The organism is Pseudomonas sp. GW823-FHT02F05, assembly GCF_058797315.1.
Genome location: NZ_JBXAJM010000007.1, coordinates 140,640 through 195,480 on the forward strand (window position 1 = coordinate 140,640; position 54,841 = coordinate 195,480).

58 protein-coding genes and 1 tRNA gene (2 of these 59 only partly in view) are annotated in these 54,841 nt (G+C 60.5%); 29 read left to right on the forward strand and 30 right to left on the reverse strand.

Annotation, left to right across the window (positions count from 1 at the left end; translation table 11 throughout):
• The 9 genes from aceA to AC1RAC_RS10970 all read right to left on the reverse strand — a co-directional run.
• On the reverse strand, positions 1–234 hold the 5' portion of the coding sequence (aceA, locus tag AC1RAC_RS10930; protein ID WP_003174717.1) for an isocitrate lyase. Its footprint begins 1,092 nt before the window's first position; only the first 234 of its 1,326 coding nucleotides appear in the window; its start codon is at positions 232–234; the stop codon falls past the left edge of the window.
• Positions 235–727: 493 nt separating this feature from the next.
• A complete protein-coding gene (locus AC1RAC_RS10935) occupies positions 728–1,465 on the reverse strand; it encodes a secretin N-terminal domain-containing protein (protein WP_014718909.1) in 738 nt (245 codons plus the stop codon).
• Positions 1,466–1,691: 226 nt separating this feature from the next.
• Positions 1,692–2,114 (reverse strand): GNAT family N-acetyltransferase, encoded by a 423-nt coding sequence (locus tag AC1RAC_RS10940; RefSeq protein WP_089042246.1) that lies wholly within the window; start codon positions 2,112–2,114, stop codon positions 1,692–1,694.
• Complete coding sequence (locus AC1RAC_RS10945) at positions 2,107–3,273, reverse strand: ribosomal protein uL16 3-hydroxylase (RefSeq protein WP_014718907.1); 1,167 nt, start codon at positions 3,271–3,273, stop codon at positions 2,107–2,109. The genes AC1RAC_RS10940 and AC1RAC_RS10945 overlap by 8 nt, the downstream gene beginning before the upstream one ends.
• An 84-nt stretch (positions 3,274–3,357) precedes the next feature.
• Entirely contained in the window at positions 3,358–4,728 is a 1,371-nt protein-coding gene (purB, locus tag AC1RAC_RS10950; protein WP_014718906.1) for an adenylosuccinate lyase, read from the reverse strand.
• Positions 4,729–4,853: 125 nt separating this feature from the next.
• Positions 4,854–5,477 (reverse strand): high frequency lysogenization protein HflD, encoded by a 624-nt coding sequence (gene hflD / locus AC1RAC_RS10955; protein ID WP_003192101.1) that lies wholly within the window; start codon positions 5,475–5,477, stop codon positions 4,854–4,856.
• A complete protein-coding gene (mnmA, locus tag AC1RAC_RS10960; protein WP_054917266.1) occupies positions 5,474–6,598 on the reverse strand; it encodes a tRNA 2-thiouridine(34) synthase MnmA in 1,125 nt (374 codons plus the stop codon). Before mnmA ends, hflD begins: the two co-directional genes overlap by 4 nt.
• Positions 6,599–6,657: 59 nt before the next feature.
• Positions 6,658–7,104 (reverse strand): NUDIX hydrolase, encoded by a 447-nt coding sequence (locus AC1RAC_RS10965; RefSeq protein ID WP_492616571.1) that lies wholly within the window; start codon positions 7,102–7,104, stop codon positions 6,658–6,660.
• 204 nt (positions 7,105–7,308) lie between these two features.
• Entirely contained in the window at positions 7,309–9,534 is a 2,226-nt protein-coding gene (locus AC1RAC_RS10970) for an NADP-dependent isocitrate dehydrogenase (protein ID WP_492616572.1), read from the reverse strand.
• Between the two features lie 483 nt (positions 9,535–10,017).
• Here AC1RAC_RS10970 and icd point away from each other — a divergent pair, with 483 nt between their 5' ends.
• Entirely contained in the window at positions 10,018–11,274 is a 1,257-nt protein-coding gene (gene icd, locus AC1RAC_RS10975; RefSeq protein ID WP_005789095.1) for an NADP-dependent isocitrate dehydrogenase, read from the forward strand.
• 63 nt (positions 11,275–11,337) lie between these two features.
• Here the strand turns inward: icd and cspD are convergent, their stop codons facing one another.
• Positions 11,338–11,622, reverse strand: coding sequence for a cold shock domain-containing protein CspD (gene cspD / locus AC1RAC_RS10980; protein ID WP_054899045.1), 285 nt, complete (start codon positions 11,620–11,622; stop codon positions 11,338–11,340).
• A gap of 225 nt (positions 11,623–11,847) precedes the next feature.
• Here cspD and clpS point away from each other — a divergent pair, with 225 nt between their 5' ends.
• Positions 11,848–12,216 (forward strand): ATP-dependent Clp protease adapter ClpS, encoded by a 369-nt coding sequence (gene clpS / locus AC1RAC_RS10985; RefSeq protein ID WP_005789091.1) that lies wholly within the window; start codon positions 11,848–11,850, stop codon positions 12,214–12,216.
• Between the two features lie 29 nt (positions 12,217–12,245).
• The gene (gene clpA / locus AC1RAC_RS10990) at positions 12,246–14,516 is read left to right on the forward strand and encodes an ATP-dependent Clp protease ATP-binding subunit ClpA (protein ID WP_492616573.1); all 2,271 of its coding nucleotides are present in this window, start codon (positions 12,246–12,248) and stop codon (positions 14,514–14,516) included.
• 244 nt (positions 14,517–14,760) lie between these two features.
• On the opposite strand, the gene infA is transcribed toward clpA, so the two are convergent.
• The 3 genes from infA to aat all read right to left on the reverse strand — a co-directional run bounded on the left by infA (position 14,761) and on the right by aat (position 16,524).
• Positions 14,761–14,979 carry a translation initiation factor IF-1 gene (infA, locus tag AC1RAC_RS10995; RefSeq protein ID WP_002553999.1) on the reverse strand — a complete coding sequence of 73 codons (219 nt, stop codon included), beginning with the start codon at positions 14,977–14,979 and terminating at the stop codon, positions 14,761–14,763.
• 100 nt (positions 14,980–15,079) lie between these two features.
• Positions 15,080–15,787 carry an arginyltransferase gene (locus AC1RAC_RS11000; protein ID WP_003192088.1) on the reverse strand — a complete coding sequence of 236 codons (708 nt, stop codon included), beginning with the start codon at positions 15,785–15,787 and terminating at the stop codon, positions 15,080–15,082.
• Positions 15,788–15,843: 56 nt separating this feature from the next.
• Positions 15,844–16,524, reverse strand: a complete 681-nt coding sequence (aat, locus tag AC1RAC_RS11005) for a leucyl/phenylalanyl-tRNA--protein transferase (RefSeq protein WP_054899047.1) — start codon at positions 16,522–16,524, stop codon at positions 15,844–15,846.
• Positions 16,525–17,000: 476 nt separating this feature from the next.
• Between aat and ftsK the strand changes: the two genes are divergently transcribed.
• From ftsK to cysG, 6 genes are read left to right on the forward strand one after another with little or no spacing between them, the layout of a single operon-like run.
• Positions 17,001–19,409, forward strand: a complete 2,409-nt coding sequence (gene ftsK, locus AC1RAC_RS11010) for a DNA translocase FtsK (protein WP_032896677.1) — start codon at positions 17,001–17,003, stop codon at positions 19,407–19,409.
• 54 nt (positions 19,410–19,463) lie between these two features.
• Positions 19,464–20,087, forward strand: coding sequence for an outer membrane lipoprotein periplasmic chaperone LolA (lolA, locus tag AC1RAC_RS11015; protein WP_003174700.1), 624 nt, complete (start codon positions 19,464–19,466; stop codon positions 20,085–20,087).
• A 27-nt stretch (positions 20,088–20,114) separates the two neighbouring features.
• Positions 20,115–21,440: a replication-associated recombination protein A gene (locus AC1RAC_RS11020; RefSeq protein WP_034127878.1), complete on the forward strand. Its 1,326-nt coding sequence runs from the start codon at positions 20,115–20,117 to the stop codon at positions 21,438–21,440.
• Complete coding sequence (crcB, locus tag AC1RAC_RS11025; RefSeq protein ID WP_054898297.1) at positions 21,437–21,811, forward strand: fluoride efflux transporter CrcB; 375 nt, start codon at positions 21,437–21,439, stop codon at positions 21,809–21,811. The genes AC1RAC_RS11020 and crcB overlap by 4 nt, the downstream gene beginning before the upstream one ends.
• 15 nt (positions 21,812–21,826) lie before the next feature.
• Positions 21,827–23,107 carry a serine--tRNA ligase gene (gene serS / locus AC1RAC_RS11030; RefSeq protein WP_032896683.1) on the forward strand — a complete coding sequence of 427 codons (1,281 nt, stop codon included), beginning with the start codon at positions 21,827–21,829 and terminating at the stop codon, positions 23,105–23,107.
• Positions 23,108–24,502, forward strand: coding sequence for a siroheme synthase CysG (cysG, locus tag AC1RAC_RS11035; protein WP_054898296.1), 1,395 nt, complete (start codon positions 23,108–23,110; stop codon positions 24,500–24,502).
• Positions 24,503–24,612: 110 nt separating this feature from the next.
• On the opposite strand, the gene AC1RAC_RS11040 is transcribed toward cysG, so the two are convergent.
• The 6 genes from AC1RAC_RS11040 to tusD form a co-directional block, all read right to left on the reverse strand.
• Positions 24,613–25,608 (reverse strand): glutathione S-transferase family protein, encoded by a 996-nt coding sequence (locus tag AC1RAC_RS11040; protein ID WP_492616574.1) that lies wholly within the window; start codon positions 25,606–25,608, stop codon positions 24,613–24,615.
• An 88-nt stretch (positions 25,609–25,696) separates the two neighbouring features.
• Positions 25,697–26,698, reverse strand: a complete 1,002-nt coding sequence (locus AC1RAC_RS11045; protein WP_492616575.1) for a glycosyl transferase family protein — start codon at positions 26,696–26,698, stop codon at positions 25,697–25,699.
• Positions 26,695–27,030 (reverse strand): TusE/DsrC/DsvC family sulfur relay protein, encoded by a 336-nt coding sequence (locus AC1RAC_RS11050; RefSeq protein ID WP_198861973.1) that lies wholly within the window; start codon positions 27,028–27,030, stop codon positions 26,695–26,697. The genes AC1RAC_RS11045 and AC1RAC_RS11050 overlap by 4 nt, the downstream gene beginning before the upstream one ends.
• Positions 27,027–27,305 (reverse strand): sulfurtransferase complex subunit TusB, encoded by a 279-nt coding sequence (gene tusB / locus AC1RAC_RS11055; protein WP_054898293.1) that lies wholly within the window; start codon positions 27,303–27,305, stop codon positions 27,027–27,029. Before tusB ends, AC1RAC_RS11050 begins: the two co-directional genes overlap by 4 nt.
• Positions 27,305–27,655 carry a sulfurtransferase complex subunit TusC gene (gene tusC / locus AC1RAC_RS11060; protein WP_054898292.1) on the reverse strand — a complete coding sequence of 117 codons (351 nt, stop codon included), beginning with the start codon at positions 27,653–27,655 and terminating at the stop codon, positions 27,305–27,307. The genes tusB and tusC overlap by 1 nt, the downstream gene beginning before the upstream one ends.
• Position 27,656: 1 nt before the next feature.
• On the reverse strand, positions 27,657–28,049 hold the full coding sequence (gene tusD, locus AC1RAC_RS11065) for a sulfurtransferase complex subunit TusD (RefSeq protein ID WP_054898291.1): 393 nt from the start codon (positions 28,047–28,049) through the stop codon (positions 27,657–27,659).
• 157 nt (positions 28,050–28,206) lie between these two features.
• Here tusD and AC1RAC_RS11070 point away from each other — a divergent pair, with 157 nt between their 5' ends.
• The gene (locus tag AC1RAC_RS11070; protein WP_054898290.1) at positions 28,207–29,382 is read left to right on the forward strand and encodes a CaiB/BaiF CoA transferase family protein; all 1,176 of its coding nucleotides are present in this window, start codon (positions 28,207–28,209) and stop codon (positions 29,380–29,382) included.
• A 93-nt stretch (positions 29,383–29,475) separates the two neighbouring features.
• Here AC1RAC_RS11070 and AC1RAC_RS11075 read toward each other — a convergent pair whose 3' ends face one another.
• Together AC1RAC_RS11075 and AC1RAC_RS11080 are read right to left on the reverse strand one after the other, a co-directional pair.
• Positions 29,476–29,970 (reverse strand): SprT family zinc-dependent metalloprotease, encoded by a 495-nt coding sequence (locus AC1RAC_RS11075; RefSeq protein WP_003192067.1) that lies wholly within the window; start codon positions 29,968–29,970, stop codon positions 29,476–29,478.
• Between the two features lie 128 nt (positions 29,971–30,098).
• Positions 30,099–30,701 (reverse strand): Yip1 family protein, encoded by a 603-nt coding sequence (locus tag AC1RAC_RS11080; RefSeq protein WP_014718889.1) that lies wholly within the window; start codon positions 30,699–30,701, stop codon positions 30,099–30,101.
• Between the two features lie 362 nt (positions 30,702–31,063).
• Between AC1RAC_RS11080 and ttcA the strand changes: the two genes are divergently transcribed.
• A complete protein-coding gene (gene ttcA, locus AC1RAC_RS11085; protein WP_014718888.1) occupies positions 31,064–31,888 on the forward strand; it encodes a tRNA 2-thiocytidine(32) synthetase TtcA in 825 nt (274 codons plus the stop codon).
• A 67-nt stretch (positions 31,889–31,955) separates the two neighbouring features.
• A complete protein-coding gene (locus tag AC1RAC_RS11090) occupies positions 31,956–32,627 on the forward strand; it encodes a DNA-3-methyladenine glycosylase I (protein WP_054898289.1) in 672 nt (223 codons plus the stop codon).
• Positions 32,628–32,760: 133 nt separating this feature from the next.
• On the opposite strand, the gene AC1RAC_RS11095 is transcribed toward AC1RAC_RS11090, so the two are convergent.
• The 3 genes from AC1RAC_RS11095 to arsC are packed head-to-tail and all read right to left on the reverse strand — an operon-like array spanning position 32,761 to position 34,113.
• The gene (locus AC1RAC_RS11095; protein ID WP_034127866.1) at positions 32,761–33,165 is read right to left on the reverse strand and encodes a DUF2069 domain-containing protein; all 405 of its coding nucleotides are present in this window, start codon (positions 33,163–33,165) and stop codon (positions 32,761–32,763) included.
• Positions 33,149–33,763 carry an NAD(P)H:quinone oxidoreductase gene (wrbA, locus tag AC1RAC_RS11100; RefSeq protein ID WP_014718885.1) on the reverse strand — a complete coding sequence of 205 codons (615 nt, stop codon included), beginning with the start codon at positions 33,761–33,763 and terminating at the stop codon, positions 33,149–33,151. The genes AC1RAC_RS11095 and wrbA overlap by 17 nt, the downstream gene beginning before the upstream one ends.
• Complete coding sequence (gene arsC / locus AC1RAC_RS11105; protein ID WP_034127864.1) at positions 33,760–34,113, reverse strand: arsenate reductase (glutaredoxin); 354 nt, start codon at positions 34,111–34,113, stop codon at positions 33,760–33,762. Before arsC ends, wrbA begins: the two co-directional genes overlap by 4 nt.
• Positions 34,114–34,228: 115 nt before the next feature.
• On the opposite strand from arsC, the gene AC1RAC_RS11110 reads away from it, so the two are divergent.
• Positions 34,229–34,690 carry a TlpA disulfide reductase family protein gene (locus tag AC1RAC_RS11110; protein WP_003192057.1) on the forward strand — a complete coding sequence of 154 codons (462 nt, stop codon included), beginning with the start codon at positions 34,229–34,231 and terminating at the stop codon, positions 34,688–34,690.
• Between the two features lie 556 nt (positions 34,691–35,246).
• Here AC1RAC_RS11110 and AC1RAC_RS11115 read toward each other — a convergent pair.
• The 4 genes from AC1RAC_RS11115 to AC1RAC_RS11130 form a co-directional block, all read right to left on the reverse strand.
• Complete coding sequence (locus AC1RAC_RS11115) at positions 35,247–35,651, reverse strand: META domain-containing protein (RefSeq protein ID WP_054898286.1); 405 nt, start codon at positions 35,649–35,651, stop codon at positions 35,247–35,249.
• Positions 35,648–36,088 (reverse strand): hypothetical protein, encoded by a 441-nt coding sequence (locus tag AC1RAC_RS11120; protein ID WP_003192054.1) that lies wholly within the window; start codon positions 36,086–36,088, stop codon positions 35,648–35,650. Before AC1RAC_RS11120 ends, AC1RAC_RS11115 begins: the two co-directional genes overlap by 4 nt.
• A 71-nt stretch (positions 36,089–36,159) precedes the next feature.
• Complete coding sequence (locus tag AC1RAC_RS11125; protein WP_054917246.1) at positions 36,160–37,149, reverse strand: 2-hydroxyacid dehydrogenase; 990 nt, start codon at positions 37,147–37,149, stop codon at positions 36,160–36,162.
• 161 nt (positions 37,150–37,310) lie between these two features.
• On the reverse strand, positions 37,311–40,064 hold the full coding sequence (locus AC1RAC_RS11130) for a response regulator (RefSeq protein ID WP_492616576.1): 2,754 nt from the start codon (positions 40,062–40,064) through the stop codon (positions 37,311–37,313).
• 205 nt (positions 40,065–40,269) lie between these two features.
• Here AC1RAC_RS11130 and AC1RAC_RS11135 point away from each other — a divergent pair, with 205 nt between their 5' ends.
• Positions 40,270–40,998: a response regulator transcription factor gene (locus tag AC1RAC_RS11135; protein WP_054917242.1), complete on the forward strand. Its 729-nt coding sequence runs from the start codon at positions 40,270–40,272 to the stop codon at positions 40,996–40,998.
• Entirely contained in the window at positions 40,985–42,343 is a 1,359-nt protein-coding gene (locus tag AC1RAC_RS11140) for a sensor histidine kinase (protein ID WP_252950852.1), read from the forward strand. The genes AC1RAC_RS11135 and AC1RAC_RS11140 overlap by 14 nt, the downstream gene beginning before the upstream one ends.
• A 3-nt stretch (positions 42,344–42,346) precedes the next feature.
• Here the strand turns inward: AC1RAC_RS11140 and AC1RAC_RS11145 are convergent, their stop codons facing one another.
• A complete protein-coding gene (locus tag AC1RAC_RS11145) occupies positions 42,347–42,862 on the reverse strand; it encodes a DUF2062 domain-containing protein (RefSeq protein ID WP_003192045.1) in 516 nt (171 codons plus the stop codon).
• A 135-nt stretch (positions 42,863–42,997) separates the two neighbouring features.
• Between AC1RAC_RS11145 and AC1RAC_RS11150 the strand changes: the two genes are divergently transcribed.
• The 8 genes from AC1RAC_RS11150 to murB all read left to right on the forward strand — a co-directional run bounded on the left by AC1RAC_RS11150 (position 42,998) and on the right by murB (position 49,853).
• Positions 42,998–45,223 carry a DNA internalization-related competence protein ComEC/Rec2 gene (locus tag AC1RAC_RS11150; RefSeq protein WP_492616577.1) on the forward strand — a complete coding sequence of 742 codons (2,226 nt, stop codon included), beginning with the start codon at positions 42,998–43,000 and terminating at the stop codon, positions 45,221–45,223.
• 108 nt (positions 45,224–45,331) lie between these two features.
• Positions 45,332–45,967, forward strand: coding sequence for a MotA/TolQ/ExbB proton channel family protein (locus AC1RAC_RS11155; RefSeq protein ID WP_034128146.1), 636 nt, complete (start codon positions 45,332–45,334; stop codon positions 45,965–45,967).
• A complete protein-coding gene (locus tag AC1RAC_RS11160) occupies positions 45,964–46,392 on the forward strand; it encodes an ExbD/TolR family protein (protein ID WP_014718877.1) in 429 nt (142 codons plus the stop codon). Before AC1RAC_RS11155 ends, AC1RAC_RS11160 begins: the two co-directional genes overlap by 4 nt.
• Positions 46,392–47,402: a tetraacyldisaccharide 4'-kinase gene (gene lpxK, locus AC1RAC_RS11165; protein ID WP_089042258.1), complete on the forward strand. Its 1,011-nt coding sequence runs from the start codon at positions 46,392–46,394 to the stop codon at positions 47,400–47,402. Before AC1RAC_RS11160 ends, lpxK begins: the two co-directional genes overlap by 1 nt.
• A 24-nt stretch (positions 47,403–47,426) precedes the next feature.
• Positions 47,427–47,612: a Trm112 family protein gene (locus tag AC1RAC_RS11170; RefSeq protein WP_003174668.1), complete on the forward strand. Its 186-nt coding sequence runs from the start codon at positions 47,427–47,429 to the stop codon at positions 47,610–47,612.
• On the forward strand, positions 47,609–48,373 hold the full coding sequence (gene kdsB / locus AC1RAC_RS11175; protein ID WP_492616578.1) for a 3-deoxy-manno-octulosonate cytidylyltransferase: 765 nt from the start codon (positions 47,609–47,611) through the stop codon (positions 48,371–48,373). Before AC1RAC_RS11170 ends, kdsB begins: the two co-directional genes overlap by 4 nt.
• Positions 48,373–48,837 carry a low molecular weight protein-tyrosine-phosphatase gene (locus AC1RAC_RS11180; protein WP_054917236.1) on the forward strand — a complete coding sequence of 155 codons (465 nt, stop codon included), beginning with the start codon at positions 48,373–48,375 and terminating at the stop codon, positions 48,835–48,837. The genes kdsB and AC1RAC_RS11180 overlap by 1 nt, the downstream gene beginning before the upstream one ends.
• Positions 48,834–49,853: a UDP-N-acetylmuramate dehydrogenase gene (gene murB / locus AC1RAC_RS11185; protein WP_060773014.1), complete on the forward strand. Its 1,020-nt coding sequence runs from the start codon at positions 48,834–48,836 to the stop codon at positions 49,851–49,853. The genes AC1RAC_RS11180 and murB overlap by 4 nt, the downstream gene beginning before the upstream one ends.
• Positions 49,854–49,923: 70 nt before the next feature.
• On the opposite strand, the gene AC1RAC_RS11190 is transcribed toward murB, so the two are convergent.
• Complete coding sequence (locus AC1RAC_RS11190) at positions 49,924–50,595, reverse strand: Bax inhibitor-1/YccA family protein (protein WP_103452077.1); 672 nt, start codon at positions 50,593–50,595, stop codon at positions 49,924–49,926.
• 152 nt (positions 50,596–50,747) lie between these two features.
• Between AC1RAC_RS11190 and AC1RAC_RS11195 the strand changes: the two genes are divergently transcribed.
• The 6 genes from AC1RAC_RS11195 to AC1RAC_RS11220 form a co-directional block, all read left to right on the forward strand.
• Positions 50,748–50,838: transfer RNA gene (locus AC1RAC_RS11195), tRNA-Ser, on the forward strand.
• Positions 50,839–51,037: 199 nt separating this feature from the next.
• Positions 51,038–51,235: a hypothetical protein gene (locus tag AC1RAC_RS11200; RefSeq protein ID WP_069558233.1), complete on the forward strand. Its 198-nt coding sequence runs from the start codon at positions 51,038–51,040 to the stop codon at positions 51,233–51,235.
• A 311-nt stretch (positions 51,236–51,546) separates the two neighbouring features.
• A complete protein-coding gene (locus tag AC1RAC_RS11205; protein WP_492616579.1) occupies positions 51,547–51,903 on the forward strand; it encodes a hypothetical protein in 357 nt (118 codons plus the stop codon).
• A 151-nt stretch (positions 51,904–52,054) separates the two neighbouring features.
• On the forward strand, positions 52,055–52,795 hold the full coding sequence (locus tag AC1RAC_RS11210) for a hypothetical protein (protein ID WP_057974897.1): 741 nt from the start codon (positions 52,055–52,057) through the stop codon (positions 52,793–52,795).
• A 133-nt stretch (positions 52,796–52,928) separates the two neighbouring features.
• A complete protein-coding gene (locus AC1RAC_RS11215; protein WP_492616580.1) occupies positions 52,929–53,204 on the forward strand; it encodes a hypothetical protein in 276 nt (91 codons plus the stop codon).
• A 128-nt stretch (positions 53,205–53,332) separates the two neighbouring features.
• Positions 53,333–54,841, forward strand: the 5' portion of a protein-coding gene (locus AC1RAC_RS11220) for a TonB-dependent receptor family protein (protein ID WP_492616581.1). The gene runs 609 nt beyond the window's last position; only the first 1,509 of its 2,118 coding nucleotides appear in the window; it begins with the start codon at positions 53,333–53,335; its stop codon lies beyond the right edge, outside the window.

Here is a 54,841-nt window from a genome sequence, read left to right on the forward strand (position 1 = left end):
GCCCATGCAGTTGACGAAATCTTTGTCGGGACGGAAAGAAGGCTTGGCACCCTGAGTGACCAGGTTCCACAGCTTCTCGGCGCCGAGTTTTGCAAAGGTGTGCTCAGGTTGGACCGAGCCACGCAGGCGGACGACGTCAGCAGCGGAATAAGCGCGGGTCACGCCTTTCCAGCGTGGGTTTTCAGCCCAGTCTTTTTCAAGGGCTGCAATTTGCTGTTCGCGTGTCAGTGCCATGGGGAAAAACCTCGTCGCGTCTTGTTTGAAGTATCCGTTTGCCAGCCCGGCATTCGTTGCCTGGGTAGGATTGCTCGCTGACCAGAAGCTCAGGGGTTCAAGTCAAATCTGACGGAGGTAGGCGACGGGATGAACGATGGGGCTCAAGGGGGAGTTGAGCAGGTAAGGGCAAACTGCGAACGGTCTTCGGGCGTCGTGGGCCTTTGTACGATCCATCAGTGTGTAGCCGGGTTACCTGGTTAGCTTCCGTCCCTCGGGACAACTTCGTTCCAGTCGCAACCAACGTCAAACACACCTTGTGGGCGGTACAGACACGAATCGGCTCAGGTGGGTAGCTTAGAGCGGCGATCCGAAGGCCCTTGCCAGGGCCCCTGATTAGCGGGAGCGAGGCCATCATGCCCATGCTTTTTTGGCTCGTCAAATGTTTTGTAGTGCTTTTTTTCTGGCACTACATCTTTAGTCTAATGCGACTTGCCAGTCAGTTTTCGGTGCTTCAGTTCAGGGTGTCGACCTTGACCCGTAAAGTCAGGTCATCGCGGCCCTGAGTAGAGTAGCTGCGGGTTGTAGAGGATTTGTCCGCCTGGGTTTCACGATTGATGCCGGCCAGGGGAATCCATTCGCCCAGGCGGCCGCTGACAGTTGTGTCGGTGCTTTGCACGTTCACTACATCGGGACGTTCCTGGCTCATGCGGTCACGGTTGGTACTGATGGCCAAGTGTACGGTTTCGCCAGTGACGCTGGCGGTCACGTAAAAACCCTGGGTGACGTTGCGATACTGGGTCTGGTTTTGCAGACGGCCATAGCTGTCCTGTTGCGTGGTGGTCAGCGGTACGCTCTGGCCGACCTGGATCAGCGCAGGCACGCCTTCGCTGGCCTGGATCTGCTGCACGCCACCGTCGCGGCTGGCAGTGCCGTAGCTGATGATGCGCGTCTGGCTGTCACCGCTGTTCTGCTGGTTGTTCTCGTTGGTATCGACGGTGATCAGCAGGCGTTTGGCCGGTGTATCCAATTGGCCGAGCAGTGCGCGCAAGCCCTCGATCCTGGCGGGCTCAGCGTTGACGATAAGCTGGTTGCCGTAGGCGCTGACGGTGCCGTCCTTGCCAATGAAGTTCTGCGCCACGGGCAGCAGGTCGGCGCTGGTGCGGTTGTTCAGGTTGACGACTTCAGTGGCGGCCATGGCGCAAGCGCTGACGGTCATCACGAGGGCGGTGAGCAGGGTGCGTAGGGACATGTCCGTTATCTCTGCGGTTCATTTGCTTGATAGTGCCAGTTTGTCGGCCTGGTGGGTCGCAAGTTGAATCGTAGACGGCAAAATGCCCTGGCAGGCAGGGCATTTGTGGTGTTGCTGAAATAGCTATCGCAGGCAAGCCAGCTCCCACACTTGACCGAGTACAACCTTTGGAATGTGGTCAGTGTGGGAGCTGGCTTGCCTGCGATGCAGGCGACGCGGTCTCGGATCAGTCCCCGCGCACCATATCCACATGCGGAATCCCGACTTCCAGGAATTCATCACTGACGATCCTGAAGCCCAAGCGCTCGTAGAACGGCGCCGCATACACCTGCGCACTTAGGAATTGCCGGGTCTGGCCGCGCTTCTCGGCCACGCCGATCACCGCTTCCATCAGCTTGTCGCCCACCTTCAGCCCACGCCAGTCCTTGAGTACCGAAACGCGCCCGATTTCGCCGCTGGGCAACAGCCGAGCGGTGCCGATCGGGAAATCACCTTCGAACGCCAGAAAGTGCACCGCATCGGCATCGTCCGCGTCCCACTCCAATTCAGGCGGGACCGATTGTTCAGCGATGAATACCGCTTCACGAATGCGCCGAATCTCGTCGATATCCTTTCGCCAGTCCGCGACACTTACGTGAATTTTATTCATCCGCGAACCCCAGGCTGCCTTGCTTGACCAGTTCGCACAGCAGGTCGCGACCGTCTTCGTCGGCCAGCCACTCGCCCAGGTTTTCGCTGTGCAGTGCATCGGCCGAGCACACCAGCTTCAACAGTTCACGCAGTTTGCCCGGCAGGTAACGGCTCTGGCCGCTGGCGAACAGCAGTACGTCGTCGTCCACTTCGGACCAGGCCAGGCGTGCGCTCGGGTTGCGCACCAGGATCGCGCCGTCTTGCAGGCTGTTGATGAAGTCTTCTTCGCCCAACTCTTCGCCGGCCACCAGTTCCGGGTAGCGTGGCTCGGTCATGAACTGGCCGAACCAGGTCAGCAGCATGCGCTCATCGCTCATGTGCTCGGCGAGCAGGCCCTTGAGGCGGTCCAGTGCGTCGCCCTGGATCTGGTGCGGGTCGCTGACCGGCTGGGCGTCGGCGTCGGTGTAGCGCTCTTCGTCGGTCAGGTACTGGCTGAGGAAGTCGGTGAAGTGGGTCAGCACTTCAGCGGCGCTCGGTGCACGGAAACCTACGGAATAGGTCATGCAGTCGTCTTCGGCAATACCGAAATGGGCCAGGCGCGGCGGCAGGTAGAGCATGTCGCCCGGTTCGAGCACCCATTCGGCGCTTTCTTCGAATTCGGCGAGGATGCGCAGGTCGGCGTGTTGCAGTAACGGGCTTTCGGAATTGCACATCTGGCCGATCTTCCAGTTGCGCTTGCCCTGGGCTTGCAGCAGGAACACATCGTAGTTATCGAAATGCGGACCGACGCTGCCACCCGGCGCGGCGAAGCTGATCATCACATCATCGATACGCCAGCTCGGCAGGAAGCGGAAGTGCTCCAGCAGCTCAGCCACCTCCGGCACGAACTGGTCGACTGCCTGCACCAGCAGGGTCCACTCGCGCTCGGGCAGGGTGCTGAAAGCGTCTTCGGCGAACGGGCCGCGACGCAGTTCCCACGGGCGCTCGCCGTGTTCGATCACCAGGCGCGACTCGACTTCTTCTTCCAGGGCCAGGCCTGCCAGTTCGTCGGCGTCGATCGGGCTTTCGAAGTCAGGGATGGCCTGGCGGATCAGCAGCGGTTTTTTCTGCCAGTAGTCGCGCAGGAATTCCCGTGCCGTGATGCCGCCCAGAAGTTGAAGAGGGATATCAGGATTCATGTGTAACCTATTGAAAAAAAGCACTTTTAAGACAGGAATAAAAACGCCCGGCGCGGCCGGGCGTCTCAAAGGAGCTTGCTTGGATCAGATGCGCTTGGCTTGTTCTACAGCGTTGCCGATGTAGTTGGCCGGGGTGAGCAGTTTCAGCTCGGCCTTGGCTGCGGCTGGCATGTCCAGGCCGTCGATGAAAGTTTGCAGCGCTTCGGGGCTGATGCCCTTGCCGCGCGTCAATTCTTTCAGCTTCTCGTAGGGGTTTTCGATGTTGTAGCGGCGCATTACGGTCTGGATCGGCTCGGCCAATACTTCCCAGCACGCGTCCAGGTCAGCGGCAATTTTCTGCTCGTTGAGCTCCAGCTTGCTGATGCCTTTGAGGCTGGCTTCGTACGCGATCACGCTGTGGGCAAATCCGACACCGAGGTTGCGCAGTACGGTGGAGTCGGTCAGGTCGCGCTGCCAGCGGGAGATCGGCAACTTGCTGGCCAGGTGCTGGAACAGGGCGTTGGCGATACCCAGGTTGCCTTCGGAGTTTTCGAAGTCGATCGGGTTGACCTTGTGCGGCATGGTCGACGAACCGATTTCGCCTGCAATGGTGCGCTGCTTGAAGTAGCCCAGGGAGATGTAGCCCCAGATATCGCGATCGAAATCGATCAAGATGGTGTTGAAGCGTGCAATCGCGTCGAACAGCTCGGCGATGTAGTCGTGGGGTTCGATCTGCGTGGTGTAGGGGTTGAAGCCCAGGCCCAATTCGTCTTCGATGAAGGCGCGGGCGTTGGCTTCCCAGTCGATCTCAGGGTAGGCCGACAGGTGGGCGTTGTAGTTGCCTACGGCGCCGTTGATCTTGCCCAGCAATGGCACGGCGGCGACTTGGGCGATCTGACGCTCCAGGCGGTACACCACGTTGGCCAGTTCTTTGCCCAGGGTGGTCGGCGAGGCCGGTTGGCCGTGGGTGCGCGACAGCATCGGCACGGCGGCGAAACGGATCGCCAGCTCGCGGATGGCTTCGGCGGTCTGGCGCATCAGCGGCAGCATCACGTCATCACGGCCTTCGCGCAGCATCAAGGCGTGGGACAGGTTGTTGATGTCCTCGCTGGTGCAGGCAAAGTGGATGAACTCGCTGACCTGGGCCAGTTCCGGCAGTTGGGCCGCTTGCTCTTTGAGCAGGTATTCGATGGCTTTGACGTCGTGGTTGGTGGTGCGCTCGATCTCTTTCACACGCTCGGCGTGCTCCAGGGAGAAGTTTTCCGCCAGGGTGTTCAATACAGCGTTGGCCTCGGCGGAAAACGCCGGCACTTCGCTGATGGCGGGGTGAGCGGCCAGGCGCTGGAGCCAGCGCACTTCAACCAGGACACGGGCACGGATCAGGCCGTACTCGCTGAAAATAGGGCGCAGGGCCTGGGTTTTGCCGGCGTAGCGGCCGTCAACAGGGGAAACCGCAGTGAGCGAAGAGAGCTGCATGGGGTGTTCTCGGACAGTCGGGCAACGAAATGGGGCGCGTATCATACATGAAAAAATCCGCCGGTCCGTCGCCAACTGACCGGCGTATTACGCGTAATGGCTTGAAAACAGCCTGCTGGTGCGACTTATTCGTTGCGCATCAACGGGTAAAGCTCTTTGAGCAATTTGCGTCGGCTGATCACCAACTGCCAGCGATGACCGCCCAGTTGGCGCCACAAGCGTGCCGAACGAATACCGGCCAGGAGCAGGGCGCGGATTTTCGACGCGTTGTTGGGTTGCTGCAGGTTACGCATGTCGCCATGCACCTGGATGCGCTGGCGCAGGGTGCTCAAGGTGTCCTGGTACAGCGCACCACAGGCGGCGATCACGTTTTCGTGGGCCGGGCCGAAGTGTTCTACCTGGGACTGGATCTGCGGCAGGCGCTTGCCGATGGTGTCCAGCAGGTCGTCGCGCTTGGCCAACTGGCGCTCAAGGCCGAGCATCGACAGGGCATAACGTAGCGGCTCGCGCTGCAAAGTACTGGGGTCGCGCTCCAGGGCGCCGATCAGGGCGCGATAGCCTTCACGCAGGGCCAGGTCGTCGCCGCCGTAAACCTCAAGGGTGTCCTTGGGGTCGCGGATCAGCAGGCTGCCGAGCATGCAGGTCAGGCCGGCTTCAGTGACCTGGCCGGTCTTGGCGATCTTGTCCACCAGTACCGCAGCGAGAAAGACACCGCCAAGGGCTGTCAACTGCTCCTGGGTCGGGCTCATGCCGGGTTGCTCCAGGCTTGCGCGACTTCAATCACGCCGCCGCCCAGGCAGATCTCGCCGTCATAGAACACCACGGACTGGCCAGGGGTGACCGCGCGTTGCGGGTCATCGAAGGTGGCACGGTAGCCGGTGGCGGTCTTTTCCAGGGTGCAGGGCTGGTCGCTCTGGCGATAACGCACTTTGGCGGTCAGGCGGCGCGGGGTGCTCAGGTCGATAGGGTTGACCCAATAAATCTCGGAAGCGAGCAGGGCGCCGGAGAACAGCAGCGGGTGCTCGTTGCCCTGGCCGACCACCAGCACGTTGTTTTCCAAGTCTTTGACCAGCACGTACCACGGCTCAACACCTGCGTCTTTCAAGCCGCCGATGCCCAGGCCCTGGCGCTGGCCGATGGTGTGGTACATCAGGCCGTGGTGGCGGCCGATCACTTCACCCTCGGTGGTCTTGATCTCGCCCGGTTGCGCCGGCAGGTATTGCTTGAGGAAATCGCTGAAGCGTCGCTCGCCGATAAAGCAGATACCGGTGGAGTCTTTCTTCTTGGCGGTGGCCAGGCCGTGCTTCTCGGCAATCTTGCGCACTTCGGGTTTTTCCAGCTCGCCGACCGGGAACAGAGTCTTGGCGATCTGTTCACCGCCCACGGCGTGCAGGAAGTAGCTCTGGTCCTTGTTCGGGTCCAGACCCTTGAGCAATTCGGTGCGGCCATCGATATCGCGACGGCGCACGTAGTGGCCGGTAGCTATCAGGTCGGCGCCGAGCATCATGGCGTAGTCGAGGAAGGCCTTGAACTTGATTTCGCGGTTACACAGGATGTCCGGGTTCGGCGTGCGGCCGGCCTTGTATTCGGCCAGGAAGTGCTCGAACACGTTGTCCCAGTACTCGGCGGCGAAGTTGGCGGTGTGCAGCTTGATGCCGATCTTGTCGCACACGGCCTGGGCGTCCGCGAGGTCGTCCATGGCGGTGCAGTATTCGGTTCCATCGTCTTCTTCCCAGTTCTTCATGAACAGGCCTTCCACCTCATAGCCCTGCTCCATGAGCAGAACGGCGGAAACGGAAGAGTCCACGCCGCCGGACATGCCGACGATGACGCGCTTCTTTTGTGTGTCAGAAGGGGCTGGATCACGCATAGGATTTCAACGGGTGTCTTGAAAAAGGACGCGATTCTAGCAGGCCTGGGCCCGCAAGGCTAAAGAGAAGGGCGGATCAACTCGAGACTGTGGCGTTGGCCGGCCAGATAATCATCGATGCAACGGATAATCAGCTCGCTGCGCCAGTCGTCGCGCACGGCCATCAGCTCGCCACGGGTCAGCCAGCGGGCGCGCAGGATGCCTTCGTCGAGTTGATAGTCCGGGTGGTGTTTCACTGCCTTGGCGATAAAGCAGACCCGCTGGTAGGTCACGCCATTGCTCGGTGCGGTATACAGGTAGATGCCGACGATGCCGGTGGCTTCCACGTTCCAGCCGGTTTCTTCCAGGGTTTCACGCACGGCGGCTTCGGTAAGGGTTTCATCCGGGTCGAGGTGGCCTGCCGGCTGATTGAGCACGGCGCGGCCACCCTTGAGCTCTTCGACCATCAGGAAACGGCCGTTGTCTTCAACGATGGTAGCGACGGTGATGTGGGGGAGCCAGGTCATTGCGAACCTCGGTATCTGGAAGGTGGCATGCTCAATGTGGTAGCTGGCTTGCCTGCGATGGCGGTGGGTCAGCTGCGCCTGTATGAACTGACAGACTGCAATCGCAGGCAAGCCAGCTCCCACATTGGATTGGGTTTCTTCAATGAAGTCCCTACAAGCAGAAACCCCGGCACTGGGCCGGGGCTTCTTCGCATCCTTACAACCTTACTTCAACTTGGCAATTGCCGCATTGAGGGTGTTGCTTGGGCGCATGGCTTTGCTGGTCAGTTCTGGGTTCGGCGCGTAGTAGCCGCCGATGTCCACTGGCTTGCCCTGTACGGCGCTGAGTTCGGCAACGATGGTTGCTTCGTTCTCGGCCAGGGTTTTGGCCAGTTCGCCGAACTGCGCTTGCAGTGCAGCGTCTTCGGTCTGGGCAGCCAGGGCCTGGGCCCAGTACAGCGCCAGGTAGAAGTGGCTGCCGCGGTTGTCGATGTTGCCGACTTTGCGCGATGGCGACTTGTTGTTGTCCAGGAACTGGCCGGTAGCCTGGTCCAGGGTCTTGGACAGCACCAGGGCTTTCGGGTTGTTGTAGGTCACGCCCAGATGTTCAAGGGACGCGGCCAGGGCCAGGAACTCGCCCAGGGAATCCCAGCGCAGGAAGTTTTCTTCCAGCAGTTGCTGCACGTGCTTGGGAGCCGAACCGCCGGCACCGGTTTCGAACAGGCCACCGCCATTCATCAGCGGCACGATCGACAGCATCTTGGCGCTGGTGCCCAGCTCCATGATCGGGAACAGGTCGGTCAGGTAGTCGCGCAGTACGTTGCCGGTCACCGAGATGGTGTCCAGGCCCTTGCGGGTGCGCTCCAGGGTGAACTTCATCGCATCGACCGGGGCCATGATGCGGATGTCCAGGCCTTCGGTGTTGTGGTCTTTCAGGTATGCCTGAACTTTCTCGACCACGACGCCATCGTGGGCGCGCTTTGGGTCCAGCCAGAAAATGGCCGGGGTGTTGCTGGCGCGGGCGCGGTTGACCGCGAGCTTGACCCAGTCCTGGATCGGCGCGTCTTTGGTCTGGCACATGCGGAAGATGTCGCCGGCTTCGACTTTCTGTTCCATCAGCAGGTTGCCCTGGCTGTCGGTGACGCGAACCACGCCGTCAGCCTTGATCTGGAAGGTCTTGTCGTGGGAGCCGTACTCTTCGGCTTTCTTGGCCATCAGGCCAACGTTTGGCACGCTGCCCATGGTGGTCGGGTCGAAGGCGCCATTGGCCTTGCAGTCTTCGATGACCGCCTGGTAGATGGTGGCGTAGCAGCGATCCGGGATCACGGCCTTGGTGTCGTGCAACTGGCCGTCGGTGCCCCACATTTTGCCGGAGTCACGGATCATGGCCGGCATCGAGGCGTCGACGATCACGTCGCTCGGCACGTGCAGGTTGGTGATGCCTTTGTCGGAGTTGACCATCGCCAGGGCAGGGCGAGCGGCGTAGACCGCCTGGATGTCCGCTTCGATCTGCGCTTGCTGATCGGCCGGCAGCGCTTTGATGCGGGCGTACAGGTCGCCGATGCCGTTGTTCAGGTTGAAGCCGATCTGCTCAAGTACGGTCGCGTGCTTGGCCAGTGCATCTTTATAGAACTCGGCAACGATCTGGCCGAACATGATCGGGTCGGAGACCTTCATCATGGTGGCTTTGAGGTGAACCGACAGCAGCACGCCTTGCTTCTTGGCGTCTTCGATTTCAGCGGCGATGAAGCTGCGCAGAGCTTTCTTGCTCAGTACGGCGGTGTCGATGATCTCGCCGGCCTGGACACTGGTCTTTTCTTTCAGGACGGTGGTGGTGCCGTCCTGGGCAACCAGCGCAATTTTGACAGCGTCGGCGGCTTCGATTTGTACGGCTTTTTCGCTGCCGTAGAAGTCGCCGTTGTTCATGTGGGCAATGTGCGACTTGGAGTCTGCAGCCCAGGCGCCCATCTTGTGCGGGTGCTTGCGTGCGTAGTTCTTGACCGACAGCGGTGCGCGACGGTCGGAGTTGCCTTCGCGCAGTACCGGGTTCACGGCGCTGCCCTTGACCTTGTCGTAACGTGCACGGGTTTCTTTTTCCGCGTCGGTGGTTACGGTTTCCGGGTAGTCCGGCAGGGCGTAGCCCTGGGCCTGCAGTTCCTTGATCGCGGCTTGCAGCTGCGGGGTCGAGGCGCTGATGTTGGGAAGCTTGATGATGTTGGCTTCAGGCGTAACGGCCAGGTCGCCCAGTTCGGCGAGGTGGTCCGGGATGGCCTTGGTGCCCAGTTGCTCGGGGAAGCTTGCGAGGATGCGCCCGGCGAGGGAAATGTCGCGGGTTTCCACGGCAATATCAGCGGAAGCGGTGAAGGCCTCTACGATAGGCAGCAGTGAATAGGTGGCGAGGGCTGGGGCTTCGTCGGTGAAGGTGTAGATGATCTTCGAGCGGGTGGGCATATTCGGATTAACTCTCTTCTTTGCTGAAAGCGTGCGCAGAAACTCGAGATGCGCCGGGTAGAGCGCGTTCGTTCAAAGTCATCCATGAGCGAAATGTCGAAGTTTCTTCGCGGTGATGTTGGTTTGCATCAGTCGAGCGTCAAGCGGGTGGGCTATGGTAATAGTCCGGCTTTCTGGCGAAAGGCTACGTTCTAGAGCGGTCCGCCGTCGTGACTCTTTGGTCAGCGGCGGCATTATACATAGGTCGCTATGCTTACGCTGAGCCTTCATACAAAAGGGGGCTCGTCCATTGGTCTAAAGGTCGCAGGTGCGTGGGGTGGTGAGATGTGCTCAAGATTGGCGCTTTTCCCTTTGCTTTCAGGCTTGTAGGCCACCAAATGTGCTGTTTTCGATGCAAATGAGCATGGCGTGAGGTTTCAGTCGCCATTTATCTGGAGTAGGCTCGAACGCAGCCAGATGTTCAATCCATAGATGGAGTTCAGCATGGGATACAAGAAGATTCAGGTTCCGGCAGTCGGCGACAAAATCACCGTCAATGCAGACCATTCTCTCAATGTTCCTGACCAACCGATCATCCCCTACATCGAAGGAGACGGTATTGGCGTCGACATCAGCCCGGTGATGATCAAGGTGGTCGATGCCGCTGTTGAAAAGGCTTACGGCGGCAAGCGCAAAATCTCCTGGATGGAGGTGTACGCTGGTGAAAAGGCCACTCAAGTCTACGACCAGGACACCTGGCTGCCCCAGGAAACCCTGGATGCGGTCAAGGATTACGTGGTGTCCATCAAGGGCCCGCTGACAACGCCGGTCGGTGGCGGTATCCGTTCGCTGAACGTGGCGCTGCGCCAGCAGCTCGACCTGTATGTGTGCCTGCGCCCGGTGCGCTGGTTCGAAGGCGTGCCCAGCCCGGTGAAAAAGCCAGGCGACGTGGACATGACCATCTTCCGTGAGAACTCCGAGGATATTTACGCGGGCATCGAGTGGAAGGCCGGTTCGCCGGAAGCGATCAAGGTGATCAAGTTCCTCAAGGAAGAAATGGGCGTTACCAAGATCCGTTTCGACCAGGATTGCGGGATTGGCGTCAAGCCGGTCTCCAAAGAGGGTACCAAGCGCCTGGCGCGCAAGGCCTTGCAGTATGTGGTAGATAACGACCGCGACTCGCTGACCATCGTGCACAAAGGCAACATCATGAAGTTCACCGAGGGTGCCTTCAAGGAGTGGGCCTATGAGGTGGCGGCTGAAGAGTTCGGTGCGACCTTGCTCGATGGCGGGCCGTGGATGCAGTTCAAGAACCCCAAGACCGGCAAGAATGTAGTGGTCAAAGATGCTATTGCCGACGCCATGCTCCAGCAGATCCTGCTGCGCCCGGCCGAATATGACGTGATCGCGACCCTCAATCTCAATGGCGATTACCTGTCCGACGCCCTGGCGGCGGAAGTGGGCGGTATTGGTATTGCGCCGGGAGCCAACCTGTCGGACACCGTGGCAATGTTTGAAGCCACCCACGGCACTGCGCCTAAATATGCGGGCAAGGATCAGGTCAACCCTGGTTCATTGATCCTGTCGGCAGAAATGATGCTGCGGCATATGGGTTGGGTCGAGGCAGCGGATCTGATCATCAAGGGCACCAATGGCGCGATTTCGGCCAAGACTGTGACCTATGACTTCGAGCGTCTGATGGATGGCGCTACGTTGGTGTCGTCGTCGGGCTTTGGTGACGCGTTGATCAAGCATATGTAAACAGGTAGACAAAACCGGCCGCCCTGATGATTCGGGGCGGCCGGTTTGCTTTCAGTGCTTTGTTCAGAAGCTGGTCAGGCCTGCTTGCTTTTCTTGTCTTGATTTGTGACCGTGCGCCGCGCCGTTTTCTACAGCAGGCGTGGTGGTGATGCCTTTGATATTCACCGCATGCAAGCCCTTTGGGCCCTGGGTAATGTCAAAGGATACCGGTTGACCCGCCTTCAGCGTTTTGTACCCATCCGCCTGGATCGCTGAGAAATGCGCAAAAAGGTCTTCTTGCTTGCCGTCTTCATTAATGAAGCCGTAACCCTTGGCATTGTTGAACCACTTGACCTTACCACTAGCCATTCCCTTATCCCTCTGCACCAGACTCCATCACTGGAGTATCATCCCGTCTATCCGTCCTAACCCGAATAAATAAGGTTGACTGCGCGGACCTTTTTTACCCACTGTGGGCTCTATTTGTTGTAACACCGTTTCGCCGATAGTCAAGGTGACCCAAGAGTCAGAGTTGAAATTCTGACAGGTCGCCCCCACCACTGTAATTGAACCACTGACGAACCTTTCTTTCCCATGCATGCAAACAGCCAGATTCGACTAACATTCAATCAGGATCGCCCGGATCAGGAACATGACGACGACGGTTCTGCAGGCATTGCTGTTCAGGAGGCCAAGCCTGCTTTACAGGCGCCGCCGATGTACAAGGTGGTTTTGTTCAATGATGACTACACACCGATGGATTTCGTCGTCGAAGTGCTCGAGGTGTTTTTTAACCTGAACCGCGAGTTGGCGACCAAGGTAATGCTGGCCGTTCACACAGAAGGACGGGCAGTATGTGGAGTGTTTACCCGCGACATCGCCGAGACAAAGGCCATGCAGGTCAACCAGTACGCCAGGGAAAGCCAGCATCCGCTACTCTGTGAAATCGAGAAGGACGGTTAACGCCGACCACTTGGGTATGAGGTGAAGCTATGTTAAACCGCGAGCTCGAAGTCACCCTCAATCTTGCCTTCAAGGAGGCTCGTTCGAAGCGTCATGAATTCATGACCGTCGAACACCTGCTGCTGGCACTTTTGGATAACGAAGCTGCCGCCACCGTTCTACGTGCGTGCGGCGCCAACCTCGACAAGCTCAAGCATGACCTGCAGGAGTTTATCGACTCCACCACGCCACTGATCCCCGTGCATGACGAGGACCGCGAAACCCAGCCAACCCTGGGGTTCCAGCGGGTATTGCAGCGTGCTGTGTTCCACGTACAGAGCTCAGGTAAGCGTGAAGTCACGGGCGCGAATGTGCTTGTGGCAATTTTCAGCGAACAGGAAAGCCAGGCCGTGTTCCTGCTCAAGCAGCAGAGCGTTGCCCGTATTGATGTAGTCAATTACATCGCCCACGGTATCTCTAAAGTGCCTGGGCACGGCGATCATTCCGAGGGTGAGCAGGATATGCAGGACGAGGAGGGCGGTGAGTCTTCTTCTTCAAGCAATCCGCTGGATGCCTATGCCAGCAACCTCAATGAAATGGCGCGCCAGGGGCGGATCGATCCGCTGGTGGGGCGTGAGCATGAGGTTGAGCGTGTAGCGCAGATCCTTGCGCGTCGTCGCAAGAACAACCCGTTGCTGGTGGGCGAGGCGGGCGTGGGTAAGACCGCGATTGCCGAAGGCCTGGCCAAGCGCATTGTCGACAACCAGGTGCCAGACCTGCTGGCCAGCAGTGTCGTCTATTCCCTTGACCTGGGCGCGTTGCTCGCCGGGACCAAGTACCGTGGCGATTTCGAGAAACGCTTCAAGGCGTTGCTCGGTGAGTTGAAAAAGCGTCCGCAGGCCATCCTGTTCATCGACGAGATCCATACCATCATTGGCGCCGGTGCAGCTTCCGGTGGGGTGATGGACGCTTCCAACCTGCTCAAGCCACTGCTGTCCTCGGGTGATATCCGTTGTATTGGTTCGACCACGTTCCAGGAATTCCGCGGCATCTTCGAAAAAGACCGTGCCCTGGCGCGTCGCTTCCAGAAAGTCGACGTGTCCGAGCCGTCGGTTGAAGACACCATCGGTATCCTGCGCGGGCTCAAGGGGCGTTTTGAAGCGCACCATGGCATCGAATACACCGATGAGGCCTTGCGTGCGGCGGCTGAGCTGGCGTCGCGCTACATCAATGACCGGCATATGCCTGACAAGGCAATCGATGTGATCGACGAAGCGGGTGCCTACCAGCGCCTGCAGCCGGTCGAGAAGCGCGTGAAGCGCATCGACGTGCCTCAAGTCGAGGACATCGTGGCCAAGATCGCGCGGATTCCGCCAAAACACGTCACCAGCTCCGACAAGGAGTTGCTGCGTAACCTGGAGCGCGACCTCAAGCTCACTGTGTTTGGCCAGGATGCGGCCATCGACTCGCTGTCCACGGCGATCAAGTTGTCGCGTGCTGGCCTCAAGTCGCCGGACAAGCCAGTCGGTTCGTTCCTGTTCGCAGGCCCGACCGGCGTCGGCAAGACCGAGGCGGCTCGCCAGCTGGCCAAGGCCATGGGCATCGAACTGGTCCGTTTCGACATGTCCGAGTACATGGAGCGCCACACTGTGTCGCGCTTGATCGGTGCGCCTCCGGGCTATGTCGGCTTCGACCAGGGCGGCCTGTTGACCGAGGCGATCACCAAGCAGCCACATTGCGTATTGCTGCTCGATGAAATCGAAAAGGCTCACCAGGAAGTCTTCAACCTGCTATTGCAGGTCATGGACCACGGGACCCTGACCGATAACAACGGGCGCAAGGCGGACTTCCGCAACGTGATCGTGATCATGACCACCAACGCTGGTGCCGAAACCGCGGCGCGGGCTTCGATCGGCTTTACGCATCAGGATCACTCCTCCGATGCCATGGAAGTGATCAAGAAGAGCTTCACGCCGGAGTTCCGCAACCGCCTGGACACCATTATCCAGTTTGGTCGCCTCAGCCATGAGGTCATCAAAAGCGTGGTGGACAAGTTCCTCACCGAGCTTCAAGCGCAGTTGGAAGACAAGCGCGTGCAGCTGGATGTGACGGAAGCGGCCCGCAGTTGGATCGCAGAGGGCGGCTACGATGCGGCAATGGGCGCACGCCCAATGGCGCGTCTGATCCAGGACAAGATCAAGCGGCCATTGGCCGAAGAGATCCTGTTCGGCGAACTCTCCGACCATGGTGGGGTGGTACACATCGACCTGAAGGACGGCGAGCTGACCTTCGAGTTCGAGACCACGGCTGAAATGGCCTGATCGTTAGCTGCAACATTGCAAAAGGCGCCGAAAGGCGCCTTTTTGCTGCCTGAAATACGATTACGAGACAATGACGGTCAACTGTGGGAGCTGGCTTGCCTGCGATGACGGTCCTTCAGTCGCACATCGTTAACTGGCCCACCGCTATCGCAGGCAAGCCAGCTCCCACAGGGTCAAGTGGCGACTGTTAAATCCTGCGCACACAAAAACGCCCGGCATAACCGGGCGTTTTGTATTGACTTGCTTAGCGAGCGCGGTAAGTGATGCGCCCTTTGCTCAAGTCATAGGGCGTCAGCTCGACGCGCACTTTGTCACCGGTAAGAATACGAATGTAGTTCTTGCGCATCTTGCCGGAGATATGCGCGGTTACGACGTGCCCATTTTCCAACTCCACACGAAACATGGTGTTGGGCAGGGTGTCGACGACAGTGCCTTCCATTTCGAAGCTGTCTTCTTTCGACATGCAGTAAAGCCCTCGGTATCCAGTGAATGGCCCGGTGCAACTGCGCCAGGCAAAAGCGGCGTGCATTGTGCCCGAAAAAGGGTGTTCAAGCCAAGGGGTTCTAGTTAAGCGTGACCCATCTTTGATTAATCAGCAGCTCAATGGGCCTATATTGGGTCTTGTAGTTCATCTTTTTGCAGTTCTTGATCCAGTATCCGAGGTACACCGCTTCCAGCTCCAGGCGCAGCGCTTCGCCTATTTGCCAGAGGATGGCGAAGCGCCCGAGGCTGCGGCGTTCTTCGGTCGGTTCATAGAAGGTGTACACCGCTGAGAGGCCGTTGGGCAGTAGGTCGGTCACCGCTACGGCCAGCAGGCGGCCGTCGAGGCGGAACTCGTAGAAGCGCGAAAAAGGCAAGTCACGCACCAGGAATGTGGAAAACTGGTCGCGGCTGGGCGGATACATATCGCCGTCGGCATGACGCTGCTCGATATAGCGTTGGTAGAGATCGAAATATTCTTCGCTGTATTGGGGTTTGGTGGCGTGTACTGTCAGGTCAGCGTTGCGCTTGAGAATGCGTTTCTGATTACGGTCGGGCGAAAACTGCGCAACCGGGATACGCGCAGGCACGCACGCGTTGCAGTTCTGGCAATGGGGGCGATACAGGTGATCGCCGCTGCGCCGGAAGCCCATCTCGGACAGGTCGGCATACACATGCACGTCCATGGGCTGGCTGGGATCGAGGAACAGCGTGGTGGCCTGCTCGTCGGGCAGATAGCTGCATGAGTGGGCTTGAGTGGCATAGAACTTCAAGCGCGCCAGCTCGGTCATGATCAACCCTCGGGATAAGCTTTGAAATAAGTGTAAGCCACGTGCGCGAAAGTCGCCTAGGAAACCCACGGCCCAGCGTTGGGTTGGTCCAGATGTTTATGCAGGAAGTCAGCGAAGACGCTGCGGGGTATGCCGCGGGCGCCCAGGCTGTGCAGGTGATCGTTGGGCATCTGGCAATCGATCAGCACAAATCCCCAGGCTTGCAGTTGCCGGGTCAACGTGGCGAAGCCGAATTTGGAGGCGTTGTCGGCGCGGCTGAACATGGACTCGCCAAAAAACAACTGGCCCATCGCCAGGCCATAAAGGCCACCTACCAGTTCGCCCTGGTCCCAGACCTCGACGGAATGCGCATAGCCGCGTTGGTGCAGCTCCAGATAAGCCTTCTGGATACCTTCGGTGATCCAGGTGCCATCGGCGTAGGCACGGGGCGCGGCGCAGGCATGGATGACGGCGGCGAAATCCTGGTCGAAGGTCACGGTATAGCGCTGCTGGCGCAATAATTTGCCCAGGCTGCGGGAAACATGCAGCTCGTCGGGGAAAATCACCGTACGCGGGTCTGGCGACCACCAGAGGATAGGCTGGCCTTCGGAGAACCAGGGGAAGCAGCCATGGCGGTAGGCCTGGATCAGTCGTTCGGCCGACAGGTCGCCACCGGCGGCGAGCAGGCCGTTGGGTTCGCGCATGGCCTTGGCCAAGGGAGGGAACGTCAGGGTGTCGCGTTGTAACCAGGTCAGCATGGCATCCAGGCTTAGGGAAGGGGAGGGGAGTGGCAGGTCATGCACCTGCACCGCAAGCGTTGATTATTGACGACCCTGCGCCATGGGGCCAGCCCGAATAGGCGATTGACGAGGATTAGCATGAACGGGTGTTTCTGCAACTCTGTACACAGGGTGTGGTCGTAATCGGGTCTGGCGCATGCCGGCCATTTGCCAAGCTTGCCTGGATTGCTAAATACAGCTCATAAGCCTTTGTCAGCAAAGGCAATGCATGCTCAAATTGTCCGTGCAGTCAGGTGAAGGGCAAGTGTGTGGCATCGCGCACGCAAACCCGTACAATGCGGCCATTGTGGCGTTATCGCCATTTCACCTATCCGTCACCGGGTGTTAAAAGTAGATTCAGCAACATTCGTTCATTTTTCAACTGCTCCGGATAGAGCAGTCGTGTGTAGTCATTCAACAGATGGACGCGCTAAAGGCGCAGGAATAGACCCGTTTTGAAGAAATCCGCCGCAGCACCTAAAGCAGCAGTCGTACCGGCCTGGCGCCAGCACCTGCATTACCGACTCAAGGAAGGCGCACTGATTGCCATCGGTGCGCTGTGCCTGTTCCTGATGATGGCCTTGCTGACCTATGGCAAGGACGATCCGGGCTGGAGCCATAACAGCAAGATCGATGACGTGCAGAATTTCGGCGGCCCTGTAGGTTCCTACAGCGCCGATATCCTCTTCATGATCCTGGGTTACTTTGCCTACATTTTCCCGCTGTTGCTGGCGATCAAGACCTGGCAGATCTTCCGCCAGCGTCACGAGCCGTGGCAGTGGAGCGGCTGGCTGTTCTCCTGGCGCCTGATCGGCCTGGTGTTCCTGGTGCTGTCGGGCGCTGCGCTGGCGCATATCCACTTCCATGCCCCGACCGGTCTGCCGGCGGGCGCGGGCGGGGCCCTGGGTGAAAGCCTTGGCGACCTGGCGCGCAGGACCCTGAATATCCAGGGCAGCACCCTGATGTTCATCGCGCTGTTCCTGTTCGGCCTCACGGTATTCACCGACCTGTCATGGTTCAAGGTGATGGATGTGACCGGCAAGATCACCCTCGACCTGTTCGAATTGTTCCAGGGCGCCGCCAACCGCTGGTGGGCCGCCCGTGTCGAGCGCAAGCAAATGGTGGCGCAGCTGCGTGAGGTGGACACCCGTGTCAACGAGGTGGTGGCCCCAAGCACGCCGGATCGGCGCGAGCAAGCCAAGGTCAAGGAGCGCTTGATCGAGCGCGAGCAGGCCCTGAGCAAGCACATGTCGGACCGTGAAAAGCAGGTGCCGCCCGTGATCGCCCCGGCACCGCCCAAGGCGCCGGAGCCCAGCCATCGCGTGCAAAAAGAGAAGCAGGCACCGCTGTTCATCGACAGCGCCGTCGAAGGCACCTTGCCGCCGATCTCGATTCTGGACCCGGCCGAAAAGAAACAACTCAACTATTCCCCCGAATCCCTGGCGGCCGTCGGCCACCTGCTGGAAATCAAGCTCAAGGAATTCGGCGTCGAAGTGTCGGTGGACTCGATCCATCCGGGCCCGGTGATCACCCGTTACGAAATCCAACCGGCCGCCGGGGTAAAAGTCAGCCGCATTTCCAACCTGGCCAAAGACTTGGCACGTTCCCTGGCCGTGACCAGCGTGCGCGTGGTGGAAGTGATCCCGGGCAAGACCACCGTGGGTATCGAGATTCCCAACGAAGACCGCCAGATCGTGCGCTTCTCCGAAGTGCTGTCGACGCCGGAATACGACAACTTCAAATCGCCGGTCACCCTGGCGCTCGGCCATGACATCGGCGGCAAGCCGGTGATTACCGACCTGGCGAAAATGCCGCACTTGCTGGTAGCCGGTACCACTGGTTCCGGTAAGTCGGTGGGTGTGAACGCCATGATCCTGTCGATCCTGTTCAAGTCCGGGCCGGATGACGCCAAGCTGATCATGATCGACCCGAAGATGCTGGAACTGTCGATCTACGAAGGCATCCCGCACCTGCTGTGCCCGGTGGTCACCGACATGAAGGACGCCGCCAACGCCCTGCGCTGGAGCGTTGCCGAGATGGAGCGCCGCTACAAGCTCATGGCGAAGATGGGCGTGCGTAACCTGTCGGGCTTCAATGCCAAGGTCAAGGAAGCCCAGGACGCCGGCACACCGCTGACCGACCCGCTGTACAAGCGCGAAAGCATTCACGATGAAGCACCACTGCTGACCAAGCTGCCGACCATCGTGGTGGTGGTCGATGAATTTGCCGACATGATGATGATCGTCGGCAAGAAGGTTGAAGAGCTGATCGCCCGTATCGCCCAGAAGGCACGGGCGGCGGGTATCCACTTGATCCTCGCGACACAGCGGCCGTCGGTGGACGTGATCACCGGCCTGATCAAGGCCAACATTCCGACCCGCATGGCGTTCCAGGTCTCCAGCAAGATCGACTCGCGCACCATCATTGACCAGGGTGGCGCCGAGCAACTGCTGGGCCACGGTGACATGCTCTACATGCCGCCGGGCACCAGCCTGCCGATTCGCGTTCACGGCGCCTTTGTTTCCGATGACGAAGTCCACCGTGTGGTCGAAGCCTGGAAACTGCGCGGCGCGCCCGAGTACAACGACGACATCCTCAACGGCGTCGAAGAAGCCGGCAGCGGCTTTGAAAATGGCGGCGGTGGCGGTGATGACGATGCCGAGACCGACGCTTTGTATGACGAAGCCGTGGCCTTCGTACTGGAAAGCCGCCGTGCCTCGATTTCGGCGGTGCAGCGCAAGCTTAAAATCGGCTACAACCGCGCCGCCCGCATGATCGAAGCCATGGAAATGGCCGGCGTCGTGACCGCAATGAACACCAATGGCTCGCGTGAAGTCATCGCCCCCGGGCAGATGCGCGACTGATTCCGCGCCGCGTGGCAACACGCGGCGTGCCCTGACTACTCAATGAGGACTCCCATGCGCTTTATCCGCATGCTGTTGTTGCCAGCCTTGGCCCTGACCGCTGTTTCAGCTCACGCTGACCCGGCTTCCGTCGCCAGCCTGAAGAACCTGTTGGACAAATCCCAGACCCTCACCGCGCGCTTCTCCCAGCTGACCCTGGATGCCGGCGGCACCCAGTTGCAGGAAACCGCCGGTGAAATGGCCGTGCAGCGCCCAGGGCTGTTCTATTGGCATACCGAAGGCAAGGCGGAGCAGACCATTGTTTCCGACGGCCAGAAAGTCACGCTGTGGGACCCGGACCTGGAACAGGCGACCATCAAGAAGCTCGATCCGCGCCTGAACCAGACCCCGGCACTGCTGCTGTCGGGTGATGTGTCGAAAATCAACGACAGCTTCGACATCACCTCCAAGCAGACCAGCAACGTCATCGAGTTCACCCTCAAGCCAAAATCCAAGGACACGTTGTTTGACACGCTGTCCCTGTCGTTCGGCAACGGCGTGATCAACAACATGCGCCTGGTCGACAGCGTCGGCCAGCGCACCGATATCCTGTTCTCCGGGGTCAAGGCCAACCAGCCGGTGCCCGCGTCCAAGTTCAAGTTCGACATCCCCAAGGGTGCCGACGTGATCCAGGAATAAACTGCCCAGAGGTTTCAAACGCTGCCCATGGATCTGTTTCGAAGTGACCCGATTGCCCAGCCGTTGGCCGCGCGCTTGCGTTCGACCAACCTGGATGAGTACGTCGGTCAGGAACACCTGCTCGCTCGGGGCAAGCCCTTGCGCGAAGCCCTGGAGCAGGGTGCGCTGCATTCGATGATTTTCTGGGGGCCGCCGGGCGTGGGCAAGACCACCCTGGCGCGGTTGCTGGCGAAGGTCTCGGATGCGCACTTTGAAACGGTCTCGGCGGTGCTCGCCGGGGTCAAGGAGATCCGCCAGGCGGTGGAAGTCGCCAAGCAGCAGGCCGGGCAATACGGTAAACGCACTATCCTGTTCGTCGACGAAGTGCATCGCTTCAACAAGTCGCAGCAGGATGCGTTCCTGCCTTATGTCGAGGACGGTACGCTGATCTTTATCGGCGCCACCACCGAAAACCCTTCCTTTGAATTGAACAACGCCTTGTTGTCACGGGCGCGGGTCTATGTGCTCAAGAGCCTGGATGAAGCGGCGATGCGAAAGCTGCTGCACCGAGCCTTGAGCGAAGACAAGGGGCTGGGCAAGCGCCAGCTGAGCCTCAGCGATGAAGGTTTCAAGATTTTGCTGACCGCCGCCGATGGCGACGGGCGCCGCTTTCTCAACTTGCTGGAGAATGCTTCCGACCTGGCCGAAGACGGCGGCGAGATTGGCGTCGACCTGTTGCAAAGCTTGCTCGGTGACACACGCCGGCGTTTCGACAAGGGCGGCGAAGCCTTCTACGACCAGATTTCCGCGCTGCACAAATCCGTACGCGGTTCCAACCCTGATGGCGCGCTGTATTGGTTTGCGCGCATGATCGATGGCGGTTGCGACCCGCTGTACCTGGCGCGTCGTGTGGTGCGCATGGCCAGCGAAGACATCGGCAATGCCGACCCGCGCGCCCTGAGCCTGTGCCTGGCCGCCTGGGAGGTGCAGGAGCGCCTCGGCAGTCCGGAAGGCGAGTTGGCGGTCGCCCAGGCCATCACTTACCTGGCCTGCGCGCCCAAAAGCAACGCGGTGTACATGGGCTTCAAGTCGGCCCTGCGTGCGGCCGCCGAGCATGGTTCCCTCGAAGTGCCGCTGCACCTGCGCAACGCGCCGACCAAGCTGATGAAGCAGCTGGGGTATGGCGACGAATACCGTTATGCCCACGATGAGCCGGACGCCTACGCGGCCGGCGAAGACTACTTCCCCGATGAGCTGGAGCCGCAGCCGTTCTACCAGCCAGTGCCCCGTGGCCTGGAGCTGAAGATCGGTGAGAAGCTCAACCACCTGGCCACCCTCGACCGTCTGAGCCCCAGGCAGCGGAGAAAAACATGATTCCTTTGGTGATCGCCGTCTCGGCGGGAGGTATCGCCGGTACACTGCTGCGCTTCGCCACCGGCAATTGGATCAACGCCAATTGGCCGAAACACTTCTATACGGCGACGCTCGCCGTTAATATCGTGGGCTGCCTGTTGATCGGCGTGTTATACGGCCTGTTTTTGTTACGCCCGGAAGTGCCTGTCGAGGTACGTGCCGGCCTGATGGTTGGCTTTCTTGGCGGCCTGACGACTTTTTCATCCTTTTCACTGGATACCGTGCGCCTGCTGGAAAGCGGGCAAGTGCCGCTGGCGATTGGCTATGCGGCCATCAGCGTATTCGGCGGGCTGCTCGCCACCTGGGCTGGCCTGTCCTTGACCAAACTTTGATAACGAGAGACCGACATGCTCGATTCCAAACTGTTACGTAGCAACCTTCAGGACGTAGCGGACCGCCTGGCATCCCGTGGCTTTGCCTTGGATGTTGCGCGCATCGAAGCGCTGGAAGAACAGCGCAAGACCGTCCAGACCCGCACCGAAGCACTGCAGGCTGAACGTAATGCGCGCTCCAAGTCCATCGGCCAGGCCAAGCAGCGCGGTGAAGACATCGCGCCGTTGATGGCGGATGTCGAGCGCATGGGCACTGAGCTGTCCGATGGCAAAATCGAGCTGGAAGGCATTCAGACCCAATTGGATTCGATCCTGCTGGGCATTCCGAACCTGCCCCACGAATCTGTGCCGGTCGGCGAAGATGAAGACGGCAACGTCGAAGTGCGCCGCTGGGGCACGCCGAAAGCCTTCGATTTCGAGATCAAGGACCACGTCGCCCTGGGCGAATTGACCGGTGGCCTGGATTTTGAAACCGCGGCAAAAATGTCCGGCGCACGCTTTGCCTTGCTGCGCGGCCCGATTGCGCGCATGCACCGTGCACTGGCGCAGTTCATGATCAACCTGCACACCGGCGAACACGGTTATGAAGAGGCCTACACCCCGTACCTGGTTCAGGCGCCGGCGTTGATGGGCACCAGCCAACTGCCGAAATTCGAAGAAGACCTGTTCAAGATCAGCCGCGACGGCGAAGCCGACCTGTACCTGATCCCGACCGCCGAAGTGTCGCTGACCAATATCGTCGCCGGCGAAATCCTCGACGCCAAGCAACTGCCGTTGAAGCTGGTTGCTCACAGCCCGTGCTTCCGTAGCGAAGCCGGCGCGTCGGGTCGCGACACCCGTGGCATGATCCGCCAGCATCAGTTCGACAAGGTTGAAATGGTCCAGGTAGTAGAGCCGTCGACCTCCATGGAAGCCCTGGAAGGCCTGACTGCCAACGCCGAGCGTGTGCTGCAGTTGCTGGAGCTGCCTTACCGCGTACTGGCCCTGTGCACGGGCGACATGGGCTTCAGCGCCGTGAAAACCTACGACCTGGAAGTGTGGGTGCCGAGCCAGGACAAATACCGCGAGATTTCGTCGTGCTCCAACTGCGGTGACTTCCAGGCCCGTCGCATGCAGGCGCGTTTCCGCAACCCGGAAACCGGCAAGCCGGAGCTGGTGCACACCCTCAACGGTTCGGGCCTGGCCGTAGGCCGTACCCTGGTGGCCGTGCTGGAAAACTACCAGCAGGCGGACGGTTCGATCCGTGTACCTGAGGTGCTCAAGCCTTACATGGCGGGCGTTGAGGTCATCCGCTAAATGGAATTTCTGCCGCTGTTTCATAACCTGCGCGGCAGCCGTGTGTTGGTCGTCGGTGGTGGGGAGATTGCCTTGCGCAAATCCCGGCTGCTGGCCGACGCCGGCGCGGTGTTGCGGGTGGTTGCTCCCCAGATCGAAAGCCAGCTGCGTGAGCTGGTGCTGGGCAGTGGCGGGGAACTGATGTTGCGCGGTTATCAGGAGGCCGACCTGGACGGTTGCACCCTGATTATCGCGGCCACCGACGATGAGCCACTGAATGCGCAAGTATCCAGTGATGCCAAGCGTCGCTGCGTGCCGGTCAATGTGGTGGACGCGCCAGCGTTGTGCAGCGTGATCTTCCCGGCGATTGTCGACCGTTCACCCTTGGTGATTGCCGTCTCCAGCGGCGGTGATGCGCCGGTACTGGCACGGCTGATCCGCGCCAAGCTGGAAACCTGGATTCCCTCGACCTACGGTCAATTGGCTGGGCTGGCCGCGCGTTTTCGGGCTCAGGTCAAAGGTTTGTACCCGGATGTGCAGCAACGCCGGGCGTTCTGGGAAGAAGTGTTCCAGGGCCCGATTGCCGACCGCCAGTTGGCCGGGCAGGGCGAGGAGGCCGAGCGCCTGTTGATCGAAAAGGTCAATGGCGCGCCGCCTTACGCGCCCGGTGAGGTGTACCTGGTGGGTGCGGGCCCAGGCGACCCGGATTTGCTGACCTTCCGCGCATTGCGCCTGATGCAGCAAGCCGACGTGGTGCTGTACGACCGTTTGGTTGCGCCGGCGATTTTGGAACTGTGCCGTCGTGATGCCGAGCGCGTGTACGTCGGCAAGCGTCGCGCCGATCACGCGGTGCCCCAGGACCAGATCAACCAGCAACTGGTAGACCTGGCCAAGCAAGGCAAGCGCGTGCTGCGCCTCAAGGGGGGGGACCCGTTCATCTTTGGTCGTGGTGGCGAAGAGATCGAAGAGTTGGCGGCCCACGGCATTCCGTTCCAGGTGGTGCCGGGTATTACGGCAGCCAGTGGTTGCGCGGCCTATGCCGGGATTCCGCTGACTCATCGCGACTATGCCCAATCTGTACGTTTTATTACCGGGCACTTGAAGAACGGTACCTCGGACTTGCCTTGGCAAGACCTGGTCGGCCCCTCACAGACGCTGGTGTTCTACATGGGCTTGATTGGCTTGCCGATCATTTGCGAGCAGTTGATCAAGCACGGACGCGCGTCGGACACTCCAGCGGCGCTGATCCAGCAGGGCACCACGTCCAACCAGCGCGTGTTCACCGGCACCCTGGCCGACCTGCCGCGCATGGTGGCGGAGCATGAAGTGCATGCGCCGACATTGGTGATCGTGGGTGAGGTGGTGGTACTGCGTGAGAAGCTCAAGTGGTTCGAGGGCGCTCAATCCCAAGTCTGAACCGGCTCTTGTGGCGAGGGAGCTTGCTCCCGTTGGAGTGCGAAGCGCTCCCATAATTTTGGGGCCGCTACGCAGCCCAGCGGGAGCAAGCTCCCTCGCCACAGGAGTTATCAGCCAAAGACACCTTTACCCGGCAACCGCGCCCGATCATGGCTGCTGTCAAACCCCTGCAACGGCCCCTTCGGCACAATCCCCGTCGGGTTGATCGTGCGATGGCTGGCATAGTAATGCCCCTTGATATGCTCGAAATCCACCGTCTCGGCCACGCCTGGCCACTGATACATCTCCCGCAGCCAGTTCGACAAATTTGCATAGTCGGCAATTCGCCGCAGGTTGCATTTGAAGTGGCTGTAGTACACCGCATCAAAACGAATCAGCGTAGTGAACAGCCGCACATCGGCTTCGGTCAGGTACTCGCCGGCCAGATAGCGATGGCTGCCCAGGTGCTGTTCCAAATGATCCAGCTCGGCAAACACATCATCAAACGCACTTTCATACGCTTGTTGTGAGGTGGCGAAACCTGCGCGGTACACGCCGTTGTTCACGGCGGGGTAGACGCGTTCGTTGAGGCTGTCGATGGTCGAATGCAGGGCTTGGGGGTAGAAATCCAGGGTATTGCCGGTCAGCGCATTGAACGCACTGTTGAACATGCGGATGATCTCCGCCGATTCATTGCTGACGATGCGCTTGAGCTTTTTGTCCCACAGCACCGGCACGGTCACGCGCCCGGTATAGTCGGCGGTATCGGCGGTGTAGCGTTGGTGCATGAAGTTGAAACCGTCCAGTTTGTCGCCGCTGGAGCCATGGGCCTTGTCGAAGGTCCAGCCGTTTTCCAGCATCAGCCAACTGACCACCGAGACGTCGATCAGGCTTTCCAGGCCCTTGAGCTTGCGCAGGATCAAGGTGCGGTGCGCCCACGGGCAGGCGAGGGATACATAGAGGTGATAGCGACCGGCCTCGGCCTTGAAGCCGCCTTCACCACTCGGGCCTGGCCCGCCATCGGCGGTCACCCAGTTGCGGCGTTGTGCCTGTTCCCGTTGGAAAGCGCCATCGGCGCTACTTTCGTACCACTGGTCTTTCCACTGTCCTTCGATCAATAAACCCATGACTGGCTCCTTGGCTGATAAGCGTTGGAGCCCAGTCTAAAGGGATGAGTTCGAACTAAAAGCGCAAAGAACCGGCGTGAATGATCGATTAAATCGATTTATCCCGTGCGTCCCAGTACTGCTGGGCCAACTCGAACGCCTGCTGCCGCGGGTGACCAAGGCCGCGCAGGGCCAACGCCATGGTGGCGATCAACGCCAGTTGCGGGTAGCTGTCCTCAACGTCGCCGCGCCACAGTGCTTTTAGGTGCTCGGGCTCAAGCGTTGCTGGCTTGACGTGGCGCTGGACGGAAAGGGCGGGCCACTCTTCGTCCCAGCTCTGGCCGTCGGTGGTGCCATACAGGTGACTGAGGGTGTCGGGGTTGATCTCGATCTCGCCGCCGTCGCCCTTGACCACAATCACGTTGTCACCCAGCAAGCCACTGGCATCACGATGCACGCTCTGGTAACCGGGGTGGAAAATGCTTTGCAGGCCACAGCGCGCATTCAGCGGGTTGAGCAGGCGCGCCAGCGAATGGATAGGCGAACGCAGGCCCAAGGTGTTGCGCAGATCGATCATGCGTTGCAGCTGTGGCGCCCAATCACCCAACGGGATAAATGCCAGGTTGCCGTGGGCAAAGGCGCTCTCGACCTGTTGCCAATCGCGGCACAGCGGGATCTGCAAGCCGTCCAGCAATTGCTCGGTGTACAAGCGCCCCGCAGTGTGGGCGCCGCCGCCGTGCATCAGGATGCGCACGCCGTTCTGTGCCAGGCATTTGGCTGCCAGCAGGAACCACGGCAGGTGGCGCTTTTTACCGGCGTAGGTGGGCCAGTCGATATCGACGTTCAGCGCTGGCGCGTGCAGGCGCTCACGTACGGCTTCGGTGAAACCGGCGAGTTCTTCCGGGCTTTCTTCCTTGTGGCGCAGCAGCATCAGGAAGGCGCCGAGCTGGGTGTCCTCGACTTTTTCGTCGAGCAGCATGCCCATGGCTTCCCGCGCTTCCTCGCGGGTGAGGTTGCGCGCGCCACGCTTGCCTTTGCCGAGGATGCGCACGAACTGCGCAAAGGGATGCTCTTGGGGCGTTACGAGAGTCAGGGGGGCAAAGTCGGTCATAAGCAATTCGTCGGCCTGGGCAGGCCCGCCAGCTTGGCGGCGAGTTTGGCGGGAGTGCCGTTGAACAGTTTGTTGAGGTGCAGGCTGTTGCCCTTTTCCGGGCCCAGCTTCAAGGCGGTGTACTTGATCAGCGGGCGCGTGGCGGGGGACAGCTGGAACTCGGTGTAGAACTGGCGCAGCAGGGTGAGGATTTCCCAGTGTGCCGGGGTCAGCTCCAAGGCTTCGGCAGCGGCCAGGGCATTCGCCACTTCATCGGACCAGTCGTTGAGGTCGACGAGATAGCCGTCCTTATCCAGTTCCAGAGCGTGTGCGCCGACGGTCAAGGTGTTCATAGCCAGGTGTTGACCTTGTCGTAGTCGATCGACAGTTGCACGAAGCCTGGGTAATCGACGCTGTCAGCCCAGTCGGGCAGCGGCAGGTTGCGCGCCTGCATGTCTTCGGCCAGCACAAACACCTTTACGCCTTTGGTTTGCAGGGCGGGCGTGTGCAGGCCGTAGGCTCCGTCGCCGCACAGCAGGATTGCGTCCTCGGCGCCACAGATGCGCAGGCAGCTATCGAGGCGGCTGTCGGTAAACGGGGAATGAGACACCACATGTAGAGTCGACATCAGAGGGTAATCACCTGGTCGTAACGGTCAATCAGTTGGGAAATGGCTTGGCTGTCGAGCACCTGTGCGTTGGCGGGTGGCGGCAACCCGCGTGCGGAAAGACTATGGCTGCACGCGAACACGTCATCAATGCCGAACAGGCCCAGGGCCTGCAGGTTGGCACTCAGGTCTTTCTGTTGCACGGCCTTGGCCGCTTGGTTCGGCGCCAGTTGGAACACACCGTCATCCAGGAACAACAGGCCAATGGGCAGATCGAACGCGCCACCGGCCAGCACGATATCCAGTGCTTCCCGCGCACTCGGCCCGGACCACGGGGCCTGGCGGCTGATCACCAACAAGGATCTGGGCATGTCACGGCCCTCCAAAACAGATCAGGCGGTCGGCGTCCTGGATCGCGTCATGCAACTGCCCAAGGCCCGATAACGCCCAGGGTGCCTCCAGATTCACGGCGCTGCGTTGATAGCGCGTAGCCTCTTCGGCATTCAGCACACCACGGCGCAAGGCGGCGGCGATGCACACCACACCGTCGAGCTGGTGCTGGCTGACGAACTCGCGCCATTGGCGCGCAATGTCTGGCTCGTCCTGGGGCGCAACGACGTTACTGGACGCGCTGTACACGCCATCCTGATAAAAAAACATCCGCACAATCTCATGCCCGCCGGCCAACGCCGCCTGTGCGAACAACAGGGCGCGGCGCGAGGAGGGCGCGTGGGCGGCGCTATACAGTGCAATCGCGAACTTCATGGAAGACTCTGCCAACAAACGTCGGCCAATGATAAAGCCGCCGCCGCGAAAAAGCCCGCCGTGATCAAAACGGTCACTGTGGTTGATCGTTCTGACGATTGCCGGCAGGCGCCAGGCTGCCTAGTCTGTGGGTATTCGCAACCCAACTGGAGTCCCCATGTCAGGTCCCTTGGCGTCCCTTAAAGTGCTGGATTTTTCCACCTTGCTGCCCGGCCCGTTTGCCTCCCTGATGCTGGCGGACATGGGCGCCGAGGTGCTGCGTATCGAATCGCCCACGCGGATGGACCTGTTGCGTGTGTTGCCGCCCCATGATCGTGGCACCTCGGCCAGCCACGCCTACCTCAATCGCAACAAGCGTAGCCTGGCCCTGGACCTCAAGCAGGCCGAGGCGCTGGAGATTGTGCGTGAGTTGGTCAAGGGCCATGACATCCTGCTCGAGCAGTTCCGCCCCGGTGTCATGGCGCGCCTGGGCCTGGGCTATGAGGCGCTGAAGGCGATCAACCCGCGGCTGATCTATGTGTCGATCACCGGCTACGGCCAGACCGGCCCCTATAAGGACCGCGCCGGGCACGATATCAACTACCTGGCGTTGGCCGGCGTCGCCAGCCATACCGGGCGTCAGGACACCGGCCCGTTGCCCCTGGGCGTACAGCTGGCGGATGTGGCGGGCGGTTCACTGCATGCCGTGGTGGGCTTGCTGGCGGCGGTGATTGCCAGGCAGCAGAGCGGGGTGGGGCAATACCTGGATGTGAGCATGACCGATTGCTCGTTCAGCCTGAACGCCATGGCTGGGGCCGGTTATCTGGCTTGCGGGGTCGAGCCTGGGTGGGAGAACCATGTGCTCAATGGCGGGAGTTTCTATGACTATTACCGCACGCGCGATGGGCGCTGGATGTCGGTGGGCAGTTTGGAACCGGGGTTTATGCAGCAGCTGTGCGCGGCCTTGGGACGCCCGGAGCTGGCGGCATACAGTGTGACGCCCGAACGGCAGGGCGTGCTCAAGCAGGCGTTGCAGGTGGAGTTCGAGAAGCGCAGTTTTGACCAGTTGTGTGAGTTGTTTGCCGGGGTGGATGCCTGTGTCGAGCCAGTGTTGAGTTTGAGCGAAGCGGTGGAGCATCCCCAGTTGAAGGCGCGGGAGCTGGTCAGCCAAGTGCCCCGGGGTGATGGCTCGACACAAGCGCAATTGGCCTGCCCGCTGAAATTCTCCGAGGGGTTGCCGGCGCCCAGGCATATTGGAGTGGCGGTGGGGGCGCACAGTGATGAGGTGCTGGCGGAGTTGGGGTTCGGTATTGAGCGGATAGAGCAATTGCGGCAGGCCAAGGTTGTAGGTTGACTGAGCCGACGCTTTCGCAGGCAAGCCAGTTCCCACATTTTGATTGTGTTCACAGATCCAAATGTGGGAGCTGGCTTGCCTGCGAAGAGGCCCTCATTCCACCCGAGTTTCCCCGGTGAACACCAACGTCTGCCGACACCGCCGACACAAATACCGCCGCCCCTGGTTCACCAGCCCATGGCGCTGCGGGGAGAACGGAAAATCACTGTCCGCACACGGGCAGCGGTAAATATAGCGAGTCACCTGTCGGCGCTTGACCTCGTAGGTATGGCAACGGTCGGGCGGCAGTTCGTAAACCCCGCGCATGATCAACTGCCATTCCTCGCCATGGGGCTGGATACGCTCGCCAAACAATTGGTGGGCAATCAGGTGCGCCACTTCGTGGGCTACGGTCTGCTTGAGAAAGTGTTGGCTGTTTTCACGGTACAACTGAGGGTTGAAGCGCAGCAGGTTCTCGTGCAAATGCGCGACACCGGCTTTCTGGCCCCGCAGCTTGAGGCTGACCTGGGGGCGTTTGAAGCTTCGTTTGAAAAAGGATTCGGCTTGCAGGAAACAATCTTCGACGCGGGTATTGAGTTGCTCGGGCATGCTGTACATATCTCCAGAGACGCCCAGTATGCCGCAAAGCTGGGTGTTTCCGAATCTGTCAGGCGCCGAATGGTCATGCATAACGCACAAAGCCACCTTGCGGTGGCCTTGCCTGCGGGGTTTTTCGTTCAACTGGTGTAGATCGGCCCGACGCCCAGGCCCCAGACGATCACGGTAAAGGCCATGATCGCTACCAGCACCACCAGGCCGACGGCCAATACCGAGCTGGAAAACAGGAAGCCTTCATCCGGGTCGATACTCATGAAGGTTGGCAGCCCCACATACAGCAGATACACCGTGTAGCAGATCGCCGCCGTGCCCACGACCATGCCCAACCACATATGCGGGTAGAGCGCCGCCAGCCCGCCGATAAACAAGGGTGTGGCGGTGTAAGTGGCAAATGCCACGCAGCGGGCCATGCTTGGGCTGGCGTCGTAGGTGCGGGCCATCCAGTGAATGAACGCGCCCATCACCGCCACGCCGCACAGCATGGCCGCGTAGGACATGAGGGTCATCCACAGCGCGCTTTCCTGGGTCAGCATCACCGGGGCGCGGTTGCCGATGACCCAGCCGACCTGAGTGGTGCCAATAAAGGCGGAAATGGCGGGGATCGCCGCGAGAATCAGGGTATGAGTGAGGTACATGTGGCTGATGCTTTCTTCTTTATCGCCACGGATTTCCCGCCATTCCTGGTCGGGATGGGTAAACAGCCCCACGACGTGATGGATCATGCCAGTCACTCCTGTCGTTATTACCATCGCCCCCCATCGGAGCGCCCACGGGCCATATGGCCTGAAAGGTCTGGATAGATGTGCGACCTCAAGTCGCAGTATAGAAAGGGATGACCGGAATAACCGTAGGGCCTTTAGAGCAAATTGCGCTGTAAACAGGGGGGCTAATCGCGGTGTGGTCTGTCTGAGTTCATGGGATCCAGTGTGGGAGCTGGCTTGCCTGCGATGGCGGCCTGTCAGGAACAGAGATGTTGACTGGCACACCGCTATCGCAGGCAAGCCAGCTTCCACATTGGATCTGCGCCAGTCTTACCGGTAAAATGCTGCGCTTTTCGTCACACACCTTTGCGGATCCAAGCGCCATGGGCACTCTTACAGTCAACCAGAACAAACTGCAAAAACGCCTGCGTCGCCTGGCCGGTGAAGCGGTCGCCGATTTCAACATGATCGAGGATGGCGACAAGGTCATGGTCTGCCTCTCCGGCGGCAAAGACAGCTACACCATGCTCGACGTGTTGCTGCACCTGCAAAAGGTCGCGCCAATCAAGTTCGAGATCGTGGCGGTCAACATGGACCAGAAGCAACCCGGTTTCCCTGAGCATGTGCTGCCGGCCTATCTGAAAGAACTGGGCGTCGAGTATCACATCGTCGAGAAAGACACCTACTCGGTGGTCAAGGAATTGATCCCGGAAGGCAAGACCACCTGCTCGCTGTGCTCGCGCCTGCGCCGTGGCACGCTCTATACCTTTGCCGATGAGATCGGCGCGACCAAGATGGCCCTGGGTCATCACCGCGATGACATCGTCGAAACCTTCTTCCTCAATATGTTCTTCAACGGCTCGCTCAAGGCCATGCCGCCCAAGCTGCGCGCCGACGACGGACGCAACGTAGTGATCCGCCCGCTGGCGTATTGCAACGAGAAGGACATCCAGGCTTACTCCGATTTCAAGCAATTCCCGATCATCCCGTGCAACCTGTGCGGCTCCCAGGAAAACCTGCAGCGCCAGGTGGTCAAGGAGATGCTGGTGGACTGGGAGCGCAAGACCCCTGGGCGTACCGAAAGTATCTTCCGCAGCCTGCAAAACGTGATCCCGTCGCAATTGGCCGACCGCAACCTGTTCGACTTCACCAGCTTGAAAATCGATGAGACCGCCGCATCGCGTTTCGTCAATGTAGTGAACCTCTGAGTCTTCCCGAGGCTCTAGTACACGGCGCTTGCGGGCGCCGTTTTCAATTCGACTGACAGGAGAGGGCATGCGCGATTACAAGTGGCTGCACGAATATTGTCTGAACCGCTTCGGTTCGGCGGCCAAGTTGGAAGCCCATCTGCCGGTGCCCAAGACCCCGGCGCAATTGCGCAAGATAGCGGATGACCGTTACCTGTCGACCTTGGCGCTGCGAGTGTTCCGCGCCGGTTTGAAGCACAGCGTGGTCGATGCCAAATGGCCGGCGTTCGAGCAGGTGTTCTTTGGCTTCGACCCGGAAAAAGTCGTGCTGATGGGTGCCGAACACCTGGAACGGCTGATGCAGGACACCCGCATCATCCGCCACCTGGGCAAGCTCAAGAGTGTGCCGCGCAACGCGCAGATGATCCTGGATATCGAGCAGGAGAAAGGCAGCTTCGGCGCGTTTATCGCTGATTGGCCGGTGACCGATATCGTCGGGCTCTGGAAGTACCTGAGCAAGCACGGCCACCAGTTGGGCGGCCTGTCGGCGCCTCGCTTCCTGCGCATGGTCGGCAAGGACACCTTTGTACCGAGCGATGACGTGGTGGCAGCGTTGAATGCGCAGAAGATCGTCGACAAGGCGCCGACCAGCCTGCGCGATTTGGCGACAGTACAGGGTGCCTTCAACCAGTGGCATGCCGAGAGTGGGCGGCCGATGTGTCAGCTGTCGATGATGTTGGCCTATACCGTCAACCATTGATACTGATCGTTCCCACGCTCTGCGTGGGAATGCTGCCCAGGACGCTCTGCGTCCCGGGCCTAGTGCAAGGGTGACGCGGAGCGTCACAGGATGCATTCCCACGCGGAGCGTGGGAACGATCAGTCACGATCAGTCAATCGGCCAGTCGCCGGTTCAATTGATGCCGCCAACGCACATACAGCAACGCCGTGCAAAACACCGCCAGGCTCGCGAGCATTTCCAGAACACCAAACCACTGGCGGTTCGGGTCATACGCCGCCAGTGCGCCCTTGATGAAATACAGGTTCACCACAAAGCACATCCACGAATGTCCGCGTGCGCTGCCCATCAGCATGCCTGGCGCAAGTATCAGCAGCGGCACCAGCTCGATCAGCAGGATGACCCACGGGCGCGCCCCATGCAGGTCGGCGACCAACAGGTAGTACACGCACAACAAGCCCACCAGGCCCAAGAACGCCAGCAGGCTCAGCGCGCGTGCCACCTTGACCCGTGGCTCCAGCCACTCCCGTGGCGGCAGGACCTTAGGCTTCCTGGCCACGGCCGTTCTCCAACAGCGTGGCGGTCTTGGCCAGGCGCAGGCCCAAGGCCCGGCACAAGGTGATTTCATGTTGATCGAGCATACGCTTGCCGTCTGGCCCGGAATGGTGGCTGGCGCCATACGGCGTGCCGCCGCCCTGGGTGTCGAGCAGCGCCTGCTCGCTGTAGGGCAGGCCGGTGATCAGCATGCCGTGGTGCAGCAGCGGCAGCAGCATCGACATCAGCGTGGTTTCCTGGCCGCCATGCAGGCTGGCGGTGGAGGTGAACACGCCGGCCGGCTTGCCGACCAGAGCGCCGGTGAGCCACAGGTTGCTGGTGCCATCGAGGAAGTACTTGAGCGGCGCGGCCATGTTGCCGAACCGGGTGGGGCTTCCCAGGGCCAGGCCCGAGCAGTGCTTCAGGTCGTCCAGGCTGGCATACAGCGCGCCCTCGTCGGGAATGCTCGGCGCCACCGCTTCGCACTCGGTGGAAATCGCCGGCACGGTGCGCAACCGCGCTTCCATGCCGCCTTGCTCGATACCGCGGGCAATCTGTCGGGCCATCTCGCTCACCGAGCCGTTGCGGCTGTAATACAACACCAGCACATAGGGCGTGGTCACGGCAGGATCTCCAGCACGTTCTCGGGCGGGCGGCCAATGATGGCTTTGTCGGCGGTTTCCAGGATCGGGCGTTCCATCAGCTTGGGATGGGCTGCGATGGCGGCGATCAGTTGGGTGTCGCTGAGGCTGGCGTCGGCCAGGTTCAGGGTTTTGTATTCGTCTTCGCCGGTGCGCAGCAGTTGGCGTGCGCTGATCCCCAGTTTTTTCAGCAGGGCCTCGATTTGCGCGGCATCCAGCGGGGTTTCCAGGTAGCGCACGACGGTCGGGGTGAGGCCGCGGGCTTCCAGCAGTTCCAGCGCACCGCGGGATTTCGAGCAGCGCGGGTTGTGATAAAGCGTCAGATCGGTCATGTGCGGGTCGCATCTTGCGTAAGGTGGCGGGTATTCTACCTGCGCTGGCGCCTGTCCTTAAACCGTAAGAGGCGATAGGCCGCAGCCAACGTTCATTTTTGCGAAGGAATACCCCATGACAAGGCGACTGATCGGTGCATTGGCGATCATCACAACCCTGCTGCTCAGCGGCTGCGGTAACGATTACGGCGTTGACCAATACGGCCAGAAAGTGGCGGCCGAACGCCTGGACAAACAGTGGCTGGTGGTCAACTACTGGGCCGAATGGTGTGGCCCGTGCCGCACGGAAATTCCCGAGCTCAATGCCCTGGCAGAACAGTTGAAAGGCCAGAATGTCGGGGTGTTCGGCGTCAACTTCGACAATGTGCAGGGTGAGGAACTGAAGGCCGCCAGCGACAAGCTGGGGATCAAGTTCACGGTACTGGCCCAGAACCCGGACGGGATCTTCGAGATTCCGCGCAGCGAGGCCTTGCCGGTGACCTACATCATCGACGACAAGGGCAAGGTGCGTGAGCAGTTGATGGGTGAGCAGACAGCGGAAGGGGTGTTGGCCAAGCTCAAGGCCCTGAAAGGCTAGAACTATGGGAGCTGGCTTGCCTGCGAAGGCGGCCTGCCAGCCGACCGGGATATTGGATTTGACCGAGTACATATCCATTATTTAGGTAACGGCCACCGATGGTTCCGCTCTGACAGCGGCTCACTTTTGAAAAGCCGGAATGCCGGCCCAGACAAAAGTAAGCAAAACGCTCTTGCCCCACCACTCGGCACCTCGCTTAGGCTCGGTGTGCCCGTAATCCGCCAGTGATTTGGGGGGCCGCCGCCACGCGCTATCCATGGCGCGGGGCGGCTAAACCGGCATCCCTGCCGGTTTACCCCCCAAATCCCTGTCGAATTCCGGCCAGCGTGGTTTGACGGGGCGCCTGAGATCAAGATCAAAAGCAGATCAAGATCAAGAGCGACTCGCTTCGCATCGTGGTTACCGTCTGCTGTTACAACCCACAAAGTTGTGTAGATACCTATGCTGCGATGGCATCGCTGCGGTGTACCTGGTACGCCGCGTCGTCCGCATCGCAGGCAAGCCAGCTCCCACAGAGCCCGAGGACAACGCGTTAATACAGGAGAGTGCGCCTAGGTCAGCCTTCTTCGAGCCACAAACGGATCGGCTTGCCTTCGGCCGGCCAGAACCGCGTCTGCTCGAGCGGCGAGATGTCCCAGCGCTGCACGCCTTGCAGGGCCTGGAAGAAGCGATGCTCTTGCTCCATCAGGGCCTCGGCGCACATTTTCCGGGTGCTGCCGACCGGGCCGAAGCTGAGCTTGTCGCCTTCGACCGTGTACGGCGCAAACCAGTGGTTACAGCCGCCATTGCCATAGGCGCGGCCATCGGCGCCCAGGGTGACGGTAAGGTGCGCGTAGTCCATCAGCGGCCGCTCACCGATCCATTCCACGACGTAGCTGTGGTCGCGCTCCAGCTTGGCGCCATCGGCGGCGCAGCCTGCCAGGCCCAGGCCGATTGCGGCGAGCAGCAGCCGGCCTTTCATTGCGCGGCCTGCTGGCATTTCGGGCAACGGTGCTTGTCGCCTTCGCTGGCCCAGCCCAGTTCTTTGATACGCGCGTTGGCGGCCGGTTGCAGCGGTGCCTTGGTCAGCTTGGTTTCTACCGCGAATTCAAACTCCAACACGGCGTCGCAGCTGTCGCAATTGACCTTCCAGGTGTGGATCTCGAGTTCGCCGAACTTCGGCCCTTGGGCCATGGCGACCCACTGGCCCGCCGGGCGGATGGAGTAGCGTGCGTCACCTTCGACGGTGAGTCGCATCGACAGGGTTTTACTGCCGCGCAGGCTGACGATCAGGACGTCGCCATGTTTGATCGAACCACCGTTGCCGGTGACCTGGTAACGGCCCGGCACCAGGGCACGGCATTCGATCAGGGTGTGTTGCGGGCTCAGCAAGCTGAAGCGGAAATCGTGTTCGGCCATGGATCCTCCAAATAGGCGCGGCATCCTATCACGGGTGCCGGCCTATCATGAGCCTGGTATGTGACCGCTGATCATCCCTCGACCAGGTTCTGTGCGCGGCCATCGGCCCACGCGGCAATGTTGGCCAGCGTGGTGCCGGCAATCGCCGCCAGGGCTTCACGGGTGAGGAAGGCCTGGTGCGCGGTGATGATCACGTTGGGGAAGGTCAGCAGGCGGGCGAGCACGTCATCCTGCAGGGGCAGGTCCGAGCGGTCCTCGAAAAACAATTGGGCTTCTTCTTCGTAGACGTCCAACCCCAGATAGCCCAACTGGCCCAGCTTGAGCGCTTCGATCAGTGCCGGCGTATCGACCAGGCCACCACGCCCGGTGTTGATCAGCATCGCACCGGTTTGCATCTGCGCGAGCGAGCGGGCATTGATCAGGTGTTTGCTGTCGGCGGTCAGCGGGCAGTGCAGGCTGATGATTTGTGCCTCGGCCAACAGTTCAGGCAGGCTCACGTAGCGGGCCCCGAGGTCCTGCACCTGTGGGTTGGGGAAGGGATCGTAGGCCAGCAACTGGCAGCCGAAGCCGGTCATGATCTTGGCGAAGGTCGCGCCGATCTGACCGGTGCCGACCACGCCGACCGTTTTGCCGACCAGATCAAAGCCGGTCAGCCCGTGCAGGCTGAAATCACCGTCGCGGGTACGGTTGTAGGCACGGTGCAGGCGACGGTTGAGGGCCAGGATCAGGGCGACGGCGTGCTCGGCCACCGCGTGGGGCGAATAGGCGGGCACGCGCACGATAGTCAGGCCCAGGCGCTGGGCGGCGGGTAAGTCGACATGGTTGTAGCCCGCCGAGCGCAGGGCAATCAGGCGTGTGCCGCCCTTGGCCAGTTGCTCCAGCACCGGGGCGCTGAGGTCGTCGTTGATAAAGGCGCAGACCACCTCGTGGTGTTCGGCCAGGGCCACGGTCTCGAGGTTGAGGCGGGCGGGTTGGAATTGCAGTTCCAGGCCAGCCGGCAGCGGTTCGCCGAGGAAACTCTCGCGGTCGTAGGTTTGGCTGCTGAAGAGAATGACGCGCATTAAGAAGGCTCCCTGCAATTTACACATTGGAATGCTGACTGAATGTGGGAGGGGGCTTGCCCCCGATAGCGGTACATCAGCGATGGATTCGTCTACTGACACACTGCTATCGGGGGCAAGCCCCCTCCCACATTGTTGATTCGTTGCCCATGAAAACAGGGTCAGGCACTCACTCTGGCTTCACTGGCCAACCGCGCAATCGCCATGTCCAGTTCGTCCAGCGCGGCCAAGGCCTTGGCGTCATCCTGTTTGAGCAGGGTTTCGGCGCGCTGGCAGGCCGCCCGCAATTGCGGTACGCCACAGTAGCGGGTGGCGCCGTGCAAACGGTGCACGCGCTCGATCAAGGCATGGTTGTCATTGGCTTCGCGGGCGTGGGTAATTGCCAGGCGATCAGCCTCCAGGGAGGCCAGCAGCATGGCGAGCATATCGGCGGCCAGGTCGGCCTTGTTGGCGGCCAGGCGCAGGCCTTCTTCGTGGTCGAGTACCAAGAGCTGCACGCCCTGGGCCGCACCTTCATGGGTGCGCTCCGGGCCTTGGTTACGCAGCGCCAGGCCGGTCCATTTCAATACCACCTGGGCCAATTGCCGCTCGCTGATGGGTTTGGTCAGGTAGTCGTCCATACCGCTTTGCAGCAGGGCGCGTTTTTCGTTGGCCATGGCGTGAGCCGTGAGGGCTACCACCGGCAGCGGTGTGCCGTGGCGTTCGCTTTCCCACTGGCGGATCGCCTCGGTGCTCTGGCGGCCATCCATGCCGGGCATTTGCACGTCCATCAGCACCAAATCGAACGTTTCCTGCTTCACGGCGTCGACCGCCGCGTAACCGCTTTCCACCGCCTGCACCTTGGCGCCCATGTCTTCCAACAGGGTTTGCACCAGCAACAGGTTGGCCGGGTTGTCGTCCACGCACAGCACCCGTGGCGCACGGCTGGACAACGGCTCACCGGGTTCGCTGCGCGAAGGGCGCGGGCTGATCAGGTCGGCCAGGGAGCGGCGCAACTTGCGCGTACAGGCGGGCTTGGCCTGCAGTTGGCTGTTGGGGTTGGGCACCGATTGGTTGAACAGCATCTGCTCTGTGGTCGGGCACAGCACCAGCACCTTGCAGCCCAGGTGTTCAAGGTCCCACAGGTGTTGGTTGAGGCGTTCGGGCGGAATGTCGTTGGCGGTGACGCCGAGCACCGCCAGGCTGATGGCCTGTTCGGTCTGGTGGGCACTGGTGATGCCGTTGGTCAGGCTTTCCAGGGTATTGAACGGCGTGACTTCCAGGCCGCAGTCTTCCAATTGATGTTGCAGGGCCTGGCGCGCCAGTTCGTGGTTTTCCAGCACGGCCACACGACGCCCCAATAGCGGCGCGGCGGGCAGGTCTTCGACGTCGTCACGGGTTTTGGGCAGGTTCAGGCTGATCCAGAATTCCGAACCTTCACCCGGCGTGCTGTCGACGCCGATTTCGCCGCCCATCTGCTCGATCAACCGCTTGGAAATCACCAGGCCCAAACCGGTGCCGCCGGGCTGGCGCGACAGCGAGTTGTCAGCCTGGCTGAATGCCTGGAACAGGGCGCGCACATCCTGGTTGGACAGGCCAATGCCGGTGTCTTGCACACTGATGCGCAATTGCACGCTGTCTTCCTGCTCGTCCTCGATCATTGCCCGGGCCACAATGGTGCCTTCGCGGGTGAACTTGATCGCATTGCTGATCAGGTTGGTCAGGATCTGCTTGAGCCGCAGCGGGTCGCCCACCAATGCCAGGGGCGTGTCGCGGTACACCAGGCTCACCAGTTCGAGCTGCTTGGCATGGGCGGCGGGGGCGAGGATGGTCAAGGTGTCTTGCAGCAAGTCGCGCAGGTTGAAAGGCACGCTGTCGAGCACCAGTTTGCCGGCTTCAATCTTCGAGAAATCGAGGATTTCGTTGATGATGCCCAGCAGGTTATCCGCAGATTTTTCGATAGTGCCCAGGTAATCCAGCTGGCGCGGTGATAATTCGCTTTTTTGCAGCAAGTGAGTAAAACCGAGGATGCCGTTGAGCGGTGTGCGGATCTCATGGCTCATGTTGGCCAGGAACTCCGACTTGATACGGCTGGCTTCCAGGGCTTCCTTGCGTGCCAGGTCCAGCTCGATGTTCTGGATCTCGATGGTTTCCAGGTTCTGGCGCACGTCTTCGGTGGCCTGGTCGATGCTGTGTTGCAGCTCTTCCTGGGCATTTTGCAGGGTTTCGGCCATGCGGTTGATGCCAGACGCGAGTTGGTCCAATTCCTGGCTGCCCAAGGGTGGCAAGCGTGTTTCCAGGTTGCCGTCCTTGAGCTGCGCCACCGCTTGCTTGATCTGGCCAATCGGCGAATTGATGGTACGGCTGATACGCAGGGCGAGGGCGGCGGTGCACATCAGGCCGATGGCGATCAGCAGAAGGCTGGCGAACAGGCTGCGATAGCCGCGCAACAGCATGCCATTGTGGGACAGCTCGACTTCCACCCAACCCAGCAGGCGGTCGGCCTCATCGGGAATCAATTCGCCCGCCAGGTTGCGATGGCGGCCAAACACCGGCAGTAGATAGCGGGTGGCGTCGTTGCCGGAACGCTGTAACAGTTGCGAGCTGTTGCCGGTGGGTGGCTGGTTGAGCATGGTCGGGCCGGCGTGGGCCAGGGACGCGCGGTCTGGCGCCAGGAACGACACGGCGCGCACATCCGGCTGTTCCAGGGACTGGGTGGCGATACGCTCCAGCAGGTCGGTGTCCTTGTGGCCCATGGCTGGGGCCACCAGCGGTGCCAATTGCTCGGCGATCATTTCGCCGCGTTGCAGTAGCTGGGTCTGCAATTCCGAGAGTTGCATCCAGGTGAAATAGCCGCCCAACAACAGCGCCATCAGGCTGGTCGGTAATAAGGTCAGCAACAGTACGCGGCCTTTTATCCCCATTTTTCTAAGCACGCCACTCTCCTGCTACCACGTTGTTATCAATCATCCACGCCGGCATCCGGCCAGCGCCACCTGCGCAGTGTAGCCATTTGCGCGGCCTGGAATCTTGCAAATTAATGACATGCGGCAATCTTCGGGCCATTCGGCGCCGGGTGGCGATTGCCTGTGAACGTTTAATCTTGAATAATCAGTGATTGAGAATGACTTGCAGACGCTAATGACTCCCGCAGCAGTTGGCCTACCCAGTATCCTGACGATCGAAGATGACCCTGTGTTGGGCGCCTACGTGCACGATCAACTGGGCCGCAGTGGTTTCCAGGTGACCTGGTGCCAGAACGGCCAGCAGGGCCTGCAACTGGCCCGCGCCCAGGCGTTCGACCTGGTGCTGATGGATATTCTGCTGCCGGGGCTGGACGGTTTGTCGATCCTCACTCATTTGCGCCAGAGCCACGCCATGCCCGTGATCCTGATGTCAGCCCTGGGCGCTGAAGCCGACCGTATCAGCGGTTTTCGCCTGGGTGCGGACGACTATTTGCCCAAGCCGTTCAGCATGGTTGAACTGTGCGTGCGTATTGAAGCGATCCTTCGCCGCGTTGCCCTGGATCGCCGGCCCGAGCCGACGCGGCCCCCGGCACTTGAAGATGCCCGGGTGCTGCACTTTGATGATGAACGCTGCGATGTGTCCTGCCAGGACCAGTGGGCCGCGCTCACGCGCAGCGAATACCGCCTGCTGGAAACCCTGCACCGCAACGCCGAAGAAGTCCTCAGCAAAGCCTTCCTGTATCAGCAGGTGTTGCAGCGCGGTTATGCGCCCCATGACCGCAGCCTCGACATGCATGTCAGCCAGATCCGCCGCAAGCTCAAGGCCATCGGTTACATCGAGCGTGAAGTACGCACCGTATGGGGCAAGGGCTACGTGCTGAGCGGTCACGATGAAGGGCTTTGAGCGACTGCCCGGCAAGCACTCGTTGTTCTGGAAGCTGGCCTGCCTGTTGATCGCCTTCTGTTTGCTGATGATTTGGCTCAGTTGGTCGTGGGGCCGCTATATGGAACAGCAGAGCGCGTATCTGTCCGACAAGTCGCGGGAGATTCTCAATGGCTATGCCGCGGGTGCCGAACTGGTGTGGAGCACGCAAGGCAGCGCGGGCGTAGATGCCTGGCTGCAGCGGATGGCCGAGCGCGAAAGCACTTGGGTAGGGGTGATCGGTAACGACCTGCAGTCCCTGGGCAGCACGCCCTTGAGTGACAAGGAAAGCCAGCGCCTGACGTTTTTGCGTGGATTGGACTGGCCGGTCAGCCGGCATGTCATTGGTTTGCCCTGGATGAAAGTACCGTTTCCGGTCGACCCTGGCGCGGGGTCGCTGGTGATCGAGCTGCCGCAGCGCTTTATGCCTGGGCGCTATCAACTGTTCTGGCGGGTGGTCACCAATGGTGTGATCCCAGGTCTGTTTACCCTCTTGCTATGCATCGGCCTTTACCGGCTGTTGATCATGCCCCTCAATCAATTGCGCGAGCAGGCCAATGCCTGGCGTGCGGACCAACTCAATACGCGGATGTCCCTGGATGCCACCAGCCGCCAGGACGAACTGGGCGAGCTGGGCCGCGCCTTTGACCATATGTCCGAACGCTTGCAGGGCACGGTGCGTTTGCAGCAGCAGTTGCTGCGCGATATGTCCCATGAACTGCGCACACCCTTGAGCCGCCTGCGGGTAGCCTGCGACAGCGAGCAAGACCTGGCCAAGCTGCGCGAGCGCCTGGGTCGGGAAATCGACGCCATGCAGCGCCTGGTAGAAGACAGCCTGCAACTGGCCTGGCTCGACAGCGAAACTACACCGTTGCCCCAGGAAGATATTCAGCTCCAGGCCTTGTGGGACATATTGCGCGAGAATGCTTGTTTTGAAAGCGGTTGGTCCGCATCGCGCTTGCCGTGCCTGTTACCCGCGGACAGTTGGGTGCGTGGCAACCTCAATGCACTGGCCCAGGCCTTGGAAAATATCCTGCGCAACGCCATACGCCACTCGCCCCACGACGGCTGCGTGCAACTCGACGGATGTCGGGAGGGGGGCTATTGGCATATCTGGCTGCAGGATCAGGGGGCCGGGATTGCTGAGGATGATCTGGAGCGCATCTTCGCGCCCTTTACCCGCCTGGACGGCTCGCGGCCCGGCGATGGCGGTTTCGGCCTGGGCCTGAGCATTGCCCGCAACGCCGTGCAGCGCCAGGGCGGCCGCTTATGGGCGGAAAATACCGGGCGGGGTCTGCGGGTGCATTTGCGTTTGCTGGCCCGTTAGCGCTCAGCGCCGGCGCAGTTTGCGTTTTTTCCACTGGTGCGCCACCCACCAGCGCCAGTACGCCATGGTCAGGCAATAAGCCAAGGCGCCCAATACCACCCCCAATACCACCGAACCCAGCAGGAATGGCTGCCAAAGAGTGCTCAACTGGCCGCTGATCCATTCCCACGTAAGGTTATCGGGCAAGCTGCGTGGCGGCACGTTCATCAGCCAGGCGCCGGTCATATAGGTGCAGATGAACACCACCGGCATGGTGATGGGGTTGGTCAACCACACCAGGCTGATGGCGATAGGCATATTGCCGCGCACCGAAATCGCCAGGACCGCGGCAAGCAACATCTGCAATGGAATCGGGATAAACGCCGCAAATAAACCCACCGCCATGGCGCGAGCCACTGAGTGCCGGTTCAGGTGCCAGAGGTTGGGGTCATGCAGCAGCGTGCCAAGAAACTGTAATGACTTGTGTTCCCTGATACTGCTGGGATCGGGCATGTACCGTTTGAATAAGCGCCGGGGCATAAGGGGTCCAGGTCAATTCGAGGGGCAAGTATGCCCGGATTCTATAAACAGAAAATTCAGACTTTGTGACAAAACATCATAGGCGCTGTCGTTCAGCCGGCTAAGACTGAGTGGATCACTGGGAAAGGATGATCCATGAAGACAGGGATGTTGGCGTTGGCGCTGGGGTTGCTGGCGTTGCGTTGGTTACCGGTGTTGCCGCCTGGCGCCGGGTTGTTGGCCATGCTGGTGCTGGCCTTGATGCTGTTGCCTTTTCGGTCCTATCCCGTGGCGTTCTTTCTGGTGGGCTTGAGTTGGGCCTGTCTCAGCGCGCAGCGGGCGCTGGATGATCGGCTGCAGCCGGCCCTGGACGGGCAGACTCGCTGGGTGGAGGGGCGTGTGGTGGGCTTGCCTCAGCAGACGGGTACGGGCGTGCGCTTTGAACTGGCCGACGGCCGGTCGCGCAAGATTCGGCTGCCCAAACGTATCCGCGTGTCCTGGCACGGCGGGCCAGTGGTGAACAGCGGTGAACGCTGGCGTCTGGCGTTGACACTCAAGCGGCCTGCGGGCCTGCTCAATTTCCATGGGGTCGACCATGAAGCCTGGCTGCTGGCCCAGCGTATCGGTGCTACTGCAACGGTAAAAGACGGTGAGCGTCTCGCACCGGCCCGCAATGCCTGGCGCGATGCTGTGCGCCAGCGCCTGATGGCGGTGGATGCCCAAGGCCGCGAGGCGGGCTTGGCGGCGCTGGTATTGGGCGACGGTTCCGGCCTGGCGCCTGAGGATTGGCAGGTGTTGCAGGACACGGGCACGGTGCATCTGCTGGTGATTTCCGGGCAGCACATCGGCTTGCTGGCGGGGTTGATCTACGGCTTGGTCGCGATGCTGGCGCGTTATGGTTGCTGGCCCCGAACCTGGCCGTGGCTGCCGTGGGCGTGCGGTCTGGCATTTGGCGCGGCGTTGGGTTATGGGCTGCTGGCCGGGTTCGGCGTGCCGGTGCAACGGGCCTGCATGATGGTTGGCCTGGTGCTGCTGTGGCGTCTGCGTTTCCGCCATTTGGGCGTGTGGTGGCCGTTGCTGCTGGCACTGAACGGCGTGCTGGTACTGGAGCCCTTGGCCAGCCTGCAGGTAGGGTTCTGGTTGTCGTTTGCGGCGGTCGCGGTGTTGCTGTTGGCGTTCGGCGGGCGCCTGGGGCCCTGGAGCGCCTGGCAGGTGTGGACCCGGCCCCAGTGGCTGATTGCCATTGGTTTGTTTCCGGTGTTGTTGGTGCTGGGTTTGCCCATCAGCCTCAGCGCACCTGTGGCCAATCTCCTTGCCGTGCCTTGGATCAGCCTGGTAGTGCTGCCTTTGGCGCTGCTGGGCACGGCGCTGCTGTGGGTGCCGCTGGCTGGGGAGGGGTTGCTGTGGCTGGCCGGCGGTGCGCTGGACGGATTGTTTAAAGGCCTGGGGTTGCTGGCCGCGCAATTGCCGGCCTGGGTACCCGCCGAGGTACCTTTGGGGTATTGGTTGGTTAGCCTGGCTGGCGCGGTGATTTTGTTGCTGCCCAAGGGGTTGCCGTTCCGGGTGCTGGGCTGGCCCATGCTGTTGATGGCTGTATTTGCGCCCAGGGAGTGGGTGCCCCACGGGCAGGTAGATGTAGTGCAACTGGACGTCGGCCAGGGGCAGGCACTGATCCTGCGCACCCGTCATCATACGTTGCTCTACGATGCCGGGCCGCGCTCGGGGCCTGTCGACCTGGGCGCGCGCGTCGTGTTGCCGTCGTTGAAAAAGCTCGGGGTAGCCCAGTTGGACATGATGCTGCTCAGCCATGCCGATGCCGATCACGCGGGGGGTGCGGCGGCGGTGGCTCGGGGGGTGCCCGTCAAGCGTGTAGTGGGCGGTGAAACCGAAGGTTTGCCAGACTTTCTTGCCACCCAACCCTGTACCAGCGGCGAACGATGGGAATGGGAGGGTGTGTCATTTCAATTGTGGCAGTGGGCTGATGGGCTTGATGGCAATCCGAGGTCTTGTGTGTTGCAGGTTGAGGCCAATGGAGAACGCCTGCTGCTCACCGGTGACATTGATCGCGCCGCCGAACAGGCTTTTCTGGCCTCTTCGCTGGCGGTCCAGACCGACTGGCTGCAAGCCCCGCACCATGGCAGCCGCAGTTCGTCATCCTGGCCGTTCCTGCAGCGGTTGGCGCCCACATCGGTGTTGATTTCCCGCGGGCGCAGCAATACGTTCGGTCATCCCCATCCGCAGGTCCTGGAGCGCTACCACGTGCTGGGCAGCCGGGTTTACGACAGCGCCGAGCAGGGTGCCGTACGCCTGCGCCTGGGGGCGTTTCTGCCACCGATGGTTGCGCGCAGTCAACGCCGTTTCTGGCGCGAACCGTTACCGTAATCGCGTGTTACCAAAGACCCGAGCCGCAACAGGCGGGTGTGTAGCCGACGAACCCCGCTGTCGAACCTATATGTTAAAGTGGCGCACTTTTTCGAGGGGGCATTCACTGTGTGGGAATTGGTCAAATCCGGCGGCTGGATGATGTTGCCGATCATTCTGAGTTCCATCGCTGCACTCGGCATCGTTGCCGAACGCCTGTGGACCCTGCGCGCCAGTCGCGTCACCCCTGAGCATCTGCTGGGGCAGGTCTGGGGCTGGATCAAGAACAAGCAGCTCGACAAGCAGAAACTCAAGGAGCTGCGCGCCAATTCGCCGCTGGGTGAAATCCTCGCCGCCGGTCTGGCCAATTCCAAGCATGGTCGCGAGATCATGAAGGAGTGCATTGAAGAGGCGGCCGCCCGGGTCATCCATGAACTGGAACGCTACATCAACGCCCTTGGCACCATCGCCGCCATGGCGCCGTTGCTCGGTTTGCTCGGCACAGTACTCGGCATGATCGATATCTTCAGCTCGTTCACAGGCTCGGGCATGACCACCAACGCAGCGGTCCTGGCCGGGGGGATCTCCAAGGCGTTGATCACCACTGCAGCCGGCCTGATGGTGGGTATCCCTTCGGTGTTCTTCCACCGTTTCCTGCTGCGTCGCATTGATGAACTGGTGGTCGGCATGGAGCAGGAAGCCATCAAGCTGGTGGAGGTGGTGCAGGGCGACCGTGATGTAGACCTGGTCGAGGGCAAAGCGTGAAATTTCGCCGCAAGCAACGGGAAAATGTTGATATCAACCTCGCGTCGTTGATCGATGTGGTGTTCATCCTGCTGCTGTTTTTTGTCGTGACCACTACCTTCACCCGCGAAACCCAGTTGCGTGTCGACCTGCCTGAAGCGGTGAGTGGCTCGCCTGCCGAAGACCAGCAAGTCAAGCAACTGGACATCGCTATCAGCGCCGAAGGGGTGTTTTCGGTGAATAACCAGTTGCTGGAGAAAAATGACCTTGCCAGCCTGATGGAGGCGTTGCAGAAGGAGTCTGGTGGCGACACTCAGTTGCCGCTGTCCATCAGCGCTGATGGCAAAACCCCGCACCAGGCCGTGATCACCGCCATGGACGCTGCCGGCAAGCTCGGTTTCAGCCATTTGCGCATGACCACCGTCGAGGCGGCGAGCCCGCCCTGATGGCCATCTCCGACCGTTTACTCAAGGCATGGTACGAAGGTCATCCAGCACTAATGTTGCTGCGACCGCTGGAATCGCTGTATCGCTGCGTGGTTCAACGTAAGCGTGCGCGCTTCGTGGCGGGCGAGGGCGAGATTTATCAGTCGTCTGTGCCCGTGATCGTGGTGGGCAATATTACAGTGGGAGGCACCGGCAAGACGCCTTTGATCCTGTGGTTGATCGAGCACTGCCGACGTAGCGGCTTGCGCGTAGGAGTGGTCAGTCGAGGCTACGGTGCCAAGCCGCCGCAGTTGCCGTGGCGGGTCGAGGCCGGCCACAGTGCCGAGGTGGCCGGTGATGAACCCTTGCTGATCGTGCAGCGCAGCGGTGTACCGCTGATGATCGATCCTGATCGCAGTCGTGCGGTAAAGGCCCTGCTGGCCTGCGAGCCCCTGGACCTGATCCTCTCCGATGACGGCCTGCAGCACTACCGCCTGGCCCGCGATCTTGAACTGGTGCTGATCGATGCCGCCCGTGGCCTCGGTAACCGCCGGTGCCTGCCTGCCGGGCCGTTGCGCGAACCGGTGGAGCGCCTGCAGAGCGTGGACGGGGTGCTTTATAACGGTGCCGTTACAGACCGTGAAAATGGCTTTGCCTTCCGCCTGCAGCCCACAGCGCTGGTCAACCTGCACAGCGGCGAGCGCCAGCCGGTCACCTATTTTTCGCAGGGCCAGCAGGTGCATGCGGTGGCCGGAATAGGCAATCCGCAACGTTTCTTCAATACCCTTGAAACGCTACACTGGCAGGCGTTACCCCATGCTTTTGCCGATCACGCGCCCTACAGCGCCGAGGTCTTGAATTTTACCCCGTCATTGCCGCTGGTCATGACCGAAAAGGACGCGGTGAAGTGCCGCGCCTTTGCCCAGCCCGACTGGTGGTACCTTGCGGTGGATGCGGTACCGTCGCCGGCGTTCGTCGCCTGGTTCGACACGCAGCTGATGCGTCTGTTGCCCAACCGTCTTTTGCCTTAAAACGCTTTTTTCCAGGAAACATTCATGGACACCAAACTGCTCGATATCCTTGCTTGCCCGATCTGCAAAGGCCCGCTCAAGCTCAGCGCCGACAAAACCGAGCTGATCAGCAAAGGTGCCGGCCTGGCTTACCCTATCCGTGACGGCATCCCGGTCATGCTCGAAAGCGAAGCCCGCACCCTGACCACCGATGAGCGCCTGGATAAATGACCACCGCCTTTACCGTTGTCATTCCTTCGCGCTATGCCTCGACCCGTCTGCCGGGCAAACCGTTGCAAATGATCGGCACCAAGCCGATGATCCAGCTGGTATGGGAACAAGCGTGCAAGAGCAGCGCCGAGCGCGTGGTGGTGGCCACCGATGACCCGCGTATCATCAAGGCGTGCAAAGGTTTTGGAGCCGAAGCGGTCCTGACCCGCGAAGACCATAACTCCGGCACTGATCGCCTGGCCGAAGTCGCCACTCAGCTGGGTCTGGCACCCGACGCGATCGTAGTGAACGTGCAGGGTGACGAGCCATTGATACCGCCGGGTGTCATCGATCAGGTCGCTGCCAACCTCGCGGCCCATGGCGAGGCGCGTATGGCGACCCTGGCCGAACCGATCGAAGACATCGAGACGCTGTTCAACCCGAACGTGGTGAAAGTGGTCAGCGACATCAACGGCCTGGCACTGACGTTCAGTCGCTCCACCTTGCCGTGGGCGCGGGATGCCTTTGCCAAGAATCGCGACGTGTTGCCGGAGGGCGTGCCATATCGCCGCCATATCGGCATCTATGCCTACCGCGCCGGTTTCCTGCACGACTTCGTCAGTTGGGGCCCGTGCTGGCTCGAGAATACCGAGTCCCTGGAACAACTGCGCGCCCTCTGGCACGGCGTGCGTATCCACGTGGGCGATGCGTTGGAAGCACCGCCAGCCGGTGTCGACACCCAGGAAGACCTCGAACGCGTCCGTCGCCTGCTGGGCGCCTGATGGAAGTTCTGTTTGTATGTCTGGGCAATATCTGCCGCTCGCCAACCGCTGAAGGCATCTTGCGCCATAAGTTGCGTGAAGCAGGCTTGGCTGGCCAGGTTGAGGTGGCGTCTGCTGGCACCGGAGAATGGCATATCGGCAACCCGCCGGACCAGCGCAGCCAGCGTGCGGCGCTGGCGCGCGGCTATGACTTGTCGGGCCAGCGTGCCCAGCAGGTTTCCCGTGCTGATTTTGCCCGCTATGACCTGATCCTGGCCATGGACAACAGTAACCTGCGCAACCTCAAAGCCATGCAGCCAGGGCAGGGCAAGGCGGAGCTGGATTTGTTCCTGCGTCGCTTTGATGGCGAAGTGGACGAGGTGCCAGACCCTTACTATGAAGGTGAGCAAGGTTTCGAACGGGTCCTTGACCTGATCGAACGCGCCTGTGACTTATTGGTGATCGAATTGAAGGGGCGGTTATGACCTTGCAAGTGCGTGCGCAGGTATCGCTCAAGCCATTCAACAGCTTTGCCATTGATGTGAGCGCGCAATTATTTGCCGAGGCCCACAGTGATGCTGACGTGCGCGAGGCCATCGCCTATGCCGCCGCACATGCGGTGCCGTTGCTGGTGATCGGTGGCGGCAGCAATTTGCTGCTGACCCAGGACGTTCCGGCGCTGGTGTTGCGTATGGCGACCCAAGGCATTCGTGTGCTGAGCGATGATGGCACGCACGTGGTTGTCGAAGCCGAAGCGGGAGAAGCCTGGCATCCGTTCGTGTTGTGGACGCTTGAACACGGCTTTTGCGGCCTGGAAAACCTCAGCCTGATCCCCGGCACTGTCGGTGCCGCGCCGATGCAAAACATCGGCGCCTATGGCGTAGAGATCAAGGATGTCTTCGCCGGCCTCACTGCCCTGGATCGCCAGACGGGCGAGCTGCGGGAATTCAGTCTCGACGAATGCAAGTTCGCCTACCGTGACAGCCTGTTCAAGCACGAAGTCGGGCGTTGGCTGATCCTGCGGGTACGCTTTTCCCTCAGCCGTGCCACTCACCTGAAACTCGACTACGGCCCGGTGCAACAGCGTCTGGTTGCGCAGGGCATCACCCACGCCACGCCAAGCGATGTGAGCCGCGCGATCTGCAGCATTCGCCGCGAGAAACTGCCAGACCCGGCAGAGCTGGGCAATGCGGGCAGCTTCTTCAAGAACCCACTGGTGTCCCAGGCCCTGGCGATTGAACTGCAAAGCCAGTATCCGGACCTGGTGGCCTACCCTCAGGCAGACGGCCAAATGAAACTCGCCGCCGGCTGGCTGATCGACAAGGCCGGTTGGAAGGGGTTCCGGGAGGGCGATGCGGGCGTGCACAAGATGCAAGCGCTGGTACTGGTCAACTACGGCACCGCCACCGGGCAAGAGATTGCCCAGCTTGCGCTACGCATCCAGCAAGATATCTTCAAGCGCTTCAAGGTCGAGCTGGAAATGGAACCCAATCAGTACTGAGCTTTATCTGCTCTGAAAATGAAAATGCCCCGTATCTCGCGATACGGGGCATTTTTATTGCTGCGATTGATCAGTCATCGCGGCTCATGATGCCGAAGATCTGCAACAGGCTGATGAACAGGTTGTAGATCGATACATAAAGGCTGATGGTCGCCATGATGTAGTTACGCTCACCGCCGTGGATGATGGCGCTGGTCTGGAACAGGATGCACACCGAGGAAAACAGCACAAAACCCGCGCTGATCGCCAGTTGCAGGCCGCTGATCTGGAAGAACATGCTGGCCACCACCGCCGCCAGCAACACGAAGAAACCTGCGGTGATGAAGCCACCCAGGAAGCTCATGTCCTTACGGCTGATCAGCACGTAGGCCGACAGACCACCAAACACCAGGGCCGTCATGGCAAATGCCGAGCTGACCACTTCCGCACCGCCGGCCATGCCCAGGTAACGGTTGAGGATCGGGCCGAGGATAAAGCCCATGAAACCGGTCAAGGCAAACGCCGACACCAGGCCCCAGGCCGAGTCACGCAGCTTGTTGGTCAGGAAGAACAGGCCATAGAAGCCGATCAACACGACAAAGATATTCGGGTAACCGACGCGCATCTGCTGGGCCACGTAAGCCATCACGCCGCTGAATGCGAGGGTAAGGGCGAGCAAGCCGTAGGTGTTGCGCAACACGCGGCTGACTTCAAGCTGCTCAGCCTGCGTGTTGCCATTCACTGCGTAATTCTGTTCGCGCATGGCGACACTCCTTCAGTTTTGAAACGTTCAGTCGCAAAGATCATAACAGACGCCTTGTAACAAGCGATGCAGAGAGTTTGACAGTGTGTTTCATTCGGGTATTATGGCGCCCGCTGACACGGGATGGGCTACTATAATCCCGTGATGCACAAGGGAAATTGGCAGAGTGGTTGAATGCACCGGTCTTGAAAACCGGCGGACGTTAATAGCGTCTCCAGGGTTCGAATCCCTGGTTTCCCGCCAAGATTTACACGAAAGCCTCGCGAAAGCGGGGCTTTTGCGTTTCTGGGGTTTGAGTGTGCTGATAATCAAATAAACGCTGTTTTTTGCATTCATACCTTGCAAAGACGAACCACCATTCGTCTAACATCCGGCACTCTCCATCCGTTGCTACCTCTCAATCTTAAGCACGGATATCCCGAGCGATACACGGAGAGCCAGCATGGAAATCAACGAGAAAGCCCCAGGCAACATTTCCCAGCAAGCGGTTACTCGTAACACCGATAATGAGACGGGGCATGACCCACGGCGCGATGAGGACAATATCCCGCTACCCCCGGATGACGAGGCCCCGATCGAGGAGGACATGTCGGATGTAGACGCGGCGGATTCCGTGGCAAGTGAGCACCCTGCTACCTGAAGACCTCCCGATCAATAAACCCGGCCCAGCGCCGGGTTTTTATTGCGGTTTTCGGTGCATTTAATTAACCGTAATCCTTAAGTATTGGCATCGCATAATTGTGAATAGCTTCACGATGCCTCTATGATCAGCACGCACTGTATTGGATCGCTGAGCCTCAACCCTTTGAAGGACATGAGCATGGACAAGCATTTCGGTAATTCGGGCCTTTTCAAGAACCCTTCGTATCAAGGCAACGACGCTCACGACGGCTGCAGCACTGCCGACTGGGAGCTGAAAAACAGTGCGCTGAATACGAAGGAGTTTTTGATATGTCCAAAGAATTACTCGGAGTTTTTGCTCTAGGGTTGATGGTGGTCGGTGAGTTTTGTGCAATCTACAGTGAGGTGGTGACCGCCAAGTTGGCCCAGGCCGGCAGTGGTTCCTGGGAGGTCTTTGTACTTCCCGTGGTCTTGATGTGTTTTGCCGGGCTTTGCCTGCTGGGCGCCTATTGGCTGGGGTTTGTGGTTGTCGGTGATATCTGGATTGTCACGGTAATCTCGGTCACTTCGTTATTGCTTCTGGAGCCTGTGGTGGTCTGGGCGCTGTTTCATGAAGCTCCAGGGCGGGGCGCGTTGATCGGGTTCTGCCTGGGCGTCTTGGGGATGCTTGCGACGGTAGTGCTCTAGCACGCCGGGAAATCAAGTGTCGGGTCAGATCAGCGTCTGCAGTCCGATGCTGATCTGACCCGCACCGCTGCACTTTTTTCCATTCTGCTGATCTACCCTGTCCCAGCCACCCGACTCCCACGGGTGGCCAACAGAATCAGACCCGGTGCCGATGGATCGAACGTCAACTGTTTCCACCTCCCGATGGCCGCTGCTGCTGGCTGCGATATTAACGCTGTGTGCCGCAGGTTGCAGCCAACAACAGGGCCGCGATATCGCCAGGCAGTTCAGCGATGGCAAGCCCGATGAATTCTTCCAGACCAGCGTCGACCGCATGGCCACCCTGGGGATGCGTGACAACCTGCAAAGCCTCTACTTGCTGATGAGCAAGCTCTACCTGCGCAACCCCAACCAGTGGCGTCAATCGGGGTATCCGGATGCAGTGACCGCCGCCCGGCAAATCCGTCAGGCCATCGAAAATCGCCGTCCCTTGCCCGCACTGGGAGATCGTAGTGACCTGGCTGCCCTGAGTTATTCCTTGAGCCCTGACTTTCGCGGCGACCGCGTCGGCGCGTTCATCTACGCGATTGGCAGCATGCTCGTGACCGCTCACGGCGGGCGTACGCAGTTTTATGTGACCGACTCGATCAACCCGCAGTTTGTCAGCAATGCCGCGCGCAATATCGAAAAGGCCACCTGGCTGCTCAGTCAGCGTCAGGATGCCAATGGCGTGCTGCTGTTGTTTTCCAACGAGATATCAGAGGAGGGCAGTAACCTCAGTTTTGCCGTTGAGTTCGGCAAGATCGTCGCGCGTTTGGACCTGCTGACCCAAATCCTTGATGAGCGCTACCGGCGCATTGGCCTCAATTACGCACAAAGCCTGTTGCTGATGAATTTCCTGCCGGTGCAGTGAGGCCCATCGCATCGACCAATCGGTGCGGTGTTTCCCTTTCCGTTGTAGGAAGCGGCCTATCTTGCCTCGCGCTGCTTGAAACGCCTGCCTGCGGGCAATAGCCTCGGATTTTTCTTAAACACGAGGCCCTCCCTTGGGTAAACGAAAAACGGTTTGGCCCACGGATCGCGAAATACGCTTGCGGTTTATCCTCTATGCGGTGATTGACGCCGCGACCGGCCAGGGCGTGTCTGCCGAGTTATTGCTGCCGGCGCATAAGTTATTGCGTGACTCGCCCACGGAAGTCCAGTTGCGCGAAACCTTGGGGGAGATTCTCGCCACTGACGAAATGTATGGCTTCCGCTTTCCGCCGGGGTCGGATGCCGATGACCTGATGCGGGCATTGGCAATGCCTGACGACCAAACCTGATTCATCCTGTTTTTAAAACGCCCCTGTCCGTCATCAAGGAGTGACCTGACGGGCATGCCTGCCTTCCCATCACTGTTCGCGTGGTGGGTTTGGCCTGGCACGTTCCCGGATTCCAAGGACCTGCCCACATGCTGCTGCGCCACCCCCCGTTTATTTTTGCCGCCTTGACCCTCAGTTCGCTGGTACAGGCTGAAAGCCTGCAATTGGCGCCGGTTGAAGTCACCACGGCTGAGGCCAGCGCCGCAGAAATCGCCCAGGCACAGCTCAAAAGCGTGCCCGGTGGCACCAATTACATCGATATGGACAGCGTGCAGCAGGGGCGGGTCAGCACCAACGAGGATGTCTTCAAGTACCAGGCCGGTGTGTACGCCAAGGCGGCCAATAACGAAGGGGTGAAGGTGTCCATTCGTGGCTCGGGCGTGAACCGCGCCCCCGGTGCCCATGCCTCCGGCCTGTATGAAATGTTCGACGGCCTGCCGCTTACCGGCCCAGGCGGCACGCCCTATGAGCTCAAGGACCCGCTGTGGCAAAGCCGGGTAGAGGTGCTGCGTGGCGCCAACGGGTTCGATCAGGGTGCATTGGCCTTGGGCGGTGCGGTCAACTACGTCACCCGCACCGGCTTGGACGCGCCCAAGCTACAGGTGCGCTATGAGGTCGGCAGTCGCGGCTATGCCCAACGTGAAGTCAGTTCCGGGCAAGTGCTGGGGGACGCCGACTATTACATCAGCCTCACCGATTCGGAGTCCGACGGTTATCAGCACCAAAGCGCCGGCAGCGGCAAGGGCATCGCCGCGAACTTCGGCTACCGCTTTAGCCCGGACCTGGAAACGCGCTTCTACTTGCGTTACCGCGAAACCACCAACGATTCACCCGGCAGGCTCACGCGTGACCAGATCAGCCATGATCCGCGTGCCGCCAACAGCCTCAATGCCGCCCGCGATTCAAAGCGCCTGCAACCGGGCTCTACCTGGATTGCCAACAAGACCACCTTGCGGTTGGACGATAACGCTCGGGTCGAGGTCGGGCTGGCCTATCACGATTACCCCATGGACCTGCGCGAAGGCACCAACCGCCTCAAAGTTGCTTACACCGATATCAGCGGCACCCTGAATTACATCCGCCAGGACAGCCTGTTCGGCCATGCCAGCACCACCACTCTCGGCCTGCGTACTACCCAGGCGATGCCGAACAATGGCGCGTCGGAATACGTGCGCACCCCTGCGGGCAATACTGCCATTTATGCCCCCGGCACCAAGACCCGCGACTACAGCTACCTGGGCTCCGATACTGTGCTGCATATAGGCAACGAGCTGGAACTGGTGGAGGATCTGTGGCTGACCACCGGCCTTGCCGCCATCTATACGCGCCGCGAAACCCAGGTCACTTACCCCGACGGCCAGGCGCCGCTCAGTCAGCATGATTGGGACTACGCGCCGCGCATTGGCCTGCGTTACGACTTCACCCCGCAGTTGCAGGTCTACGGCAACCTGAGCCGCTCGGTAGAGCCACCGCACGCGTGGTCGATGATCTGGGGCTCGAACAAATACTTTGGCCCGGGCAGTGGGGCAGCCACGGGGTTGCAGCGCGAAGGCGTGAAGCTGCGTAATCAGACCGCCACCACCCTGGAAGTCGGCGGG

What these genes read in the sequence shown, in the direction of transcription:
- AC1RAC_RS10935 (WP_014718909.1), bottom strand. Translation starts at nt 1,465, where the DNA reads ATGTCCCTACGCACCCTGCTCACCGCCCTCGTGATGACCGTCAGCGCT.
- AC1RAC_RS10940 (WP_089042246.1), bottom strand. Translation starts at nt 2,114, where the DNA reads ATGAATAAAATTCACGTAAGTGTCGCGGACTGGCGAAAGGATATCGAC.
- AC1RAC_RS10945 (WP_014718907.1), bottom strand. Translation starts at nt 3,273, where the DNA reads ATGAATCCTGATATCCCTCTTCAACTTCTGGGCGGCATCACGGCACGG.
- purB (WP_014718906.1), bottom strand. Translation starts at nt 4,728, where the DNA reads ATGCAGCTCTCTTCGCTCACTGCGGTTTCCCCTGTTGACGGCCGCTAC.
- hflD (WP_003192101.1), bottom strand. Translation starts at nt 5,477, where the DNA reads ATGAGCCCGACCCAGGAGCAGTTGACAGCCCTTGGCGGTGTCTTTCTC.
- mnmA (WP_054917266.1), bottom strand. Translation starts at nt 6,598, where the DNA reads ATGCGTGATCCAGCCCCTTCTGACACACAAAAGAAGCGCGTCATCGTC.
- AC1RAC_RS10965 (WP_492616571.1), bottom strand. Translation starts at nt 7,104, where the DNA reads ATGACCTGGCTCCCCCACATCACCGTCGCTACCATCGTTGAAGACAAC.
- AC1RAC_RS10970 (WP_492616572.1), bottom strand. Translation starts at nt 9,534, where the DNA reads ATGCCCACCCGCTCGAAGATCATCTACACCTTCACCGACGAAGCCCCA.
- icd (WP_005789095.1), top strand. Translation starts at nt 10,018, where the DNA reads ATGGGATACAAGAAGATTCAGGTTCCGGCAGTCGGCGACAAAATCACC.
- cspD (WP_054899045.1), bottom strand. Translation starts at nt 11,622, where the DNA reads ATGGCTAGTGGTAAGGTCAAGTGGTTCAACAATGCCAAGGGTTACGGC.
- clpS (WP_005789091.1), top strand. Translation starts at nt 11,848, where the DNA reads ATGCATGCAAACAGCCAGATTCGACTAACATTCAATCAGGATCGCCCG.
- clpA (WP_492616573.1), top strand. Translation starts at nt 12,246, where the DNA reads ATGTTAAACCGCGAGCTCGAAGTCACCCTCAATCTTGCCTTCAAGGAG.
- infA (WP_002553999.1), bottom strand. Translation starts at nt 14,979, where the DNA reads ATGTCGAAAGAAGACAGCTTCGAAATGGAAGGCACTGTCGTCGACACC.
- AC1RAC_RS11000 (WP_003192088.1), bottom strand. Translation starts at nt 15,787, where the DNA reads ATGACCGAGCTGGCGCGCTTGAAGTTCTATGCCACTCAAGCCCACTCA.
- aat (WP_054899047.1), bottom strand. Translation starts at nt 16,524, where the DNA reads ATGCTGACCTGGTTACAACGCGACACCCTGACGTTCCCTCCCTTGGCC.
- lolA (WP_003174700.1), top strand. Translation starts at nt 19,464, where the DNA reads ATGCGCTTTATCCGCATGCTGTTGTTGCCAGCCTTGGCCCTGACCGCT.
- AC1RAC_RS11020 (WP_034127878.1), top strand. Translation starts at nt 20,115, where the DNA reads ATGGATCTGTTTCGAAGTGACCCGATTGCCCAGCCGTTGGCCGCGCGC.
- crcB (WP_054898297.1), top strand. Translation starts at nt 21,437, where the DNA reads ATGATTCCTTTGGTGATCGCCGTCTCGGCGGGAGGTATCGCCGGTACA.
- serS (WP_032896683.1), top strand. Translation starts at nt 21,827, where the DNA reads ATGCTCGATTCCAAACTGTTACGTAGCAACCTTCAGGACGTAGCGGAC.
- cysG (WP_054898296.1), top strand. Translation starts at nt 23,108, where the DNA reads ATGGAATTTCTGCCGCTGTTTCATAACCTGCGCGGCAGCCGTGTGTTG.
- AC1RAC_RS11040 (WP_492616574.1), bottom strand. Translation starts at nt 25,608, where the DNA reads ATGGGTTTATTGATCGAAGGACAGTGGAAAGACCAGTGGTACGAAAGT.
- AC1RAC_RS11045 (WP_492616575.1), bottom strand. Translation starts at nt 26,698, where the DNA reads ATGACCGACTTTGCCCCCCTGACTCTCGTAACGCCCCAAGAGCATCCC.
- AC1RAC_RS11050 (WP_198861973.1), bottom strand. Translation starts at nt 27,030, where the DNA reads ATGAACACCTTGACCGTCGGCGCACACGCTCTGGAACTGGATAAGGAC.
- tusB (WP_054898293.1), bottom strand. Translation starts at nt 27,305, where the DNA reads ATGTCGACTCTACATGTGGTGTCTCATTCCCCGTTTACCGACAGCCGC.
- tusC (WP_054898292.1), bottom strand. Translation starts at nt 27,655, where the DNA reads ATGCCCAGATCCTTGTTGGTGATCAGCCGCCAGGCCCCGTGGTCCGGG.
- tusD (WP_054898291.1), bottom strand. Translation starts at nt 28,049, where the DNA reads ATGAAGTTCGCGATTGCACTGTATAGCGCCGCCCACGCGCCCTCCTCG.
- AC1RAC_RS11070 (WP_054898290.1), top strand. Translation starts at nt 28,207, where the DNA reads ATGTCAGGTCCCTTGGCGTCCCTTAAAGTGCTGGATTTTTCCACCTTG.
- AC1RAC_RS11075 (WP_003192067.1), bottom strand. Translation starts at nt 29,970, where the DNA reads ATGCCCGAGCAACTCAATACCCGCGTCGAAGATTGTTTCCTGCAAGCC.
- AC1RAC_RS11080 (WP_014718889.1), bottom strand. Translation starts at nt 30,701, where the DNA reads ATGATCCATCACGTCGTGGGGCTGTTTACCCATCCCGACCAGGAATGG.
- ttcA (WP_014718888.1), top strand. Translation starts at nt 31,064, where the DNA reads ATGGGCACTCTTACAGTCAACCAGAACAAACTGCAAAAACGCCTGCGT.
- AC1RAC_RS11090 (WP_054898289.1), top strand. Translation starts at nt 31,956, where the DNA reads ATGCGCGATTACAAGTGGCTGCACGAATATTGTCTGAACCGCTTCGGT.
- arsC (WP_034127864.1), bottom strand. Translation starts at nt 34,113, where the DNA reads ATGACCGATCTGACGCTTTATCACAACCCGCGCTGCTCGAAATCCCGC.
- AC1RAC_RS11110 (WP_003192057.1), top strand. Translation starts at nt 34,229, where the DNA reads ATGACAAGGCGACTGATCGGTGCATTGGCGATCATCACAACCCTGCTG.
- AC1RAC_RS11115 (WP_054898286.1), bottom strand. Translation starts at nt 35,651, where the DNA reads ATGAAAGGCCGGCTGCTGCTCGCCGCAATCGGCCTGGGCCTGGCAGGC.
- AC1RAC_RS11120 (WP_003192054.1), bottom strand. Translation starts at nt 36,088, where the DNA reads ATGGCCGAACACGATTTCCGCTTCAGCTTGCTGAGCCCGCAACACACC.
- AC1RAC_RS11125 (WP_054917246.1), bottom strand. Translation starts at nt 37,149, where the DNA reads ATGCGCGTCATTCTCTTCAGCAGCCAAACCTACGACCGCGAGAGTTTC.
- AC1RAC_RS11135 (WP_054917242.1), top strand. Translation starts at nt 40,270, where the DNA reads ATGACTCCCGCAGCAGTTGGCCTACCCAGTATCCTGACGATCGAAGAT.
- AC1RAC_RS11140 (WP_252950852.1), top strand. Translation starts at nt 40,985, where the DNA reads ATGAAGGGCTTTGAGCGACTGCCCGGCAAGCACTCGTTGTTCTGGAAG.
- AC1RAC_RS11145 (WP_003192045.1), bottom strand. Translation starts at nt 42,862, where the DNA reads ATGCCCCGGCGCTTATTCAAACGGTACATGCCCGATCCCAGCAGTATC.
- AC1RAC_RS11150 (WP_492616577.1), top strand. Translation starts at nt 42,998, where the DNA reads ATGAAGACAGGGATGTTGGCGTTGGCGCTGGGGTTGCTGGCGTTGCGT.
- lpxK (WP_089042258.1), top strand. Translation starts at nt 46,392, where the DNA reads ATGGCCATCTCCGACCGTTTACTCAAGGCATGGTACGAAGGTCATCCA.
- AC1RAC_RS11170 (WP_003174668.1), top strand. Translation starts at nt 47,427, where the DNA reads ATGGACACCAAACTGCTCGATATCCTTGCTTGCCCGATCTGCAAAGGC.
- kdsB (WP_492616578.1), top strand. Translation starts at nt 47,609, where the DNA reads ATGACCACCGCCTTTACCGTTGTCATTCCTTCGCGCTATGCCTCGACC.
- AC1RAC_RS11180 (WP_054917236.1), top strand. Translation starts at nt 48,373, where the DNA reads ATGGAAGTTCTGTTTGTATGTCTGGGCAATATCTGCCGCTCGCCAACC.
- murB (WP_060773014.1), top strand. Translation starts at nt 48,834, where the DNA reads ATGACCTTGCAAGTGCGTGCGCAGGTATCGCTCAAGCCATTCAACAGC.
- AC1RAC_RS11190 (WP_103452077.1), bottom strand. Translation starts at nt 50,595, where the DNA reads ATGCGCGAACAGAATTACGCAGTGAATGGCAACACGCAGGCTGAGCAG.
- AC1RAC_RS11200 (WP_069558233.1), top strand. Translation starts at nt 51,038, where the DNA reads ATGGAAATCAACGAGAAAGCCCCAGGCAACATTTCCCAGCAAGCGGTT.
- AC1RAC_RS11205 (WP_492616579.1), top strand. Translation starts at nt 51,547, where the DNA reads ATGTCCAAAGAATTACTCGGAGTTTTTGCTCTAGGGTTGATGGTGGTC.
- AC1RAC_RS11210 (WP_057974897.1), top strand. Translation starts at nt 52,055, where the DNA reads ATGGATCGAACGTCAACTGTTTCCACCTCCCGATGGCCGCTGCTGCTG.